This is a genomic window from Duganella aceris, assembly GCF_011090165.1.
Lineage (GTDB): Bacteria > Pseudomonadota > Gammaproteobacteria > Burkholderiales > Burkholderiaceae_D > Rugamonas > Rugamonas aceris.
The window spans coordinates 167,320-223,103 of record NZ_JAADJT010000009.1 but is presented as its reverse complement, the minus strand read 5'-3'; the positions used below and the strand labels follow the sequence as shown (position 1 = coordinate 223,103).

General features: G+C 63.9%; 55 protein-coding genes and 1 tRNA gene (2 of these 56 only partly in view). 37 read left to right on the top strand and 19 right to left on the bottom strand.

The genetic code is table 11. The annotated features are described in order from the left end of the window. A protein-coding gene (gene queG / locus GW587_RS20425) for a tRNA epoxyqueuosine(34) reductase QueG (RefSeq protein WP_166106444.1) crosses the window boundary here: on the top strand, window positions 1–1,092 show its 3' portion. It extends 9 nt beyond the left edge of the window; 1,092 of the gene's 1,101 nt are visible here — the last part of the coding sequence; its start codon lies off the left edge, out of view; its stop codon occupies window positions 1,090–1,092. A 40-nt stretch (window positions 1,093–1,132) separates the two neighbouring features. Further along, a complete protein-coding gene (locus GW587_RS20420) occupies window positions 1,133–2,890 on the top strand; it encodes a DUF885 domain-containing protein (protein WP_166106443.1) in 1,758 nt (585 codons plus the stop codon). A gap of 24 nt (window positions 2,891–2,914) precedes the next feature. Here GW587_RS20420 and GW587_RS20415 read toward each other — a convergent pair whose 3' ends face one another. The 5 genes from GW587_RS20415 to GW587_RS20395 form a co-directional block, all read right to left on the bottom strand. Further along, window positions 2,915–3,121, bottom strand: coding sequence for a hypothetical protein (locus tag GW587_RS20415; RefSeq protein ID WP_166106243.1), 207 nt, complete (start codon window positions 3,119–3,121; stop codon window positions 2,915–2,917). Then, window positions 3,072–3,356: a BrnT family toxin gene (locus GW587_RS31890; protein WP_166106442.1), complete on the bottom strand. Its 285-nt coding sequence runs from the start codon at window positions 3,354–3,356 to the stop codon at window positions 3,072–3,074. Before GW587_RS31890 ends, GW587_RS20415 begins: the two co-directional genes overlap by 50 nt. Before the next feature lie 65 nt (window positions 3,357–3,421). After that, window positions 3,422–4,009: a response regulator transcription factor gene (locus GW587_RS20405; protein WP_166106441.1), complete on the bottom strand. Its 588-nt coding sequence runs from the start codon at window positions 4,007–4,009 to the stop codon at window positions 3,422–3,424. A 4-nt stretch (window positions 4,010–4,013) separates the two neighbouring features. Continuing rightward, entirely contained in the window at window positions 4,014–6,038 is a 2,025-nt protein-coding gene (locus GW587_RS20400) for a PAS domain S-box protein (protein WP_166106440.1), read from the bottom strand. A gap of 58 nt (window positions 6,039–6,096) precedes the next feature. Next, entirely contained in the window at window positions 6,097–6,909 is an 813-nt protein-coding gene (locus GW587_RS20395) for an oxidoreductase (RefSeq protein WP_166106439.1), read from the bottom strand. 104 nt (window positions 6,910–7,013) lie between these two features. Between GW587_RS20395 and GW587_RS20390 the strand changes: the two genes are divergently transcribed. The 7 genes from GW587_RS20390 to GW587_RS20360 all read left to right on the top strand — a co-directional run bounded on the left by GW587_RS20390 (window position 7,014) and on the right by GW587_RS20360 (window position 12,668). Further along, window positions 7,014–7,451, top strand: a complete 438-nt coding sequence (locus GW587_RS20390) for a winged helix-turn-helix transcriptional regulator (protein WP_166106438.1) — start codon at window positions 7,014–7,016, stop codon at window positions 7,449–7,451. A 250-nt stretch (window positions 7,452–7,701) separates the two neighbouring features. After that, complete coding sequence (locus GW587_RS20385; protein ID WP_166106437.1) at window positions 7,702–8,688, top strand: TRAP transporter substrate-binding protein; 987 nt, start codon at window positions 7,702–7,704, stop codon at window positions 8,686–8,688. Window positions 8,689–8,748: 60 nt separating this feature from the next. Continuing rightward, the gene (locus GW587_RS20380) at window positions 8,749–9,321 is read left to right on the top strand and encodes a TRAP transporter small permease (protein ID WP_166106436.1); all 573 of its coding nucleotides are present in this window, start codon (window positions 8,749–8,751) and stop codon (window positions 9,319–9,321) included. Next, complete coding sequence (locus tag GW587_RS20375; RefSeq protein ID WP_166106435.1) at window positions 9,318–10,598, top strand: TRAP transporter large permease; 1,281 nt, start codon at window positions 9,318–9,320, stop codon at window positions 10,596–10,598. The genes GW587_RS20380 and GW587_RS20375 overlap by 4 nt, the downstream gene beginning before the upstream one ends. A gap of 380 nt (window positions 10,599–10,978) precedes the next feature. Then, complete coding sequence (locus GW587_RS20370; protein WP_166106434.1) at window positions 10,979–11,530, top strand: methylated-DNA--[protein]-cysteine S-methyltransferase; 552 nt, start codon at window positions 10,979–10,981, stop codon at window positions 11,528–11,530. Further along, window positions 11,506–12,411, top strand: a complete 906-nt coding sequence (xerD, locus tag GW587_RS20365; protein WP_166106433.1) for a site-specific tyrosine recombinase XerD — start codon at window positions 11,506–11,508, stop codon at window positions 12,409–12,411. Before GW587_RS20370 ends, xerD begins: the two co-directional genes overlap by 25 nt. Window positions 12,412–12,482: 71 nt before the next feature. After that, complete coding sequence (locus GW587_RS20360; RefSeq protein WP_166106432.1) at window positions 12,483–12,668, top strand: hypothetical protein; 186 nt, start codon at window positions 12,483–12,485, stop codon at window positions 12,666–12,668. A gap of 9 nt (window positions 12,669–12,677) precedes the next feature. Here the strand turns inward: GW587_RS20360 and GW587_RS20355 are convergent, their stop codons facing one another. The 3 genes from GW587_RS20355 to GW587_RS20345 all read right to left on the bottom strand — a co-directional run bounded on the left by GW587_RS20355 (window position 12,678) and on the right by GW587_RS20345 (window position 18,169). After that, on the bottom strand, window positions 12,678–15,791 hold the full coding sequence (locus tag GW587_RS20355) for an efflux RND transporter permease subunit (protein WP_166106431.1): 3,114 nt from the start codon (window positions 15,789–15,791) through the stop codon (window positions 12,678–12,680). Between the two features lie 2 nt (window positions 15,792–15,793). After that, window positions 15,794–17,026, bottom strand: a complete 1,233-nt coding sequence (locus GW587_RS20350; RefSeq protein ID WP_166106430.1) for an efflux RND transporter periplasmic adaptor subunit — start codon at window positions 17,024–17,026, stop codon at window positions 15,794–15,796. 156 nt (window positions 17,027–17,182) lie between these two features. Continuing rightward, window positions 17,183–18,169, bottom strand: a complete 987-nt coding sequence (locus tag GW587_RS20345) for an endonuclease/exonuclease/phosphatase family protein (RefSeq protein ID WP_166106429.1) — start codon at window positions 18,167–18,169, stop codon at window positions 17,183–17,185. Window positions 18,170–18,216: 47 nt separating this feature from the next. On the opposite strand from GW587_RS20345, the gene ybaK reads away from it, so the two are divergent. The 6 genes from ybaK (at window position 18,217) to GW587_RS20315 (ending at window position 22,725) form a co-directional block, all read left to right on the top strand. Beyond that, window positions 18,217–18,708, top strand: a complete 492-nt coding sequence (gene ybaK / locus GW587_RS20340; RefSeq protein WP_166106428.1) for a Cys-tRNA(Pro) deacylase — start codon at window positions 18,217–18,219, stop codon at window positions 18,706–18,708. Window positions 18,709–18,767: 59 nt separating this feature from the next. Beyond that, on the top strand, window positions 18,768–19,397 hold the full coding sequence (plsY, locus tag GW587_RS20335) for a glycerol-3-phosphate 1-O-acyltransferase PlsY (protein ID WP_166106427.1): 630 nt from the start codon (window positions 18,768–18,770) through the stop codon (window positions 19,395–19,397). Continuing rightward, window positions 19,397–20,044, top strand: coding sequence for a DsbA family oxidoreductase (locus tag GW587_RS20330; RefSeq protein WP_166106426.1), 648 nt, complete (start codon window positions 19,397–19,399; stop codon window positions 20,042–20,044). Before plsY ends, GW587_RS20330 begins: the two co-directional genes overlap by 1 nt. A 94-nt stretch (window positions 20,045–20,138) precedes the next feature. Then, window positions 20,139–21,191: a GGDEF domain-containing protein gene (locus GW587_RS20325; RefSeq protein WP_166106425.1), complete on the top strand. Its 1,053-nt coding sequence runs from the start codon at window positions 20,139–20,141 to the stop codon at window positions 21,189–21,191. 13 nt (window positions 21,192–21,204) lie between these two features. Then, window positions 21,205–21,495 (top strand): DUF427 domain-containing protein, encoded by a 291-nt coding sequence (locus GW587_RS20320; RefSeq protein ID WP_166106424.1) that lies wholly within the window; start codon window positions 21,205–21,207, stop codon window positions 21,493–21,495. Then, on the top strand, window positions 21,496–22,725 hold the full coding sequence (locus GW587_RS20315) for a metal-dependent hydrolase (RefSeq protein ID WP_166106423.1): 1,230 nt from the start codon (window positions 21,496–21,498) through the stop codon (window positions 22,723–22,725). Window positions 22,726–22,733: 8 nt separating this feature from the next. Here GW587_RS20315 and GW587_RS20310 read toward each other — a convergent pair whose 3' ends face one another. After that, entirely contained in the window at window positions 22,734–23,594 is an 861-nt protein-coding gene (locus tag GW587_RS20310; protein ID WP_166106422.1) for an oxidoreductase, read from the bottom strand. A gap of 116 nt (window positions 23,595–23,710) precedes the next feature. On the opposite strand from GW587_RS20310, the gene GW587_RS20305 reads away from it, so the two are divergent. After that, entirely contained in the window at window positions 23,711–24,646 is a 936-nt protein-coding gene (locus GW587_RS20305) for a LysR family transcriptional regulator (protein WP_166106421.1), read from the top strand. Window positions 24,647–24,812: 166 nt separating this feature from the next. Beyond that, window positions 24,813–24,998, top strand: a complete 186-nt coding sequence (locus GW587_RS20300) for a hypothetical protein (RefSeq protein ID WP_166106420.1) — start codon at window positions 24,813–24,815, stop codon at window positions 24,996–24,998. On the opposite strand, the gene tsaD is transcribed toward GW587_RS20300, so the two are convergent. Further along, window positions 24,999–26,039, bottom strand: coding sequence for a tRNA (adenosine(37)-N6)-threonylcarbamoyltransferase complex transferase subunit TsaD (tsaD, locus tag GW587_RS20295; RefSeq protein ID WP_166106419.1), 1,041 nt, complete (start codon window positions 26,037–26,039; stop codon window positions 24,999–25,001). Window positions 26,040–26,225: 186 nt separating this feature from the next. Here tsaD and GW587_RS20290 point away from each other — a divergent pair, with 186 nt between their 5' ends. Beyond that, window positions 26,226–26,540, top strand: coding sequence for a Rieske (2Fe-2S) protein (locus tag GW587_RS20290; protein WP_166106418.1), 315 nt, complete (start codon window positions 26,226–26,228; stop codon window positions 26,538–26,540). A 94-nt stretch (window positions 26,541–26,634) separates the two neighbouring features. Here the strand turns inward: GW587_RS20290 and GW587_RS20285 are convergent, their stop codons facing one another. After that, complete coding sequence (locus GW587_RS20285; protein WP_166106417.1) at window positions 26,635–27,693, bottom strand: 3-deoxy-7-phosphoheptulonate synthase; 1,059 nt, start codon at window positions 27,691–27,693, stop codon at window positions 26,635–26,637. Between the two features lie 75 nt (window positions 27,694–27,768). Here GW587_RS20285 and ybiB point away from each other — a divergent pair, with 75 nt between their 5' ends. The 9 genes from ybiB (at window position 27,769) to GW587_RS20240 (ending at window position 36,606) form a co-directional block, all read left to right on the top strand. Further along, complete coding sequence (ybiB, locus tag GW587_RS20280; RefSeq protein ID WP_166106416.1) at window positions 27,769–28,758, top strand: DNA-binding protein YbiB; 990 nt, start codon at window positions 27,769–27,771, stop codon at window positions 28,756–28,758. A 35-nt stretch (window positions 28,759–28,793) separates the two neighbouring features. Next, window positions 28,794–30,002 (top strand): BaiN/RdsA family NAD(P)/FAD-dependent oxidoreductase, encoded by a 1,209-nt coding sequence (locus GW587_RS20275; RefSeq protein WP_166106415.1) that lies wholly within the window; start codon window positions 28,794–28,796, stop codon window positions 30,000–30,002. Window positions 30,003–30,194: 192 nt separating this feature from the next. Continuing rightward, entirely contained in the window at window positions 30,195–30,407 is a 213-nt protein-coding gene (gene rpsU / locus GW587_RS20270; protein ID WP_008451879.1) for a 30S ribosomal protein S21, read from the top strand. A 126-nt stretch (window positions 30,408–30,533) separates the two neighbouring features. Continuing rightward, on the top strand, window positions 30,534–30,986 hold the full coding sequence (locus GW587_RS20265) for a GatB/YqeY domain-containing protein (RefSeq protein WP_166106414.1): 453 nt from the start codon (window positions 30,534–30,536) through the stop codon (window positions 30,984–30,986). Between the two features lie 91 nt (window positions 30,987–31,077). After that, window positions 31,078–32,874, top strand: coding sequence for a DNA primase (dnaG, locus tag GW587_RS20260; RefSeq protein WP_166106413.1), 1,797 nt, complete (start codon window positions 31,078–31,080; stop codon window positions 32,872–32,874). Window positions 32,875–33,414: 540 nt separating this feature from the next. Beyond that, a complete protein-coding gene (gene rpoD / locus GW587_RS20255) occupies window positions 33,415–35,607 on the top strand; it encodes an RNA polymerase sigma factor RpoD (protein ID WP_371875628.1) in 2,193 nt (730 codons plus the stop codon). Between the two features lie 102 nt (window positions 35,608–35,709). Continuing rightward, a tRNA-Ile gene (locus GW587_RS20250) sits at window positions 35,710–35,788 on the top strand. Window positions 35,789–35,924: 136 nt separating this feature from the next. Beyond that, window positions 35,925–36,290, top strand: a complete 366-nt coding sequence (locus GW587_RS20245) for a type II toxin-antitoxin system RelE/ParE family toxin (protein ID WP_166106411.1) — start codon at window positions 35,925–35,927, stop codon at window positions 36,288–36,290. Further along, window positions 36,283–36,606, top strand: coding sequence for an XRE family transcriptional regulator (locus GW587_RS20240; protein ID WP_166106410.1), 324 nt, complete (start codon window positions 36,283–36,285; stop codon window positions 36,604–36,606). Before GW587_RS20245 ends, GW587_RS20240 begins: the two co-directional genes overlap by 8 nt. 14 nt (window positions 36,607–36,620) lie before the next feature. On the opposite strand, the gene GW587_RS20235 is transcribed toward GW587_RS20240, so the two are convergent. Next, window positions 36,621–37,100 (bottom strand): DUF3016 domain-containing protein, encoded by a 480-nt coding sequence (locus GW587_RS20235; RefSeq protein ID WP_166106409.1) that lies wholly within the window; start codon window positions 37,098–37,100, stop codon window positions 36,621–36,623. Between the two features lie 272 nt (window positions 37,101–37,372). On the opposite strand from GW587_RS20235, the gene GW587_RS20230 reads away from it, so the two are divergent. Beyond that, window positions 37,373–38,479, top strand: a complete 1,107-nt coding sequence (locus tag GW587_RS20230) for a Gfo/Idh/MocA family protein (RefSeq protein WP_166106408.1) — start codon at window positions 37,373–37,375, stop codon at window positions 38,477–38,479. On the opposite strand, the gene GW587_RS20225 is transcribed toward GW587_RS20230, so the two are convergent. Further along, a complete protein-coding gene (locus GW587_RS20225) occupies window positions 38,480–39,106 on the bottom strand; it encodes a hypothetical protein (protein WP_166106407.1) in 627 nt (208 codons plus the stop codon). Between the two features lie 166 nt (window positions 39,107–39,272). On the opposite strand from GW587_RS20225, the gene GW587_RS20220 reads away from it, so the two are divergent. Next, the gene (locus GW587_RS20220; RefSeq protein ID WP_166106406.1) at window positions 39,273–40,760 is read left to right on the top strand and encodes a tryptophan halogenase family protein; all 1,488 of its coding nucleotides are present in this window, start codon (window positions 39,273–39,275) and stop codon (window positions 40,758–40,760) included. On the opposite strand, the gene GW587_RS20215 is transcribed toward GW587_RS20220, so the two are convergent. After that, the gene (locus GW587_RS20215; protein WP_166106405.1) at window positions 40,738–41,625 is read right to left on the bottom strand and encodes a bifunctional helix-turn-helix transcriptional regulator/GNAT family N-acetyltransferase; all 888 of its coding nucleotides are present in this window, start codon (window positions 41,623–41,625) and stop codon (window positions 40,738–40,740) included. The genes GW587_RS20220 and GW587_RS20215 overlap by 23 nt on opposite strands. Window positions 41,626–41,738: 113 nt before the next feature. On the opposite strand from GW587_RS20215, the gene GW587_RS20210 reads away from it, so the two are divergent. Both GW587_RS20210 and GW587_RS20205 read left to right on the top strand, forming a co-directional pair. Then, window positions 41,739–42,104 carry a DUF5710 domain-containing protein gene (locus tag GW587_RS20210; protein ID WP_166106404.1) on the top strand — a complete coding sequence of 122 codons (366 nt, stop codon included), beginning with the start codon at window positions 41,739–41,741 and terminating at the stop codon, window positions 42,102–42,104. Window positions 42,105–42,119: 15 nt separating this feature from the next. Further along, window positions 42,120–43,235, top strand: coding sequence for a class I SAM-dependent methyltransferase (locus GW587_RS20205; RefSeq protein WP_166106403.1), 1,116 nt, complete (start codon window positions 42,120–42,122; stop codon window positions 43,233–43,235). On the opposite strand, the gene GW587_RS20200 is transcribed toward GW587_RS20205, so the two are convergent. Next, window positions 43,204–44,094: a LysR family transcriptional regulator ArgP gene (locus GW587_RS20200; RefSeq protein ID WP_166106402.1), complete on the bottom strand. Its 891-nt coding sequence runs from the start codon at window positions 44,092–44,094 to the stop codon at window positions 43,204–43,206. The genes GW587_RS20205 and GW587_RS20200 overlap by 32 nt on opposite strands. Before the next feature lie 87 nt (window positions 44,095–44,181). Here GW587_RS20200 and GW587_RS20195 point away from each other — a divergent pair, with 87 nt between their 5' ends. The 3 genes from GW587_RS20195 to GW587_RS20190 all read left to right on the top strand — a co-directional run bounded on the left by GW587_RS20195 (window position 44,182) and on the right by GW587_RS20190 (window position 47,302). Beyond that, window positions 44,182–44,787, top strand: a complete 606-nt coding sequence (locus GW587_RS20195; RefSeq protein ID WP_166106401.1) for a LysE/ArgO family amino acid transporter — start codon at window positions 44,182–44,184, stop codon at window positions 44,785–44,787. A gap of 177 nt (window positions 44,788–44,964) precedes the next feature. Continuing rightward, complete coding sequence (locus tag GW587_RS31430; protein WP_229259565.1) at window positions 44,965–45,492, top strand: hypothetical protein; 528 nt, start codon at window positions 44,965–44,967, stop codon at window positions 45,490–45,492. A 64-nt stretch (window positions 45,493–45,556) separates the two neighbouring features. After that, window positions 45,557–47,302, top strand: coding sequence for a putative bifunctional diguanylate cyclase/phosphodiesterase (locus GW587_RS20190; RefSeq protein WP_229259563.1), 1,746 nt, complete (start codon window positions 45,557–45,559; stop codon window positions 47,300–47,302). Here GW587_RS20190 and GW587_RS20185 read toward each other — a convergent pair. Further along, window positions 47,295–47,639 carry a hypothetical protein gene (locus tag GW587_RS20185; protein WP_166106400.1) on the bottom strand — a complete coding sequence of 115 codons (345 nt, stop codon included), beginning with the start codon at window positions 47,637–47,639 and terminating at the stop codon, window positions 47,295–47,297. The two genes, GW587_RS20190 and GW587_RS20185, sit on opposite strands and share 8 nt — an antisense overlap. A gap of 27 nt (window positions 47,640–47,666) precedes the next feature. After that, the gene (locus GW587_RS20180) at window positions 47,667–47,942 is read right to left on the bottom strand and encodes a divalent metal cation transporter (protein WP_166106399.1); all 276 of its coding nucleotides are present in this window, start codon (window positions 47,940–47,942) and stop codon (window positions 47,667–47,669) included. 171 nt (window positions 47,943–48,113) lie between these two features. Here GW587_RS20180 and GW587_RS20175 point away from each other — a divergent pair, with 171 nt between their 5' ends. After that, window positions 48,114–50,366 carry a TonB-dependent receptor gene (locus tag GW587_RS20175; RefSeq protein ID WP_166106398.1) on the top strand — a complete coding sequence of 751 codons (2,253 nt, stop codon included), beginning with the start codon at window positions 48,114–48,116 and terminating at the stop codon, window positions 50,364–50,366. Window positions 50,367–50,467: 101 nt separating this feature from the next. Continuing rightward, the gene (locus tag GW587_RS20170) at window positions 50,468–52,189 is read left to right on the top strand and encodes a methyl-accepting chemotaxis protein (protein WP_166106397.1); all 1,722 of its coding nucleotides are present in this window, start codon (window positions 50,468–50,470) and stop codon (window positions 52,187–52,189) included. 53 nt (window positions 52,190–52,242) lie between these two features. Here the strand turns inward: GW587_RS20170 and GW587_RS20165 are convergent, their stop codons facing one another. Beyond that, complete coding sequence (locus tag GW587_RS20165; protein ID WP_166106396.1) at window positions 52,243–52,428, bottom strand: oxidoreductase-like domain-containing protein; 186 nt, start codon at window positions 52,426–52,428, stop codon at window positions 52,243–52,245. A gap of 1 nt (window position 52,429) precedes the next feature. Beyond that, window positions 52,430–55,531 carry a ligand-binding sensor domain-containing diguanylate cyclase gene (locus GW587_RS20160; RefSeq protein ID WP_166106395.1) on the bottom strand — a complete coding sequence of 1,034 codons (3,102 nt, stop codon included), beginning with the start codon at window positions 55,529–55,531 and terminating at the stop codon, window positions 52,430–52,432. Between the two features lie 179 nt (window positions 55,532–55,710). Here GW587_RS20160 and GW587_RS20155 point away from each other — a divergent pair, with 179 nt between their 5' ends. Then, a protein-coding gene (locus GW587_RS20155) for a DEAD/DEAH box helicase (RefSeq protein ID WP_166106394.1) crosses the window boundary here: on the top strand, window positions 55,711–55,784 show its beginning. The gene runs 1,453 nt beyond the window's last position; only the first 74 of its 1,527 coding nucleotides appear in the window; the start codon lies at window positions 55,711–55,713; the stop codon falls past the right edge of the window.

The window sequence follows — 55,784 nt, the reverse complement described above, 5'->3', positions numbered from 1 at the left end:
TCAGTATCCAATCTCGCCGAACTCGCCCTCAGCATCAAGCGCTGGGGTGTGGAGCTGGGCTTCGCCGAAATCCGCATCACCGATATCGACCTGAGTCACGCCGAGGCGGGCCTGCAGGCGTGGCTGGATGCCGGCATGCACGGTGAAATGGACTACATGGCCGCCCACGGCATGAAACGCGCCCGCCCGGCCGAGCTGGTGCCGGGCACGGTGCGGGTGGTCAGCGCGCGCATGAACTATCTGCCGAGGGACACCGAAACCGAAGGCCCGCGCGACTGGCGCGCGCGCGAGGCGGCGCGGCTGGCCGATCCCGGCGCGGCCGTGATCTCGGTGTATGCGCGCGGCCGCGACTACCACAAGGTGCTGCGCGCGCGGCTGCAACAGCTGGCCGACAAGGTCAAGGCGGAGATCGGCGACTTCGGCTACCGCGTGTTCACCGACTCGGCGCCGGTGATGGAGCTGCCGCTGGCGGAGAAGGCTGGCCTGGGCTGGCGCGGCAAGCACACCTTGCTGCTCAGCCGCAGCGCCGGCTCGATGTTCTTCATGGGCGAGTTCCTGGTCGACCTGCCGCTGCCGATCGATGCGCCGACCGGCGCGCACTGCGGCCAGTGCAGCGCCTGTATCGACATCTGCCCGACCCAGGCCATCCTCGGGCCGGGCCGGCTCGACGCGCGGCGCTGCGTTTCCTATCTCACCATCGAACTGAAAAGCGCGATTCCGCTGGAGATGCGGCCCTTGATCGGCAACCGCGTCTACGGCTGCGACGATTGCCAGACCGCGTGCCCATGGAATAAGTTCGCCCAGCGCGCGGTGCTGCCGGACTTCGACGAGCGCCACGGCCTCGGCTCGGCGTCGATGGTGGAGCTGTTCGGCTGGAGCGAGGACGAGTTCAATCGCAAGATGGAAGGCAGTCCGATACGCCGCATCGGCCACGAGCGCTGGCTGCGCAACCTGGCGGTCGGCCTGGGCAACGCGGCGGCGGCCGGCGCCAGGGGCGACGCGGCCATCGTCGCCGCGTTGTTGGCGCGGCGCGACGATCCTTCGCCGCTGGTGCGCGAGCATGTCGAATGGGCGCTGGCCTGCCACGCCTGACTGGGCTACACTCGCTGGGTTCTTTCTCATAGAGGCCCATGTGCAGACTTCCATCAAATTCATCGCGCTGCTCGCCGGCGCATCCGTCTCCATCGCCGCGCAAGCGGTGCGCTTCGACGACTGGGCCGACAAGGTCGCCAACGCCAAGGTGCGCAGCGATCCGGAGCAGGCGACGCAGAAGCAGTACTTCGACGCCAAGGAGCAGGATGCGCTGGACCGCAAGCTGACGCCGAACACCATCGTGTTCCGCGCCGGCGAAGTGGCCGCCGCCAAGAAGTCGCTGGCGCAGCTGGCGCGGATCGACCAGAAGGCCCTGACGCCGCAGCAGCGCGCCAGCGCCGCCACCATCGCGTGGAATCTGCAGGGCACCGTCGATGCCTATCCCTACATGGACTACAACTTCGTGTTCAACCAGTTCACCGGCGTGCACGTGCAGATCGTGAACTTCCTGACCCAGGCGCATCCGATCCGCAATCGCCGCGACGTGGAAAACTACCTGGTGCGGCTGGACGCGGTGGCCGGCAAGATCGAGACCGGCATCATGCAATCGCGCGGCGCAGCGTTGCGCGGCATCCTGATGCCGACCTTTATCACGCAGGCGTCGATCGGGCAGCTGGACCGTTTCCTCGACGGCGCGCCGGAGCAGAACGTATTCATCGCCACGCTGACGCAGCGCATGAGCGGCTTGAAGGATGTCTCGGCGGAGGAGCAGGCGAAGTTCGCGGCCGATGCGACCGCCATCGTCAGGAAGTCGGTGATTCCGGCGTTCGAGAAGACGCGCGCCTTGCTCAAGGAGCAGCTGCCGCGCACCACCGCCGATGCTGGCCTGTGGCGCCTGCCCAATGGCGACAAGGCCTATGCGGTGGTGCTGCGCCAGATGACGTCGACCGATTACACGCCGGAGCAGATCCACAACATCGGCCTGAAGGAAGTGGCGCGCATCGAGAAGGAAATGGACGGCCTGCTGGTGTCGATCGGCTACAAAGAGGGTTCGATCAAGGAGCGCATCGCCAGGCTGGAGAAGGATCAGAAGCCGAAGGACGCCGATCCGCGTCCGCAGCTGCTGGCGCGCTACGACGAGGTGCTGCGCGACGCCGAGGCGCGCGCGAAAGAGCTGTTCGATAGCACACCGAAGGCGCCGGTGGTGGTCAAGCGCGAACCGCCGTTCACCGAGAAGACGGCGGCGGCGCACTACACCGGTCCGGCCAAGGACGGCACGCGTCCCGGCATCTTCTGGGCGCCGATGCCGGGGCCTGATTTCCGCATCGTCGGCATGCGCACGCTGGTCTACCATGAGGGCGTGCCGGGCCACCACTTCCAGGTCGCGCTGCAGCAGGAAAACACCGGCCTGCCGCGCTATCGCCGCGACCGCGTGTTCGGCGTCGGTTCGGCGTATGGCGAGGGATGGGCGCTGTATGCGGAGCAGCTGGCGTCGGAGAACAACTGGTACGGCGACGACGTGGTCGGCCGCCTGGGCCAGCTAGACGCGGAACTGTTCCGCGCCCGCCGGCTGGTGGTGGACACCGGCCTGCACGCGATGAAGTGGACGCGCCAGCAGGGCATCGACTACGGCATCCCGCCGGCGGAGGTGGATCGTTACGTGGTGATGCCGGGCCAGGCCTGCGCCTACAAGATCGGCATGATGCGCATCCTCGACCTGCGCGCCAAGGCCAAGGCGGCGCTGGGCGACAAGTTCAACATCAAGGGCTTCCACAACACTGTGCTGGAAACCGGCAACGTGCCGCTGCCGGTGCTGGAGCAGATGGTCGACGAGTGGATCGCCAAGCAGAAGAACTGAGTTGTCCGCCAACGTCCCCGGCTTTCACTTCTTGGCTTTCCTGAATGGTCTTTGATGTGGATGTTTGCCGGGGAACGTCAGTGTTGCCCTTGACCAGTAAGCCTCCACTTCGGCTTCGTTGTTGGGGTCATATGGGCTATCAGGATCGTCCACATGATCCGGAGCCGCTGCGATTGCGGCATCAATTTGTTCTTGAGTGAAGTACGGATTTGAAATATTTTCGCGTTTCATATTTGTCTCCATATCTGCAAGAAATAATGCGCCCTCCATCGCTGGCTGGCGCCCAAATCATCAGAACGATCTCTCCTCGCAATAGGCCCAAGCTGCGGAGACGTAACTCGTAATGGTTTTCCGTTCTGTCCTCTTCAGAATGCAAGGGAAGGTCAAAAATGGCTTCCAGGTCGGCGAAGTCGATGCCGTGATCTTGTAGGTTTTTGCGTCGCTTGTTTTCGTCCCAGGTAAGCATGGGACGATCTTGTCACTTCATGGTAGGCATTCGCTTGAGCGGAATCAAGCGGAGTGGGGTGGAGGTTACTTCAACAGGCCGGCCAGTTCGACGGCGGTTTTGACTTGCATCTTGTCGAAGATGTGCGCGCGGTGGACTTCCACCGTGCGCATGCTGATGCCTAGCTGGTCGGCCACCACCTTGTTCATCTTGCCGGCCAGGATCAGGTCCAGCACTTCGCGTTCGCGGCTCGACAGCGTCGCCAGGCGCGCGTGCACCGCCGCCATCTCGCCCGCCTGGCGCGAGTTGGCCAGGCCTTCCTGCACCCTGTCCATCAGCTGGTTGTCGTTGAACGGCTTCTCGAAGAAGTCGAAGGCGCCGCGCTTCAGCGTATCCACCGCCATCGGCACGTCGCCGTGGCCGGTCAGGAAGATCACCGGCATGCGCTGAATCAGGCCGCGCGCGCTGAGCTGGTCGAACACCGCCACCCCGTTCATGTCCGGCATGCGCACGTCGAGCAGCACACAGTCGCCGCCGATGTCGAACTGGCCCGCCTCCGCCTGCTTGAGGAACTGGGCCCCCGAGTCGTAGGCGCGGGAGGCGATCGCCCGCGAGGTGGCCAGCCAGGTCAGCGAGTCGCGTACGACCGCTTCGTCATCGACGATGTGCAGCATGTGTTCAGGTCTCCTGTGTCGCCGCCGCCGGCACCGCCGGCAGCACGAACGTGAATATGGTTCCGCCTTGCGGATTGGCGCGGTAGGTGAGTGCGCCGCCGTGGAATTCTATCGCAGTCCGGCAGATGTTGAGTCCCATCCCCATGCCTTCGGCCTTGGTCGAGAAGAACGGCGAGAACAGCCGCTCCGCCACTTCCTGCGGAATGCCGTGACCCTGGTCGATGACGGCGACGCTGACCTGCGCCGTGGCGGCGTCGTATTCGGCCACCACGTCGAGCATGCGGCGCTGCGGCGGGATGTGCTGCATCGCTTCGATCGCGTTGCGGGTCAGGTTGAGCAGCACCTGTTCGATCATCACCCGGTCGGCGCGCACCATCGGCAGGTCTGCCGGCAGTTCGGCGCGGAACGAGACGTAGCTCTGGCGCGCCTGCAGGTCGATCAGCGCGCGGATGCCGTCCAGCAGCGAGGGAATGGCGATCTCCTGCCGCAACGGTTCGCGCTTCTTGACGAATTCGTGCACGCTGCGGATGATCTGACCGGCCCGCTGCGCCTGCGCGCTGGCCTGCTCCAGCGCCGGCTTCAGCACGCCGCAGTCGACCGCGTCGCCGCTGCTCTGGGCCCGCCCCAGCAGATTGAGCGCGCCGGTGGTGTAGCTGGAGATCGCGGCCAGCGGCTGGTTCAGTTCGTGCGCCAGCATCGAGGCGATTTCGCCCATGGTCGCCAGCCGCGCCGACGCCTGCAGCTTCTCGTGCTGCTGGCGGTTGAGTTCTTCGATCCGCTTGCGGTCCGAGATATCCAGGATGGAGCCCATCCAGCCGGTCTGCTTGCCGTCCTTGTCCACCAGCGGCGCCTCGAACACCAGCACCGGCACCCGTTCCCCGTCGGGCCGCTGGAACACGGTCTCGAACTGCGGCGTGACCTTGCCCGCCAGGACGTTGGCGAAGCGGGTCTGGTATTCGCTCATCGCCTCCGGCGCCCAGTAGGGCATCGGCGGCAGCTTGCCGACGATGTCGTCGGCCGGGTAGCCGACGATCTGGCAGAAGGCCGGATTGACGTAGGTGATGCGGCCTTCGAGGTCGCGCGCGCGCAGGCCGGTGACCAGCGAGTTTTCCATCGCGGTGCGGAACGACATCTGCTGGCGCAGCGCGCCTTCGGCCGCCAGCCGGCGCGAAATGTGGCCCCACAAGGCCAACAGGCTCCACAACAATCCCAGCGACAGCACGATCACCGAGCCGACCAGCAGGTTGGGCAGCAGCTGCGGCTCGCTCTTGACGCTGTCGGTGACCAGCGTGACGGTGGCGCCGGGCAGGTCGAGCGCGCGCTTGTGGGTGTAGACGCCGTGGCCAGGACCGGCCGCGGCGCGCCGCGCCAGCACCTTGTCGTCGCGGTCGACCAGCGTCACCTGGTTGTCCTGGGCGAACCACCACGGCACCATTTCGTCCAGCAGCGCGCTGGTTTGATAGGTGGCGACCAGGTCGCCGAGGTACTCGTCGCCGCGGAACAGCGGCACGTGGTAGTCCATCAGCACGGCGGCGGGGGCGGCCGACGGGTTGCGGGTCTGCGCCTCCGGCTGGGTGTACATCGGGCGCCGGGTGCGGCGGGTCAGTTCGGCGGTGGCGCGCGACGCCTCGGTCAGCTGCACCGGCGCCGGCAGCGGGTCGCTGCTGCCGGCCAGCGCGCCGTCCGGCTTGAGCCAGACCACGCGCAGCAGTTCGTGGCCGTTCTTCAGGATGCGCGCCATATGCTCGTGCAGCAGCGCCGGCGACAGGCGGTCGGCGCTGATCTCCAGCGCCAGGCTGCGCAGGCTTTCCTCATCGCGGCCGAGCTGGAAGCGGATGGTCTGCTCGACCCACAGCGTGTCGGCGATCAGCTGTTCCTGGCGCTCGTTGCTCTCCATCTGGCGCGCCTGCCACGGCAGCCAGATCAGGATCGCCAGAAAGAACAGCACCAGCACGATGGGCAGCAGCCAGCGCAACACATAGCTGGTCTGCGGGCGGCGGGCGGCGGGCGTGAGGGGCGGAGCGGTCATGCGGTCGGGCTATCGCGGTGCGTGGATCCGGTGAACCGGCTGGACCCATAGTGTAACTTTAAACCGGCAGCCCGTTGAACTTCCTCAGGCTTCGGTCGACCATAGCCTCGGGCAGGAAGCGGCGCAGCCAGCTGACCTGACGCGCCTGCCTGCCGGCGGCGTAGCGCAGTTTCGGCACGCGTGCGCTGGCCGCCTTGAGCACGGCAGCCGCCACCACTTCGGGCGCGTCACCCTGGGCGATCCAGCCGCGCATCAGCGCCTCCATGCGGCTGCGCTCGGCGTCGTGCAGCGGCAGCGGCCGGTCCGGGCGGCTCAGATTGTCGTCGAACGCGGTGCGGGTTACGCCCGGTTCGACCAGCACCACCCGGATCCCCGCCGCGCGCAGCTCGTGGTCCAGCGATTCGGAATACCCTTCCACCGCATGTTTGGTGGCGGCGTACAGCGCGTTGTACGGCGACGGGATCAGCCCCAGGATCGAGCTCAGGTTGACGATGCGGCCCTGCCGGCGGCGGCGCATCGCGGGCAGCACGGCGTTGGTCACGCGCAGCAAGCCGAACACGTTGACGTCGAACAGCGCCTGCGCCTGCGCCGCCGAGGATTCGTCGGCGCCGCCCAGCAAGCCGATGCCGGCGTTGTTGACCAGCAGGTCGATGCGGCCGGCCTGCGCCAGCACCTGCGCCACCATGGCCTGCACCGAGGCGTCGTCGGTCACGTCGCAGACCAGCATGACGACACCGTTGTCCAGGTTGGCCGGCCGGCGGCTGGTGCCGAACACGCGGTAGCCGGCGCCGACCAGCGTCAGCGCGGTGACCAGGCCGATGCCGGACGAGGCGCCGGTGACCAGGGCGACGGGCATTTCTTGTTTGTTCATGAGTCGGATCTCCACGTGAGGTTGATCGGCGGGCGCCGCGATGTTAGTATCGATTGCGTAGTAACTCTAGCATCCCGCGTCACGAATGTCACTATCGAAACGATATGAACAACCAAGATTCTTGCGATAACCCATGCCCGATCGCGCGCAGCCTGGCCTTCCTCGGCGACGCCTGGAGCATGCTGATCCTGCGCGACGCGCATGCCGGCCTGACCCGGTTCGACCAGTTCCGCAAAAGCCTGGGCATCGCGCCCACCATCCTGACCAGGCGGCTGGCGACGCTGACCGAGGAGGGCGTGCTGGAAAAACGCCGCTACTCGGAGCACCCGCCGCGCGAGGAATACCTGCTGACGGCGGCGGGGCAGGATTTCCTGCCGGTGCTGTTCGTGCTCGGCGCCTGGGGGCGGCAACATCGCGGCGGCGGCAAGCTGATACGCTTCCTCGACGCGCAAACCGGCACCGAGATCCAGGCCGTGGCGGTGGACCAGGTGACCGGGGCGCGGATCGGCACCCGGCCGATCACCATCGTGCCGCCGCAGTGATCGCCGCATCGCGGCGTGGCCTGCGTTGTCGCCGGGAAAACAACAGCGGCGCGACCGGGCGCTGCGGCGCAGCATCGATTTCGGCGGACGAAGGCGCAAGCGACGGCGCGAGCAGTGGCGCGGGCTGCGGCGGTGGTGGGAGCCGATTGCGGGTCGGGCATTGTGGTTTTCCACAGTTGCCAGCCTTGCCACGTGTGGTAAGTTTGATCCAAACTAGAATAATGTTGCAATTTCACCCCCAGGAGACTCCATGAAACTGAAATCCGTTCTGCTCGTCCTGAGCGCCGCCCTAAGCTTCAACGCGTACGCCCAAGCACCTATCGTCATCAAATTCAGCCACGTGGTGGCCACCGATACGCCGAAAGGTCAGGCCGCCGAACGCTTCAAGCAGCTGGCCGAAAAAGCCACCAACGGCCGCGTCAAGGTCGAGGTCTACCCGAACAGCCAACTGTACAAGGACAAGGAAGAACTGGAAGCGCTGCAATTGGGCGCGGTGCAGATGCTGGCGCCATCGCTGGCCAAGTTCGGCCCGCTGGGCGTGAAGGAATTCGAAGCCTTCGACCTGCCGTACATCTTCCCGTCGAAAACCGCGCTGTACAACGTCACCGAAGGTGAAATCGGCAAGGGCCTGCTGAAGAAACTGGAACCGAAGGGCATCACCGGCCTGGCGTTCTGGGACAACGGCTTCAAGGTGATGTCGGCCAACAAGCCGTTGCGCACCCCGGCCGATTTCAAGGGCCTGAAGCTGCGCATCCAGTCGTCCAAGGTGCTGGACGCGCAGATGCGCGCGCTGGGCGCCAACCCGCAGGTGCTGGCCTTCTCCGAGGTCTACCAAGCGCTGCAGACCGGCGTAGTGGACGGCACCGAGAACCCGCCGTCGAATATGTACACGCAGAAGATGCACGAGGTGCAGAAGTATGTGACCGTGTCCAACCACGGCTACCTGGGCTATGCGGTGATCGTCAACAAGAAGTTCTGGGACGGCCTGCCGCCTGACATCCGCACCGCGCTGGACAAGGCGATGAAGGACGCGACCACGTTCGAGAAAGCCATCGCCCAGCGCGACAACGACCTGGCGCTGGACGCCATCAAGAAAACCGGCAAGACCGACATCTACACGCTCAGCGTGAAAGAACAGGCGGAGTGGCGCAAGGCCCTGCTGCCGGTACAACAGTCGATGGAAAGCCGCATCGGCAAAGACCTGATCTCCGCGATCAACAAAGAAGCAGCCAAGTAAGCAGTCTGCCACGGGACGGCGCCATGTCGTCCCGTTCTCCTCCTCTCTAAAGGTTACCCCATGAAATTCCTCGATAAGCTCGAAGAATGGCTGATCGCGTCCCTCATGGCCGCGGCGACCATCCTGATCTTCGTCGCGGTGCTGCACCGCTACCTGTCCGGATTGCCCATACCCGGCCTGCAGGATTACCTGATCACGCTCAACACCAGCTGGGCGCAGGAAGCCTGTATCTACATGTTCGTCTGGATGGCCAAGTTCGGCGCAGCCTACGGCGTGCGCACCGGCATCCACGTCGGCGTCGATGTGCTGATCAACCGCATGAACACGCCTTGGCGCAACAAATTCATCGTCTTCGGCCTGCTGGCCGGCGCCACCTTCACCGCCATCATCGGCACGCTGGGCGCCAACTTCGTGCACCACATGTCGCAGACCGACCAGACCTCGGCCGACCTGGAGATGCCGATGTGGATCGTCTACCTGGCGGTGCCGCTGGGCTCGTATTTGATGTGCTTCCGCTTCCTGCAGGTGCTGGTCGCGTTCGTGAAAACCGGCTCGCTGCCGAAGCACGACCACTCGCACGTCGAGGGCCTGGAAGACGAATTGTCGGCTGAAGAAAAAGGAGCCAAAGCATGAACGCCTTGATTATTTTCGTGCTGCTGCTGGGGCTGATGTTGACCGGCATGCCGATCTCCATCTCGCTCGGCCTGACGGTGCTGACCTTCCTGTTCACCATGACCCAGGTGCCGATCGACACGGTGGCGCTGAAGCTGTTCACCGGCATCGAGAAATTCGAGATCATGGCGATCCCGTTCTTTATCTTGGCGGGCAACTTCCTCACCCATGGCGGGGTCGCGCGACGGATGATCAACTTCGCCAGCTCGATGGTCGGCCACTGGCACGGCGGTCTGGCGCTGGCCGGCGTGCTGGCGTGCGCGCTGTTCGCGGCGGTGTCGGGCTCGTCGCCGGCCACCGTGGTGGCGATCGGCTCGATCATCCTGCCGGCCATGGTGCGCCAGGGCTATCCGAAGTCGTTCGGCGCCGGCGTGGTCACCACCTCCGGCGCGCTGGGCATCCTGATCCCGCCGTCGATCGTGATGGTGATGTATTCGGTCACCACCAACACCTCGGTCGGCAAGTTGTTCATGGCTGGCGTGGTGCCCGGCGTCTTGCTGGCGTTCTTCCTCGGCCTGACCACCTGGTACCTGGCGCGCAAGCACAACTACCCGCGCATGGCCAAGGCCAGCTGGGGCGAGCGCTGGAGCACCTTCCGCAAGAGCGCCTGGGGCCTGCTGCTGATCGTCATCGTGATGGGCGGGATCTATTCCGGTTCGTTCACGCCGACCGAGGCGGCGGCGATGGCGGCGGTGTACGCCTTCTTCATCGCGGTGTTCGTCTACAAGGACTTGAAGATCAAGCAAGTCGGCAAGGTCTTGCTCGACTCGGCGGCGATGTCGGCGATGCTGCTGTACATCATCACCAACGCCATTTTGTTCTCGTTCCTGATGACCAGTGAAAACATTCCGCAAGCGATGGCGGAATGGATCACCGGCCAGGGCCTGGGCGTGATCAGCTTCCTGCTGGTGGTCAACGTGCTGCTGCTATTGGCCGGCAACGTCATGGAACCGTCGTCGATCGTGCTGATTATGGCGCCGATCCTGTTCCCGGTGGCGATGAAGCTGGGGATCGATCCGGTGCACTTCGGTATTTTGATCGTGGTCAACATGGAAGTGGGCATGTGCCACCCGCCGGTCGGCCTGAATCTGTACGTGGCGTCTGGAATCACCAAGATGGGCATCACGGAATTGACCGTCGCCGTGTGGCCTTGGCTGCTGACCATGCTGGGCTTTTTGATCTTGGTCACATATGTACCACAAATTTCTCTGTGGCTTCCAAATTTAATTTACTCTTAAACTACCCTGCGTTCCTGCTGCAAAAAAAACTGGGAAAAAGCCAAAAACATAAGTTATGATGGCGTCGCTCTCAGGGATAAACGCATAACGATATGCGTGTTGTAGCAGGAGCAAAGAATTGTAAGTGGGGAGTGTGTATTAGACGGTATCAATGCCGCCAATAGATCGAGGAGACACACGTTTTACAGAATGTCGTTGTGATAGTCGCTGCAAGCCGCCATAAGCGTGCTACGGGGACAGGCAAACGACCGGGAACGTGAAGCAGCATTTGAAAACGCACCTAACGGTGCGTTTTTTTTTGGCCGTGCGATCTACAATGCAAGTCATGTGGTTTTTTTTGTTGTCGCTTGCATGCAACATGTTGGTGCATTAGGACATAAATGAAGTACTTTTTTGGTGCGGAAACTGTGACGATAATACAACAGGGGAGTGAAATTTTTTCAGCCATTCTGGAGCTCCCGTTTGGAAAGCTGGGGGTTCGGACGGCCGCAGGTCTGATTACCGAGCTGTGCTACCTGCCGCCCCATTTTGATGCAAAGGCGCCGCGGGACGCGGCGGCCGCTGTGGCGGCCGAGCAGCTGACGCGGTACTGCGACGACGCCGATTTCGCCTTCGATCTGCCGCTGCAACGCGCCGGCACCGAGTTCCAGCAAAAGGTGTGGGGTGCGATCAGCTCGATCCCGCGCGGCAGCGTGCGCACCTACGGCGAGCTGGCCAAACACCTCGGCTCGGCGCCGCGCGCGGTGGGTCAGGCCTGCGGCGCCAACTGGTTCCCGGTGGTGATCCCGTGCCATCGCGTCACCGCCGCGAGCGGCCTGGGCGGCTTCTCCAACAGCGACGACCCGAATGGCTACCTGCTGGGCGTCAAGCGCTGGCTGCTGGCGCACGAAGGGCAAAGCGAATACGCATGGCAACAGACAACCTTGCTCTGATCGACGAGTTCTGCGACAGCCTGTGGCTGGAGGACGGGCTGTCGAAGAACTCGCTGGACGCCTACCGGCGCGACATGCGCCTGTTCGCCGCCTGGCTGGAGAAGATGCGGCCGGACGTCGGCGGCCTGATCGCCGTGGCCGGGCACGATATCCAGGGCTATATCGCGGCGCGCCACGGCGACAGCGGCAAGGCCACCTCGTCCAACCGGCGGCTGTCGGTGATCAAGCGCTTCTACCAGATGCTGCTGCGGCAGCGCCGCATCACGGCCGATCCCAGCCTCAAGCTACTGTCCGCCAAGCAGCCGCAGCGCTTCGTCCACACCTTGAGCGAGATTCAAGTGGAATCCTTGCTGGGCGCGCCCGACGTGAATATGCCGTTGGGGCTGCGCGAACGCACCATGTTGGAGCTGATGTACGCCAGCGGCCTGCGGGTGTCGGAGCTGGTGGCGCTGAAGATCCTGGAGCTGAGCCTGAACGACGGCGTGCTGCGCATCACCGGCAAGGGGGCCAAGACGCGGCTGGTGCCGTTCGGCCAGCAGGCGCGCATCTGGATCGAGCGCTATCTGAAAGAGGCGCGTGGGGTGATCCTGAACGGCCAGCAGGACGATGCGCTGTTCGTCACCGGGCGCGGCGGACCGATGACGCGGCAAATGTTCTGGATCTTGATCAAAAAGCACGCCAAGACCGCCGGCATCGAGACGCCGCTGTCGCCGCACACGCTGCGCCACGCCTTCGCCACCCACTTGCTGAACCACGGCGCGGATTTGCGGGTGGTGCAGCTTTTGCTTGGTCATTCGGACATATCCACCACACAAATCTACACCCACGTGGCGCGCGAGCGTCTGAAGCATTTGCATGCGCAACATCATCCCCGAGGCTGAAAAACTTGCGTCGGCCGTAACTGCGTCATAATGTGAGCAGGTAATCGAACCGGATAAAGAAGAGGTAGCAAATGGCAAAGACAAACTTCGCGTACGAAAAACGGCAGCGTGAGTTGGAAAAGAAGAAAAAGAACGAGGAAAAAGCCCGCCGCAAGGCCGAGCTGAAGCAGAATCCCCACCTGGCCGAGCCGGGTGAGCTGGAGGCGCAGGACGGCGACGACGACGACGAACCCGCCGCCGACGCCACCAAGGAATAACATTCCAGGTCAGGCGACTTCCTGCTTGGCCTCGTGCAGCCGCTCTTCTTCATGGTTGGCCTTGAAGAAGCGCGCGCAGCGCTTGCCCAGGCTGTCCAGGTAGGTGTAGGCCACCGGTACCACCACCAAGGTCAGCAGGGTTGACGTGATTACCCCGCCGATCACCGCCCGGCCCATCGGCGCCTGCGTCTCGCCGCCGTCGCCCATGCCGATCGCCATCGGCAGCATGCCGAACACCATCGCCAGCGTGGTCATCACGATGGGACGCAAGCGCACCTGGCCGGCGCTCATCAGGGCGTCGATCTGATTCATGCCTTCCTTCTGAGCATGGTTGGTGAAGTCCACCAGCAGGATCGCATTCTTGGTCACCAGCCCCATCAGCATGATGAAACCGATCACCGAGAAGATGTTCAGGGTGCTGCCGGTCGCCAGCAGCGCCACCAGCACGCCGATCAGCGACAGCGGCAAGGACATCATGATCGCCACCGGTTGCAGGAAGCTGCCGAACTGCGACGCCAGCACCAGGTAGATGAAGATCACCGCGATGCCCAGCGCGATCATCGCCGATCCCATGCTTTCCTCCATCTCCTGCGCGTTGCCGCCGACGTCGAAACGCACGCCGGCCGGCAGATCAATCTCCTTCATCACCTTCTTGACGTCGGCGTCGACGTCGCCGCCCGGACGGCCCTCGATGCCGGCGTACACCGCGACCCGGCGTTGCAGCGCCTGGCGCTTCAGCACCTGCGGGCTGAAGCCCGGCACGAATTCCACCACCTGGCGCAGCGGCACCATCACCGGACGGCCGTCCGGCCCCAGCTTGCTGGACGCCAGCGACAGGTCGGCCAGGTCGGCGATCTTCTGCCGGCCGGATTTCGGCAACTGCACGTTGACGTCGTAGTTCTGGCCGTCGGCGGCGAGGAAGTGGCTGGTGGTGTCGCCGGCCACGAACGGCCGCAGCGCGATGCCGATCTGCTGCGTCGTCAGGCCCAGGTCGCTGGCCAGCTCGTTGTTGATCTTGACGTTGGTCGACGGGTTGGCGCCTTCCTGGCTGTATTCCAGGTCGGCGATGCCCCTGATCTTGCGCATCTTGTCCATCAGGCGGTGCGCCACGTCGTCCAGCTTGCCCTCATCGGTGCCGAGGATGGCGATGAAAATCGGCTTCCAGCCCACGGTCAAGGTGATGCCGGCGATCTTGCCCAGCCGTTCGCGGATCGCGATCTCCATCTCCTTCTGCGAGCGGCGCTGGTGCAGCTTGCGGTCCAGCAGCTTCATGTCGATCTGCGCCGTGTTGCGGCCGTCCTGGGTGCCGACCACCGCCACCACGCTGGCGATTTCCGGGAAGGCCTTCAGCGCTTCCTCGACCTGCTGCACCTTGTTGTCGGTGTAGTCGAGGCTGGAGCCGACCGGGGTCTTCATCAGCAGGTTGACCCAGCCGTTGTCCTGCTCCGGCATCATCTCGCCGCCGATCATCGGCACCAGCAGCAGGCTGCCGGCGAACAGCGCGAACGCCGCCGCCAGCGTCATCTTGCGCCAGCGCAGCGCGAGCGCCAGCACCTTGCCGTACACCACGTGCAGCCACTCGACGCCGCCCTCCAGCCAGTGCATGAAGCGGCCCAGCCACGGCACGTATTTGAAGCGGTCCTTGACCGGATCCGGCCACACCGACGACAGCATCGGATCCAGCGTGAACGAGACGAACAGCGACACCAGCACCGCCACCGCGACCGTGATGCCGAACTGCAGGAAGAAGCGGCCGATGATGCCCTGCATGAAGGCCACCGGCACGAACACCGCGACGATGGCGAAGGTGGTGGCCATCACCGCCAGGCCGATTTCGTTGGTGCCGTCGTCGGCCGCCTTGCGGTGGCTCTTGCCCATGCCGAGGTGGCGCACGATGTTTTCGCGCACCACGATGGCGTCGTCGATCAACAGGCCGATGCATAGGGACAGCGCCATCAGCGTCAGGAAGTTCAGCGTGAAGCCGAAGGCCTTCATCGCGATGAAGCTGGCCATCACCGCGATCGGCAGGGTCACACCGGTGATGATGGTCGAGCGCCACGAGTGCAGGAAGAAGAACACGATCACCATGGTCAGCACCGCGCCTTCGATGATGGTGTGCTTCACGTTGTCGAGCTGGCTTTGCACCTTGACCGATTCATCGTTGAGGATGGTCAGCGTGACGTCCGGCGGCAGCGATTTTTGCAGCTCGGCCGCCGCCTGCTGGATGCGCTTGCCGACTTCGACCACGTTGGCGTCCTGCACCTTGGTGATGTCGATCGAGACCGCGCGCTGCCCGTTCAGGCGCGAGATCGACATCTCCTCTTGGGCGCCGTCGATGACGGTGGCCACCTGTTCCAGGTAGACCGGGCCGTTGGCGCGGCGCGCGACGATGATCTTGTTGAATTCGCGCGCGTCCTTCATTTTTCCTTCGACCCGCACCAGCTGCTCGGTGGCGCCGTGCGCCAGCGAGCCGGCCGGCAGATTGGTGTTGGTGGCCTGGATCGCGGCGATCACCTCGTCGACGCCGACCGCCTGCGCGGTCAGGTCGTTGGGGCGCAGGCTGATTAAGATTTGACGCGAGGTGGTGCCGTTCAGCCGCACCTGGCCGACCCCGGCCACGCCCTGGAAGCGCTTGCCGATGACCTGGTCGGCCATGGTCGACAGTTCGCGCAGCGTATGCTCGGTGGCGGTCAGGCCGATCTGTGCGATCGGGCGGCTGTTCTCGCCCTCGAAGCGGACGATGAACGGATCCTTGGCTTCCTTCGGGAAGCGCGGGCGCACCTGGGCGACCTTGTCGCGCAAGTCCTGCATCGCCTTGTCCATATTGGTCGACAGCTCGAAGTCGACGTAGACGCCGGCGCGGCCTTCCCACGAGTTGGCGCGCAAGGTCTTGATGCCGCTGACGGTGTTGACCACATCCTCGATCGGACGGGTGATGTCGTTCTCGACCGCCTCCGGCGACGCGCCCGGATAGTTTACTTCGATCATCGCGCCCGGGATGTCGACGTTGGGCATCGCCTCCAGCCCCAGTCCCCGGTACGAGAACAGGCCGAGCACGACCAGCGCCACCATCACCATGGTGGCGAAGACCGGATTCTGGATACTGGTTTTAGTGATCCACATGATCAGCCCTTCGCCAGCATCGCCGCTTTCGGCGGCTGGGACGGCGTCGGCGCGGCGAGGTTGGCCGGCAGCCTGACCTGGCTGCCCGGCTTGACGCTGCCGAGCTTGGAGACGATGACGTTGGCGCCGGCGTCGAGACCGTCGACCACTTCGACATAGCCCTCGTCCTCGTTGCGCAGGCCCAGCTTGACCGGCTGCGAGACCACCTTGCCCTGTTCGATCTTGTACACCACCTGCTCGCCGGCGCCGCCGCGCAGCGCCGCCAGCGGCACGATCGGCGCCACGGCCGAGCGATCGGTGACGATGCTGCCCTTGGCGAACATGCCGGCGCGCAGCGCGCTGTCGTCGTTCTTGACCGAGATGTAGACCAGCATCGCGCGCGAGCCTATTTCCGTGGCCGGATTGATGCGCGCCACCTTGCCGTGGAAATCGCGCTGCGCGAAACCGTCGACCTTGAAGCTGACGTCCTGGCCCACCTTGACCCGCGGGATTTCCGACGCCGGCACCTGGGCCTCCAGCGTCAGCTCGGACAGGTTGACGATGCTGAAGATCGGCATGTCCGGCGCCAGTTTCTCGCCGGCCTGCACGTGGCGCTTGCTGACCACGCCGCCGATCGGCGCCTTGATCACGCCGTCGTTGAGGGCGATGCGGGCGATGTCGACCATCGCCGCCGCCGACTTGACGTTGGCGCGCGCCAGGTCGACCGTGTTCTGGGTCGCGTCGTAGGCGTTCTGCGAAATGTATTTCTGCTTGAGCAGCGCCTGGCTGTTGCCTTCGTTCTTGCTCGCCATCGCCAGCTTGGCCTGGGCTTCGTCGAGCATCGCCTGCTGCTGTTGCAGGCGCGCGCGCAGGTCGGCCTGGTCGATGCGCGCCAGCACCTGGCCGGCGCTGACCGCCATGCCTTCCTGCACGGTAGTGACCTCCACCACGCCCGAGATCTTGGACTTGATGGTGGCCGAACTTAGGGGCGCCAGCGAGCCGGATAAGGGCAAGCTGACCGCCAATGATCGTGCTCCGACCGCCGCGATATCACCGCTGGACAGTTCGAAGACTTCTTTCTTTTCCTTCTTGTCGGCCGCCGCCTGCGCCGGCGGCGGTGCCGCTTTTTTCTGCATCACGGCCCAGCCGCCGCCGGCCAGGCCGATGACGATCAGGGCGGCGGCCGGAGCGCGCCAGCGTTTGCCGCGCGCGGTCGGCAGGGATGGGGCGGACGGGGGCAGGGTCTCAAGTTTCATCGTAGTTTTTCTGGTGAGGGTTGCGCATGGTGACACTCTACGAAGTTTAAAGAGCGACTGCTACCGCAGTGCGACAAGCGGCAGAAAAACACCGCTGAAATGCAAAAAGCCGGGGTCGAACGCGTCCGAGCCCGGCTGGCGGTGGGGGAGGGCGGGCTAGGCCGGCGTCGCCGGGTACAGCCGCAGCCGCACCAGCACCTGGCCGTGGTCCGAGGCTTCCGGCTTTTCCTGCATCAGATGGTCGTTCAGGTAGGTCACGTCCAGCACCTCGCCGACCGCGAAGCGCGAGGCCGGATTGAATTCCTCCGACACCAGCACATGGTCGATGGTCATGTGATGACCTTCGTGCAGGATGGTGTAGCCGACGTTGCGCAGGCTGTCGCGGCCGAGCTGGATCTGGTTGCAGTCGAACATGCGGCCGTTCAGCTGCTCGCCCTCGACCCCGGCGGCGCCGGAACCCATGACGATGGCGGTGGTGACGGCGTCGGCGGTGTCGTTGAAGTCGCCCAGCACCACGCGCGGCCGGCGCCCGTCGCGGTCCATATAGCTGAGCAGCGCACGCAGCGCCACCGCCTCGGTGCCGCGCCGGATCAGCGAGCGCAGGTTGGCCTGGGCGTACAGCATGGCGTCGTCGCCGTGGTCGCCGCTGTGGTAGTCGGGGCGCTTGGATTTGAGGTGGATGACGATCACGTCGACGATGCGCTGATCCGGCAGCACCACCTGCGCGTGCAGCGGCGCGCGGGCGAAGCGGTCGGCGTCGCGGCTGCCGGCCGGCAGCGCCACGCCTTCGGGGAACAATTGATACGCGGTGGCCGGCGCCGCCAGCGGCAGGCGCGAGATCAGCGCCACCTGCGGCGTCAGGCGGGTGTCGCCGGTGATCGGATCGGCCGGCGGATCGAAGCCGGCCAGCGCGGCGTCGCGGTAGCGTTCGCTGCGGGCCAGCACGTCGCGCAGCGCCGCCATCGAGAAGATTTCCTGCAGGCCGATCACGTCGGCGTCCAGCTGGTCCAGCTGGCGCGCGGTCCAGGCCACCTTGGCCCGGTACTCCGCCTCGGTCAGCGGCGACAGATTGTCGTACAATTTCGCCCCAGGCTGGGAAAGATTGCAAACATTGAAAGTGGCAAAGCGAATTTCCTGCTGCATAATGAGAAACTCCCGATAGAACTTACTTCACAAGCAGCGTATCACGCATGGCGAAAAAAGAGCACATCTCCGAAACTCCGGCCACCCAGCTGCTGCGCAAGCACAAGGTGGCGTTTTCCGAGCACCCCTACGACTACGAGGAGCACGGCGGCACCAGCGTGTCCTCGCGCGAACTCGGCGTCGACGAACATCACGTGGTCAAGACCCTGGTGATGCAGGACGAGGCCGCCAAACCTTTAATTGTGCTCATGCACGGCGATTGCAAGGTCTCCACCAAAAACCTGGCGCGCGGCATCGGCTGCAAGTCGGTCGAGCCATGCAAGCCGGACGTGGCCACGCGCCACAGCGGCTACCAGATCGGCGGCACCTCGCCGTTCGGCACCCGCAAGGCGATGCCGGTGTACGTCGAGGATAGCATCCTTGCGCTGGAAACGATTTATATCAATGGCGGGAGGAAGGGCTACCTGGTCGGCATCAAGCCGCAGGTGCTGGTCGAGCTGCTGAACGCCCGGCCGGTGCACTGCGCTCTGGCAGAGTAGGGCGCGACAGTGTATATTCGACGGCCCCTGCCCAGGGGCGTTACAACTTTGAGGAAACAATGAATACAGTTTGGATGACCGTGGCCGCCTACCTGATCGGCTCGATTTCGTTTGCCGTCATCACCAGCCGGTTGTTCGGCATCGCCGATCCGCGCACCTATGGCTCGAAAAACCCGGGCGCCACCAATGTGTTGCGTAGTGGAAATAAAGCGGCGGCGATCGTCACCTTGCTGGGCGACGGCGCCAAGGGTTGGCTGGCGGTGTGGCTGGCGATACGCTACCAGGAAAAGTTGAACATCGGCGACGCCACCATCGCGCTGGTCGCGATCGCGGTGTTCCTCGGCCACCTGTGGCCGGTGTTCTTCCGCTTCGTCGGCGGCAAGGGCGTGGCCACCGCGCTGGGCGTGCTGCTGGGCCTGAATCCTTGGCTGGGCCTGGCCACCTTCGTCACCTGGCTGGCGGTGGCGTTCGCGTTCCGCTACTCGTCGCTGGCCGCGTTGGTGGCGGCATTGTTCGCGCCTTTCTATTATGGTTTATTGTTCGGTATGGAGCCGCAGTTGCTGGCCGTGTTCGTCATGAGCGCGCTGTTGGTTTTCCGTCATAGCAAGAATATCTCCAACCTGATCGCCGGCAAGGAAAGCCGTCTCGGCAGCAAGAGCAAAGACGCGGTCAAAACGAAAGGTAAATAATGGCTACTCCTGTCAAAATCGATTTCGTCTCCGACGTGTCGTGCCCGTGGTGCGCGATCGGCCTGAAGTCGCTGCAAAAGGCGCTGGACGCCATCGGCGACGCGGCCGAGGTGGAACTGCACTTCCAGCCGTTCGAACTGAATCCGAACATGGTCCCGGAAGGCCAGGACATCGTCGAGCACCTGACCGAGAAATACGGTTCGACCCCGGCCCAGCAGGAACAGGCGCGCGAGATGATCCGCGCCCGCGGCGCCGAAGTCGGCTTCGACTTCGCCATGGGCAAGCGCGACCGCATCTACAACACCTTCGACGCGCACCGCCTGCTGCACTGGGCCGGCATCGAGGGCAAGCAGCGGGAATTGAAGGAAGCGCTGTTCGCCGCCTACTTCACGCTGGGCGACGACCCGAGCGCGCATCCGGTGCTGCTGCGCGTGGCCGGCGAAGTGGGGCTGGACACAGTGGCCGCCGCCGAAGTGCTGAAATCGAACCAGTACGCCGAAGAGGTGCGCCAGCACGAGCAGTTCTTCCAGCGCCACGGCATCAACTCGGTGCCGGCCGTGATCATCAACGAGCGCCACCTGATTTCCGGCGGCCAGCCGGCCGCCGTGTTTGAAAAAGCGCTGCGCGAGATTATGGCGAAGGCATAAAAAAATGCCATCATCGGCGGGGGCCGCGGCTCCCGTCACTCCTGTTTTGCGATAAACTGATAAGAAAAGATCATCGTCGCTCACAGGGAGGCCCATGCTGGCCGCAGAAAAAATACATACGCTGTCCATCGCCCGTCCACAGGCAGACCAGTTCCGGCTGGCCGCGCTGCACCGCTACCATATTCTCGACACCCCCGCCTGCGAAGACTTCAGCTTCCTCACCGAACTGGCGACGCAGATCTGCGGCGTTCCCTACGCCGTCATTTCGCTGGTCGACGCCGAACGGGTGTGGATCAAGGCCTGCGCCGGCATGCGCATGGGCGAACTGCCGCGCGGCGACAGCGTCTGCTCGCTGGCGGTGCTGGGCGAAGCCATCACCGAGATCCCCGACCTGAGCCAGGACTTCCGCACCGCCCGCATGACGCTGGCGGTCGAGGCGCCGTTCGTGCGCATGTACACCGGCGTCGCGCTGACCTCGGCCGACGGCTTCGCCATCGGCACGCTGTGCGTGATGGACACCAAGCCGGGCCGGCTGGGCGAAGTGCAGCGCGCCATGCTGGTCAAGCTGGCGCGTCAGGTGATGGCGCTGATCGAGCTGCGCGCCAACGCCCAGACGCTGACCGCCACCGTGCGCGAGCTGGAAGAGCTGGCCACCACCGACGAGCTGACCGGCCTGCACAACCGCCGCTCGCTGCTGCACCGTTTGAAATTCGAGACCGCGCGCGCCAAGCGTTTCCGCTCGCCGCTGTCGGCGGTGATGATCGACCTGGATCACTTCAAGCAGATCAACGACGACCACGGCCACGCGGTCGGCGACCAGGTGCTGGCCAACGTCGGCCGCCTGCTGCGCGAGAGCGTGCGCGTGATCGACATCCCCGGCCGCTACGGCGGCGAGGAGTTGTGCGTGATCCTGCCGAACACGCCGCTGGAAGGCGCCTGCAAGTTCGCCGAGACGCTGCGCGCCAAGCTGGAGGCGCAATTGCACTACGCCGGCCCGCGCCTGCTGCCGGTGACGGCCAGCTTCGGCGTCGGCTCGTTCGACCATATGGAAATCGCCGATGCCGAAAGCCTGCTGCGCCAGGCCGACACCGCCCTGTACCGCGCCAAGCACGCCGGCCGCAATCGCGTCGAATGCGGCGCACCCTGAAAGGATCGTCATCATGCCTACCGCCACCTGGAACGGCGTCGTCATCGCGCAAGCGAACGACGACGAAGTCGAAATCGTCGAGAACAATGTCTACTTCCCGCCATCGAGCGTGAAGCAGGAATACCTGCGGCCCAGCGAGCACACCTCGCGCTGCCCGTGGAAGGGCCTGGCCAGCTACTACAGCCTGGAAGTCGACGGCAAGGTCAATGACAACGCGGTCTGGTACTACCCGGCGCCGCTGGAAAAAGCGGCGCACATCAAAGACCACCTGGCCTTCTGGCGCGGCGTGGACGTGCAGCGCTAGTTGGATAATCTCACCCACAGCATCATCGGTTTCGGCGTCGGCGAGCTGGTGCATCGCAGTTTGCCGGACGAAGCCGATGAGCGCTCGCAGCGGGTGCGGCACCGGCTGTTGCTGGTGTCCTGCGCGCTGGCCAGCAACTTCCCCGATCTCGACCTGTTCCTGACCCGGCTGCTGCCGGATCCGCTCGGCTATCTGCTCAATCATCGCGGCCACACGCATACGGTGTTGTGGGCGTTGCCCCAGGCCTTGCTGCTGGCGGCCTTGCTGTGGCTGTGCTGGCCGTCGGCGCGGGCGCTGCTCAAGGGCAGCCGGCCGGCGCGGCTTGGACTGGCGCTCAGCGTCGGTGTCGGTTTCGCGCTGCATCTGCTGATGGACTACACCAATTCGTACGGCATCCATCCGTGGTATCCGCTCGATGCGCGCTGGTTCTACGGCGACATGGTGTTCATCGTCGAGCCCTTGTTCTGGGTGGCGATCGGGGTGCCGATGGCGTTGATCATGCGCTGGCGTTCGCTGCGCATCGCGGGGCTGGCTTGCCTGTTCGCGGCGCTTGTGATTTTCGCCGCCAAGGGATATCTGGGCTGGACTTCGTTCGCCGGATTGCTGGCGGTCGGCGTGGCGTGCGGCGCGGCGCAGTGGCGGGCGGGATTGCGCGGTCGCGGCGGTTTGTGGCTGGCGCTGGGCGTCGGCTTGGTCTTCATCGGCTTGCAGGGTGCGGCGTCTTCGGTGGGCAGGGCGCGCATCAGCGCCGTGTTGCAGCAGGTCGATCCGGCGTCGCGGGTGCTGGATGTGGCGATGACGGCGTTTCCGTCGCAGCCGTTGTGCTGGGCGTTCGTCAGTGTCGAGAGCAACGAGGCGGCGGACCGCTACCGGCTGCGGCGCGGCGTGGCCAGCATCGCGCCGGAGTGGCTGGCGCCGTTGGCTTGCCCGGCCGGGCTGGTGGAGCAGCTGCCCGCGCTGGCGCTGTCTCCCGGCGTGACGCAGTTCGCGACGGCGCAGGCCGGCCTGCACATGCTGCGCGCGTTGAAGGACACGCGCTGTGACGTCGATGCGTGGCTGCGCTTCTCGCGCATGCCGAAGCTCGATGTGGGCGAACTGTCGGACTACCGCTTCGCCGCCACGCCGCGCGGCAACTTCACCGCCTTGCGCATCACGCAGGCCGCGAAGTGCGGCGACGGCGTGCCGGGCTGGGGCTATCCGCGCGCGGATCTGCTGACGCCCCAACCATAGCGGCAGGCTTAAGCCGCGACCTCGACCGCGACGTGGTCGGTCGACACCGCCAGCTCCAACCAGTCGTTCATCTCTTTCTCGACCGACAGGTTCTTGGCGCGCACGCGGGCCACGGTATCCGAACCCAGTTGCAGCCGCACCGGTGGATGTTCGTTGTCGGCCAGCTGCATCAGGGCGGCGGCGAACTTGACCGGATCGCCGGGTTGCTGATGGTTGGCGCCGTCGGCGAAGTCGCGCATCGCGCCGACGGTGGCGGCGTAGTCGCCGATGCGGTCACGGGTCGCCACCAGCGACGAGGCATCGAGGAAGTCGGTGCGGAAGAAGCCCGGCTCGACCACGGTCGAATAAATCCCCAGCGGCGCCAGTTCCATCGACAGCGCCTCGCTCAAGCCTTCGACCGCGAACTTGGTCGAGCCGTACACGCCCCAGCCGGCATACGCCGAGTAGCCACCCACCGACGAGATGTTGATGACATGGCCGCTACCCTGCTTGCGCATCACCGGCAGCACGGCGCGGGTGACGTTGAGCAGGCCGAAGACATTGGTTTCATACAGAGCGCGCACCTCGTCGGCGCTGGATTCCTCGACCGCGCCCAGCAGGCCGTAGCCGGCGTTGTTGACCAGTACGTCGATGCGGCCGAAGCGCGCCACCGCCTGTTGCGCTGCGCTGACGGCCTGGGCTTCCAGCGTCACGTCGAGGCGTACCGCCAGCAGGTTCGGATGCTCGCCCAGGGCGGCGATGACCGAGTTCGGATCGCGGGCGGTGGCGACCACGAAGTCGCCGCGCTCGAGCGCTTTTTTCGCCGTCAGGACGCCGAAGCCACGGGATGCGCCGGTGATGAACCATACTTTTTGTGCTGTGCCAGTCATGATCGTTTCCTTTGAAGGTTGGTGAGTTGATGGGGCCAAGTTTAGGCCGCCTTTAACTGCTACACTAGCCATAGGAAAGCTGTTTGATTTTCACCTGTCAGTTGTTAATAGAAATCATGGATAAAGCCCGGGTCATCAGTTTGTTTATCGGCGTGGTACGCGCCAAGAGCTTCAGCCAGGCGGCGGTCGATGCCGGCCTGACGCCGCAGGCGGTCAGCAAGGCGGTGCGGCAGCTGGAGGATCACCTGGGCGTGCGGCTGTTCCACCGCACCACGCGCAGCCTCAGCCTGACGGACGAAGGCAGCCGCCTGTTCGAGCTGGCCAATCCCGGCCTGCGCCTGCTGGACGAGGCGCTGGACCAGATCCAGAACAGCAAGCTGGAGGTCGACGGCCTGATCCGCGTCGCCGCGCCGATGTCGATCGGCATCTCGATCATCGTGCCGCTGCTGCGCGAGTTCCAGGAGCGCTACCCCGGCGCCCACTTCGACATGCAGCTGGACGACCATTTCACCGATCTGGTGGAGAGCAAGATCGACGTCGGCTTCCGCGCCGGCAGCCCGCCGGAGCGCAATCTGGTGTCGCGCAAGCTGGGTGAGATCATGCTGCTGACCTGCGCCGCGCCGTCCTACATCGATCGCCACGGCATGCCGAAGAAGGTGGCGGATCTGGGCAACCACCGCTGCACCGGCTTCCGCCAGCCGAACACCGGCCGCCTGCTGCCTTGGGAATTGCAGGTCGACAGCGCCACCGTCTACCTGGACGCGCCGGCGGTGGCCAGTTTCAATACGGTGGAGGGGGAGTTGACGGCGGTGCTGAACGGCGTCGGCATCGGCCAGATACCGGTGTTCATGATCGAGCGCGAACTGGCCAGCGGCGCGCTGGTGCCCTTGCTGACCAGTACCATCACCGAAAACAACGGCGTTTTCATGTACTACCAGCAACGCACGCAGATGCCGATGCGGGTGCGGCATTTCATCGACTTCGTCGCCGAGCGCGCGCCGGGGCGGCTGCAGGCGCAGCGCAAGGCTGTCAATGCCTCCAAGGGAAGATAAGTGCCGGCGTGCCCCGACATGGTGCTTTCCAGGCCGTATCGTGTGGCGTGTTCACCACAAAAGCGCCTAGAATCAGGCTTTCCAGGCCATTTTGTGCCTGTTTGGTTGGCACGACAATTGCATTGCCCTCCAGAAAGGAAGATGATCGGAATACATGGAGGAAGTTATGAATACCGCAACTGAACCAAAAGCCAGCCCCATCGTGACCCACGAGTCGTCCGCCGATGAACACCGTCTGCGCAGCGAGCGCATCGCCGCGCGCGGCGTCAGTCTCGGCAAGGGCAAGGCGAAATATCTGATCCCGCTGGTCGGCCTGGCCGTGCTGGCCTCGGTGGCTTTCGCCCAGGGTTGATCAGACGACCTTGATCTCGTCCAGCGGCCAGCGCGGCCGCACGTTGAACGAATAGTCTTTTTTCGCCGCGTCCGGATTGATCATCAGGCGCATGGCGCCGGCGAAGGCGATCATGGCGCCATTGTCGGTGCAGAATTCCAGTTCTGGGTAAAACACCTTGAACTTCTTCTTGGCCGCCGCCTCGTTCAGCGACGCTCGCAACTGCGCGTTGGCGCCGACGCCGCCGGCGATCACCAGCCGCTTCAGGCCGGTGTGCTTGAGCGCGGACACACACTTGGCCGTCAATACCTCGACGATCGCGTCGATGAAACCGCGCGCGATATTCGCCTTGTCCTGCTCGCAGATATTGGCGACGACTTTTTGCTCGTGGTTCTTCACCACCGTCAGCACCGCCGTTTTCAGGCCGGAGAAGCTGAAATTGAAATCCTTGGTATGCAACATCGGGCGCGGCAGCTTGTACGCGGCCGGATCGCCGAATTCGGCCAGGCGCGAAATCGCCGGACCGCCCGGATAGCCCAGGCCCAGCAGCTTGGCCGACTTGTCGAAGGCCTCGCCGGCGGCATCGTCGAGCGTCTCGCCCAGCAATGTGTACTGGCCGACGCCGTCGACCCGCATCAGCTGCGTGTGGCCGCCCGACACCAGCAGCGCGATGAAAGGGAATTCCGGCGGCTGCGTCGCCAGCAGCGGCGACAGCAGATGGCCTTCCAGGTGGTGCACGCCGAGCACCGGCTTGTCCAGCGCCAGGCCGAGGCTGCACGCGACCGAGGAGCCGACCAGCAGCGCGCCGGCCAGGCCGGGGCCCTGGGTGTAGGCGATGGCGTCGATGTCGGCCAGCGACTTGCCGGCGCCTTCCAGCGTCTGCGTCAGCAGCGGGATGGCGCGGCGGATATGGTCGCGCGACGCCAGTTCCGGCACCACGCCGCCGTATTCCTCGTGCATCGCCACCTGCGAGTACAGGGCGTGGGAGAGCAGGCCGTGTTGCGTGTCGTACAGCGCAAGGCCGGTTTCGTCACAGGAGGATTCGACGCCGAGAACGATCATGAAAGGAGTACAAACTGAAAGGGGAATCCGCCATTGTAAAGGAAAGTGCGCCGCAGCATGCACCAGCGCGGGTCCGGGCCGCACTGCGCGAGTGCGGAATTTTGCCGAATGGACAGGATTTCAGCGGCTTTTTCGTGGCATCGCTCTTGCTTATAGGGAAGTAGATGGAAACGTAGGGAGGGCGCGATGTCGGAACAATGGAAGCAGATTTGCAAAGTAAAAGATGTGCCGCTGGATGGCGCGCGCATGGTGCCGCGCGGACTGGCTTGGCAGGAGTTGCCGGGCGTCGCGCTGTTCCGTACCGATGAGGAGAGCGTGTACGCGGTGCTGGAGACGCGCGGCGTCGATCCGCGCCACAGCAATGCGCGCCGGTATTCGGTACAGGTGGACAATTGCAAGGTCTACCTCGACCTCGCCGAACTGAGCGCCCCGGCCAGCAAGGCCGAAGCGGCGCTGGCGGGGGCGTTCGGCGTGGCAACGCGCGTGATGGCCTTCGGCTAAAACACCGGTGTCAGTGCCGACATTCGGACACGAGCTCTACCGTAGCGCGCTACGGTAGAGCTCGTGTCCGAATGTCGGCACTGACACCGAGGGGTTACGGGCGCTGTTTCAGTTGCTTGTGCGCGTCGCGCAGCATCTGCTCGGTGGTGTCCCAGTCGATGCAGCCGTCGGTCACCGAGCAGCCGTACTTCAGCTCGCTCAGGTCGGCCGGAATCTTCTGGTTGCCGCCGACGATGTTCGATTCGATCATCACACCCACCAGCGACTTGTTGCCCTGGGTGATTTGATGGATCACGTCCGCCATCACCAGCGGTTGCAGTTCCGGCTTCTTGTAGCTGTTGGCGTGCGAGCAGTCGACCACCAGGTTGGCCGGCAGCTTGGCCTTGGCCAGCGCCTGCTCGGCGATCGCGATCGATACCGAATCATAATTGGGACGGCCGTCGCCGCCGCGCAGCACCACGTGGCCGTAGGCGTTGCCGCGGGTGCGCACGATCGCCACATTGCCCTGGGCGTTGATGCCCAGGAAGGCGTGCGGATGCGCCGACGACAGGATGGCATTGATGGCGATGCTGATGTCGCCGTCGGTGCCGTTCTTGAAGCCCACCGGCGTCGACAGGCCCGACGACATTTCGCGGTGCGTCTGCGATTCGGTGGTGCGGGCGCCGATCGCGGTCCAGGCGATCAAGTCGCCCAGGTACTGCGGCGAGATCGGATCCAGCGCCTCGGTCGCGGTCGGCAGGCCCAGCTCGCAGACGTCCAGCAGGAACTGGCGCGCCTTTTCCATGCCGACGTTGACGCGGAAGGAATCGTCCATGTCCGGATCGTTGATGTAGCCCTTCCAGCCGGTGGTGGTGCGCGGCTTTTCGAAATACACGCGCATCACCAGCAGCATGGTGTCGGCCACTTCGGCTTGCAGCGCCTTCAGGCGGCGCGCGTAATCCAGGCCGGCCACCGGGTCGTGGATCGAGCATGGACCGACGACCACGAACAGACGCTTGTCCTGGCGGTCGATGATGTTGCGCAGGGCTTCGCGGCCCTTCATCACGGTGTCCGAGGCGCTGTCGGTCAGCGGCAGCTTGCTGTGCAAGGCTTCCGGCGACGGCATCGGCGCGAACGAGGTGATGTTGATGTTTTCGATGTCTGGGGAGATCATGATTCTCTACGTATATTTATTGCGGGGGAGGGATAGTGTAGCCGAAATGCGGCGGAGTGGTTTAAGCTTGATGCCATGACGACATCAAACACCGAACCATTCCTGGCCGCCCGCTTCATCAAAGAGATCGGGCGCGGCAAAAACGGCGCCCGCAGCATGAACCGCGACGACGCCCACGACCTGTATCAGGCGATGCTGGACGGCCGCGTCTCCGACCTGGAGCTGGGCGGCATCTTGTTGTCGATGCGCATCAAGGGCGAGTCGGTGGAGGAGATCGCCGGTTTCCTCGATGCGGCCGAGGCCGCCTTCGAGCCGTTGGCAGCGCCGCCGGGCCAGTTCGCGCCGGTGGTGATCCCGACCTACAACGGCGCGCGCAAGATGGCCAACCTGACGCCGCTGCTGGCGATGCTGCTGGCGCGCGAAGGCGTGCCGGTGCTGGTGCACGGCGTCGCCCACGACCTGGGCCGGGTCGCCACCGCCGAGGTGTTCGAGGCGCTGGGCGTGACCGCGTCGCGCCACCGCGCCGAGGCGGAGGAGGCGATGTCGCAGGGCCGGGTCGCCTTCATCACCATCGACGCGCTGGCGCCCAAGCTGGCCTATATGCTGTCGCTGCGGCGCCGGCTGGGCGTGCGCAATTCGACCCATACGCTGGTCAAGATCATGCAGCCGTTCGCCGGCGCGGCGCTGCGGCTGGTGTCGTACACCCACCCCGAGTACCTGGAGATGCTGGGCGAATACTTCACCACGGCGGCGCTGCACGAGCGCGGCGACGCCTTCCTGATGCGCGGCACCGAGGGCGAGACCGTGGCCAACGCCAACAAGGCACAGCAGATCGACTGGTTCCACGGCGGCCTGCGCACGACGCTGGTGCCGAAGCAGGTGCAGGTCGGCGAGTTGCCGCTGCTGCCGGAGGACAAGAGCGCGGCCGCCACGGCGGCCTGGATCGCGTCGGTGCTGGCGGGCGAAGTGCCGGTGCCGCCGTCGATCGCCGAGCAGGTGGCGCAATGTTTGTTGGTGTCGCGCACGGTGCAGTCGCGTCAGCATGTTTCCGAACCCATCGAGTAGACCTGTACAATTGCATCTTTGAGCGACAGGATTTGATGATGGCAAAGTTTGATGTGGCGGTAATCGGGGCGGGCGCGGCCGGCATGATGTGTGCGGCGACGGCGGCGCAGCGCGGCAAGCGCGTGGTGCTGATCGACCACGCCACCAAGCTGGCCGAGAAAATCCGCATCTCCGGCGGCGGCCGCTGCAACTTCACCAACATCAACGCCGGGCCGGCCAACTTCCTGTCCGAGAATCCGCACTTCTGCAAGAGCGCGCTGTCGCGCTACACCGCCGCCGACTTCGTCGCGCTGGTCAAGAAACACCGCATCGGCTATCACGAGAAGCATCGCGGCCAGCTGTTCTGCGACGATTCGGCCGAACAGATCATCGACATGCTGAAGGACGAATGCGCCGGCGGCGACGTGCACTGGCGCATGCCGTGCAAGGTCGACAGCCTGGAACAGGTCGACGGCGGCTTCGTGCTGCACACCGACAGCGGCGAGATCGAGGCCGACGCGGTGGTGATCGCCACCGGCGGCCTGTCGATCGCCAAGATCGGCGCCACCGACTTCGCCTACCGCATCGCCAGCCAGTTCGAGCTGCGCATGGTCGAGCCGCGCCCGGCGCTGGTGCCGCTGACCTTCGACCCGCAGCAGTGGGCGCCGTTCGTCGAGATGGCCGGCATCGCGCTGGAGGTCGACGTCGAGACCGGCTCGCTGAAGGGCCGCAATCCTACCGGCGGCCGCTTCCGCGAAGACTTGCTGTTCACCCATCGCGGCCTGTCCGGCCCGGCGATCCTGCAGATTTCCTCGTACTGGATGCCGGGCACGCCGATCGTCATCAACTTGCTGCCGGAGCTGGATCTGGCCGCCACGCTGATCGAAGGCAAGGGCACGATCAAGAAGCAGCTGGGCAATGTGCTGTCGCAATGGCTGCCGGCGCGCCTGGCCGAGGGCCTGCTGCTGGCGCACGGCTTCGATCTGGAAGCCCGCTTGGCCGACCTGCCGGACGCGCAACTGCGCAAGCTGGGCGCGGCGGTCAACCAGTGGACCATCACCCCGAACGGTTCCGAAGGCTACAAGAAAGCCGAAGTCACGCGCGGCGGCGTCGATACCCGCGAGCTGTCGCAGCAGAGCATGATGGTGACCAAGGTGCCGGGCTTGTACTTCATCGGCGAGGCGGTCGACGTCACCGGCTGGCTCGGCGGCTACAATTTCCAGTGGGCGTGGGCGTCCGGTGTGGCCGCTGGGCAGGCAGTCTGATATAATCTTTTTTCTCGCTGTAGCGGTGTTCGTGCAATCGTTGAGTTTGTTGAAAGATTGTCTAATACGCCGCGTTGTTTTTGCCATGAAAGCCGCTGCCAAGGCCATTCCGATGGTCATGCGTCTTCCATTTTCCGGCAAAAGCTGCTATAGTCTCTTTCTCCCTATAACCTCAACGGTTTGAATTTTTACATGACCACTATTCGCCTTAAAGAAAACGAGCCGTTCGAAGTCGCAATGCGTCGCTTCAAACGCACCATCGAAAAAACCGGTCTGCTGACCGAACTGCGCGCACGCGAGTTCTACGAAAAGCCAACGGCTGAGCGCAAGCGCAAGCTGGCAGCTGCCGTCAAGCGTCACTACAAGCGCATCCGCAGCCAACAGCTGCCGAAAAAACTCTTCTAAGACTGCTTACGCAGCTCAACCTGGCGTATGCGGGTTGTGTTTTGCGGCATCTGAGAGAACACCCGCTCCGGCTTGCCGCAGCGGGTTTTCGCATTTTTACTCCACAAATTTTCTGAAAGAAACGCCATGGGCTTGAGAGAACAAATCACCGACGACATGAAAGCCGCGATGCGCGCCAAGGAAACCGGCAAGCTGAACACCATCCGCCTGGTCATCGCCGAAATCAAGCGCAAGGAAGTCGACGAGCGCATCGAGATCACCGACGACCAGACCGTGGTGGCGATCGTGGAAAAAATGATCAAGCAGCGCAAGGACTCGATCACCCAGTTCGAAGCCGGCGGCCGCGCCGACCTGGCCGACATCGAAAAAGCCGAGCTGGTGGTGCTGACCGCCTACATGCCGGCCGGCCTGTCCGACGAGGAAATCGCCGCCGAAGTGACCGCCGCCGTGGCCGCCTCGGGCGCCGCCGGTCCGCAGGACATGGGTAAGGTCATGGCCATCGTCAAGCCGAAGCTGGCCGGCCGCGCCGACATGACGGTGGTGTCCGCGCTGGTCAAGAAGGCGCTGTCGCCGGCCTGAGTCGTGTAGTTCCCCGCGCCTTCCTTGATCCGGATCAACACCGGATCGGGAAGGCGGTATAGTCTGATTAACAACAAGACCGCCCAGCCCAGTGATCCCACAATCTTTTATCGCCGATTTGCTGAACCGCGTCGATATCGTCGACGTTGTCGGACGTTACGTGCAGCTGAAAAAAGGCGGCGCGAACTTCATGGGTTTGTGCCCCTTCCATAACGAAAAATCGCCGAGTTTCACCGTCAGTCCGACCAAGCAGTTTTATCATTGCTTCGGCTGCGGCGCGCACGGCACCTCGATCGGTTTCCTGATCGAATACTCCGGCATGGGCTTCGTCGATGCCGTCAAGGACCTGGCGCAAAACGTCGGCATGGTGGTGCCCGAGCAGGACGACAAGATTCCGCCGGCCCAGCGCGCCCAGATCCAGGCGCAAAGCATGGCGCTGAGCGAGGCGATGACCAAGGCCTGCGACTTTTACCGCGGCCAGTTGCGCGGCGCCACCGACGCCATCGCCTACCTGAAAAATCGCGGCCTGACCGGCGAGATCGCCGCCCGCTTCGGCCTCGGCTACGCGCCGGCCGGCTGGGACGGCCTGAAGAGCATCTTCCCCGACTACGACGCGACCGCGCTGGCCGAGGCCGGCCTGGTGATCGACAAGGTCGACGAGGACGGCGGCAACCGCAAGCGCTATGACCGCTTCCGCGAACGCATCATGTTTCCGATCAAAAACACCAAGGGCCAGGTCATCGCCTTCGGCGGCCGGGTGCTGGATCATGGCGAACCGAAGTACTTGAATTCTCCCGAAACGCCTTTATTTTCAAAGGGATTCGAGCTGTATGGCTTGTTCGAAGCGCGCCAGGCGATCCGCGACGCGGGTTATGTGCTGGTGACGGAAGGCTATATGGATGTGGTGGCGCTGGCGCAAATGGGGTTCCCGCAAGCCGTGGCGACCCTGGGCACCGCCTGCACCACCAACCATGTGCAGAAACTGTTGCGTCAGACCGACACCGTCATTTTCAGTTTCGACGGCGACAAGGCCGGCCGCCGCGCCGCAAGGCGCGCGCTGGAAGCCTGTCTGCCGCACGTGACGGACAACAAGACCATCAAGTTCCTGTTCCTGCCGACCGAGCACGATCCGGACAGCTACGTCCGCACCTACGGCAAGGAAGCGTTCGAACAGGAAATCCACGAAGCGATGCCGCTGTCGCAGTTCCTGGTCAAGGAAGCGGTCGGCGAACATGATTTGCAGAGCCCCGAAGGCCGGGCCCGCGCCCAGTTCGACGCCAAGCCGATGTTGCAGGCGATGACGCCGACCGCCTTGCGGCTGCAGATCGTGCGCGGCCTGGCGCAGTTGACGCAGAGCACGCCGTCGGAGATCGAACTGCTGTTCGAACTGGCCAAGCCGGTCGCCGCCGTGCGCAAGGCGCCGCCGCGGACCGGGCGTCCGGTGCCGGTCGGGCTGGAGTTGCAGATCGTGCGGCTGGTGGTGGCGCATCCGCCGCTGGCGCTGGACATCGACGCCTCGGCGCTGGCCGCGTTCCAGTACTTCGGCGCCGAACCGGCCGAGCGCTTGGCGCAACTGGTGGCGGCGGCGCAGTCGCTGGGGCCGAACGGCGGATTCGCGTCGCTGGCCCAGCATCTGAAGTCGCAGGGCGAGGAGTACGACGGCATCATTTCCGACATCGTCAAGGATGCCGAGGTCGATGCCGACGCCGGCCGGCTGGAACTGCGCGGCTTCATCCGTCAGGTCAAGAACGACGCGTTGAAGCAGGAGTTGAGCCAGTTGTTCGCGGCCGGCCTGTCGTCCGACGAGATCGGCGTACGCTACCGCGAGCTGACCGCGCAGCAGGATCAGCTGTTGCGCGAGGCGCAGGCGGAGTTGGCAAACCGGTAAGATTGCAGCGCGTTTTGTGACGTAATGTTTCTGACATCCTTCCAGCGCGGGATACGGGGCTATCCCCTCTGGAAATTGAAAAGTGACGTGCTATAATAAAACGCTAAGTGTTGTATGTTTTGGCATGGTTTTTCTGTTCAGAGTGTGTTTGTTTTCAGTGAGTTAGGCTCTTGATCGACGCGGAAGGACGGGTGTCGGCGGCCAGGGCCAGCTTTGGTTTAGTCAGCGGATGATTACCGTCGCTGTTTGGCGGACGTTCTGTTTGCTTTCTAACCTAGTCACGGTTTCTTGCCCCCACGCACGTGTCTGATGCAGTAGAATTTCCGCCAACGAGGGGGAAGTTCTGTCGAGGTCGATCGGCCCGACCAGGTGTAAGTAAGTCGTAGTATTGTCGGACTTGTGTGGTCGGCATGTTCGAAGACGTAGGATCCCACAAGGATCGCAAGAAACTTTATCCTAAATAAGCAAGTCGTTGTGTAATCGAAAGCGCCTGTGCCAATCAAGAAACCTGAATCCAAAGCGGCTGCAAAGCCGAGCAAAGTGGCCGCCAAACCCGCCAAGACAGCGGATAAGCCGGAAACGCGCGTCGCCAGCAACCCGCCCGCGGTCAGCCAGACCACGGACGCCGCCACGCTGGCCGCGATCGATACCTCGGGCTACGTGCTGCCGTCGGTCAAAGTGCCGGGCCGCCGTGGCCGCAAGCCGAAAGAATTCCAGCCGGAAAACGACGAAGTCGCCGCGCTGAACGCGGTCGAGCGCGCCGAACTGAAAGCCGTCGACAAGGCCAAGGCCAAGGACCGCAAGGCCAAGGAAAAGGCCTTGCTGAAGGACGCGTTCTCGTCGGACACCGAAGCCACCGAGGAAGAGCTCGAACGCCGCCGCCAGAAACTCAAGACCCTGATCAAGTTCGGCAAGGAACGCGGCTTCCTCACGTACGCCGAGATCAACGACCATCTGCCCGAGAACATCGTCGATCCGGAAGCGATCGAAGGCATCATCGGCACCTTCAACGACATGGGCATCGCGGTCTACGAGCACGCGCCGGACGCCGAGACCTTGCTGCTGTCGGATAACGTCGCCACCGTCACCAGCGACGACGAAGCCGAGGCCGCCGCCGAGGCGGCGCTGTCGACGGTCGACTCCGATTTCGGCCGCACCACCGACCCGGTGCGCATGTATATGCGCGAAATGGGCTCGGTCGAGCTGCTGACGCGCGAGGGCGAGATCGAAATCGCCAAGCGCATCGAAGACGGCCTGAAGGACATGATCCAGGCGATCTCCGCCTGCCCGGTGACGATCGCCGAGATCATCGCCGCCTCCGACCGCATCCGCGCCGACGAAATCAAGATCGATGAAATCGTCGACGGCCTGGTCGACGAGAGCGAAGACGTGGCCGCGCCGGTCGCGCCGCCGCCGGCCGAAGAGGAAGAGGAAGAAGAGGAAGAGGAAGAAGAGGAAGAGGAGGAAGAGGAAGAAGCGAGCGCCTCGGGCGCCGCCGGTTTCTCGGCCGAGCAGCTGGAAGCGTTGAAAAACGCCGCGCTGGAAAAATTCGACACCATCTCGCTGCAATTCGACAAGATGCGCCGCGCCTTCGAGAAGGAAGGCTACAACTCCAAGGCCTACATCAAGGCGCAGGAAGCGATATCGTACGAGCTGCTGGGCATCCGCTTCACCGCCAAGGTGGTCGAGAAGCTGTGCGACACGCTGCGCGGCCAGGTCGACGAAGTGCGCCACATCGAGAAGCAGATCCTCGACGTCGCGGTGAACAAGTGCGGCATGCCGCGCGCCCACTTCATCAAGGTCTTCCCGGGCAATGAAACCAACCTGGAATGGGTGGATGGCGAAGTGTCGGCCGGCCACGCCTACAGCGCCATCCTGGGCCGCAACATTCCGACGATCAAGGAGCTGCAACAGCGCCTGATCGACCTGCAAGCGCGCGTTGTGCTGCCGCTGCCGGACCTGCGCAACATCAACCGCCAGATGGCTGCCGGCGAAATGAAGGCGCGCAAGGCCAAGCGCGAAATGACCGAGGCCAACTTGCGCCTGGTGATCTCGATCGCCAAGAAATACACCAATCGCGGCCTGCAATTCCTCGACCTGATCCAGGAAGGCAATATCGGCCTGATGAAGGCGGTGGACAAGTTCGAATACCGCCGTGGCTACAAGTTCTCGACTTACGCGACGTGGTGGATCCGCCAGGCCATCACCCGCTCGATCGCCGATCAGGCGCGCACCATCCGGATTCCGGTGCACATGATCGAAACCATCAACAAGATGAACCGGATTTCCCGCCAGATTCTGCAGGAAACCGGCGCCGAGCCGGACCCGGCGACGCTGGCCATCAAGATGGAGATGCCCGAGGACAAGATCCGCAAGATCATGAAGATCGCCAAGGAACCGATCTCGATGGAGACGCCAATCGGCGACGACGACGACTCGCATCTGGGCGACTTCATCGAGGACAACAACACGCTGGCGCCGTCGGACGCCGCGCTGCACGCCTCGATGCGCGGCGTGGTCAAGGACGTGCTCGACTCGCTGACGCCACGCGAAGCCAAGGTGCTGCGCATGCGTTTCGGCATCGAGATGTCGACCGACCACACGCTGGAAGAGGTCGGCAAGCAGTTCGACGTCACGCGCGAACGGATCCGCCAGATCGAAGCCAAGGCCCTGCGCAAACTGCGTCATCCTAGCCGTTCCGACAAGCTGAAAAGCTTCTTGGAAGGCAACTAAGGCTTGACGGTAGCCTGTGCTAGCCCTTATGCTCGCGAGTTCGTTTAAAAGCGAGCGCGCGTAAGAGGGGCTAGCCAGACTCCAGCGCATCAGCAACACTCCGGGCCTCTAGCTCATGCTTGGTTAGAGCAGCGGACTCATAATCCGTTGGTGCCGTGTTCGACTCACGGGAGGCCCACCAGACAAAATCAAGGACTTAGGTGAAAACCTAAGTCCTTTTTTGTTTTGTGCAGCCTTTGTTGTTCATCAAATCTTCTCTCAGGAAGTTACTCATAATATTCCTTTGACGGCATATGCCTTGAATGGAATAATTAGCTATGACCTGGGACGTTGAGTACACCGACGAGTTTGGCATCTGGTGGGCTGACCTGGTTGAGCCCGAGCGCGAGTCGGTGGCCGCCAGCGTTGGGCTTCTTGAAAGCCTTGGTCCGAATTTAAGATTTCCGCATACGAGCGGTGTGAGCGGTTCTAAGCATAGCCGTATGCGTGAGCTACGAATCCAGCATGCGGGTAGACCGTATCGCGTGCTTTTCGCCTTTGACCCAAGGCGCAGCGCGATACTGCTGCTTGGTGGCGATAAGACTGGAAATGATCGATGGTATGAGGAAAACGTGCCCATTGCGGATCGTCTTTATGACACGCATTTGGAAACGCTGAAGAAGGAGCAGTCAAAAAATGGCTAAGAAATTTTCCGCACTCGTTGCCTCAACTATGTCGCCGGAGTCCATTCTTCGGGCACAAAAATCGACTCTTGCCATGCGCGAAGAGATGCCGTTGAACGAGTTGCGCCAGGCTCGGGGCTTGTCTCAAAAGGCGCTTGCCGCACGCTTGAATGTCGAGCAACCGGCCATTGCAAAAATGGAACGGCGGACAGACATGTACATCTCGACCTTGCGGTCCCACATCGAAGCGATGGGCGGCGCGTTGGAGATCGTCGCCAGATTTCCGGAGGGCTCCGTGAAAATCAACAGTTTTGAACTTCCTGATAGTGTCATCTGAGGCGCTCAAATACCTCAGCGGTTCGCCAGCACATCTTTGCGGAACCAGTCATCGAGCAGTTTTTTCTCGTGGACATAGATTTCGTTCCTGAAGCTGCTTGAGCTCATCAGGTAGTTGGGATCGGACAGCTCGAGGTCGCCGCTGCGCAGTACTTTGCCGTCCTGTTCGATGGTGTAGCGCAGATGCATCCTGGGCCAATCGGCCATGCCTTTCATCACCCGGATATCGCGCACGGCGACGCGTGGAAACACATCGCCGGCGAGGTCGATGTCCAAAAATTCGACCTTCAATTCCTGGCCGGCCGGCAGCTTGGCGGCCAGCTCATCAATGTGCTCGCGAAAGATCATCTCCATCGATTCCAGGTCGGAGGAGAAGTGCGGCACGTCGGTCATCTTTTCGGGATTGACGAAGCTGACCGTGGCGGCGGCCGATGCACCGGTAGCGGTAATCAGGCAAACGATGGCAATCCCGACTGCCCTGACGAAATGGCTCATGAATGACAACTCCTTTGTGCGCATGGAATGATGAATATACGCCCATTCCGATAGATCTTCACCGACGCTTATTGAACTGGAATGTCCTTCAGCAGCACATCAACATCCGGCACGCGCTTGTACCGGAGTACCCGATAGCCCGCTGTTACTTCGAACGCCTTGGTGCACAGCACGAAGTCGAAAAATTAATTAGTTCAACCGTTCAACCAATGTCTTGTATTCGGATTAAAATTGTCAGGCAATCTTGACGACCAATACAAGGAGACATTGAAATGATCGATTTAAATCGACGTGGTCTGGTGCTTGCCGCCGGCGGTGCGCTGGCGGCTTCCGCCGTGGGTTCATCCGTCTGGGCCGCCGCGCCCGAGCGCAAGCTGGGCTACGCCATCGTCGGCCTCGGCGGCTATGGACTCGGGATCATCATCCCGCAATTCAAGAACTGCCAGCACAGCAAGCTGGTGGCGGTGGTCAGCGGTGATCCGGTCAAGGCCAAAAAGGTGGCGGCGGAGTACGGCGTGCCCGAGACCGGCATCTACGATTACAACAACTACGACAGCATCAAGAACAATCCGGACATCGACATCGTCTACGTCTGCCTGCCGGTTTCCATGCACGCCGAATACACGATCCGCGCCGCCAAGGCCGGCAAGCACGTGCTGTGCGAGAAGCCGATGGCGCTGTCGTCGGCCGAGTGCGAGTCGATGATCGCGGCCTGCAAGCAGGCGGGCAAGAAGCTGATGATCGGCTACCGCTGCCACTTCGAGCCCTACAACCTGGAGGCGCGCCGCCGCGCCCGCGCCGGCGAGATCGGCAAGCTGCGCTATTTCCGATCCGAGCACGGCTTCAACTTCAACAACCCCACCGCCTGGCGCTTGAAGAAGGCGATGTCGGGCGGCGGTTCGCTGATGGACATGGGCATCTACGCGCTGCAGGCGGCGCGCTACATGACGGCTGAGGAACCGATCTCGGTCTACGCACGCGAGACTACCGACAAGTCCGATCCGCGCTTCCGCGAAGTCGAGGACATGATCGAGTTCCAGCTGGAGTTCCCGTCCGGCGTGATCGCGTCGTGCATGTCGATGTACAGCGCCAACCAGAACCACATCCTGCTGATGGGCGACAAAGGACGCATCGAGCTGGAGCCCGGCACCAGCTACAACGGCAACCGCTTATGGGTGGGCAACGGCCGCAGCAACGAGATCACGCCGCCGCCCGGCCCGGGCGCGACGCAGTGGGCGGGCCAACTGGATCACATGGCACAGTGCGTGATCCAGGATCGGCAACCGATCGTCGCCGGCGAGGAAGGGCTGCGCGACATGCGCATCATCGAAGCGATCTACAAGTCGGCGCGCGAGCAGAAGCGGATCGCGCTGCGCTAGTTATTGCGCCGACGCTTCGGCGACCTTGACGTCCAGCATCGACACCACGACGTCCGCCTCGTCCAGCCATTCCTTCAGCGGGAAGCCGTCTTCCAGCGCGACGACGGCGCCTTCGGGGATGGAGCCCTTGCCGTCGTTGCCGGGGCTGTGCGGCATGTAGGCGAAGTGCGGGAACTTGGTCTTGCCGTTCTGCGCGATCTCGTGCACCGTGCGCGGCGCGGCGCGCAGCAGGCCGTTGCGGACGCGGCGCTGCCGTTCGTCGGCGCGCTCCTTCAGCAGCGCCGTCAAGTGCGCGATATCCTTGCCCAGCCGATCGGCCTCGGCGCGATGGCTGTGCAGTTCGTCGTCGCTGAGCGCTTCTTCCCATTGGGTCAGCTTCAGCAGGCCGCGCTTGTGCAGGCTCTGCCGTTCCAGGTCGATTTCCAGCGTCGACAGGCGCGCGCGGTGCGCTTCAAGATCCTGCGCTTCCTTGACGTCACCGTTGGCGCGATGCCATTTGTCGCTGAAGTCGAAGACCAGGCCGTCGAAATAGAAATACATCGGCAGGCCGTGCTCAAGCACCTGGCGGGTGGTCTGGTTCCAACGCGCGGCGAGTTCGGCCACGGTCAGGGTGAGAGGTTCAATCATAAAATTTCTGTCGCAAAAAGATTAGCCGCTATTTTCTCATGATGTGTGCGTGTTGCGCCGCCGATTATGTTTTTGACGCCTCCGTGTTCCGTTTTTGCCGGAACCGGTTTGGCGCGCGTACGCCGTTGCTATACTTCTTCAAAATAATAGCGGGGGGAGACAGACGATGGCCGACCGGACCATACGCAAGATAGTGATCGTCGGCGGCGGCACGGCCGGCTGGATGACGGCGGCGCCGTTGGCGCAGCGCCTGGGCGCGGGCTGCGAGATCGTGTTGGTCGAGTCGCCCGAGATCGGCACCGTCGGCGTCGGCGAGGCGACCTTGCCGACCATCCGCTACTACAACGCCTCGCTCGGCCTCGATCCGGCCGACTTCATCCGCAAGACCCAGGCCACCATCAAGCTCGGCATCGAGTTCAAGGATTGGGGCCATGTCGGCAATCGCTTCTTCCACGGCTTCGGCGATTTCGGGCCGAAGATCGACAAGCGTTCGCCGCATATGCACTGGCTGCATCTGGCGCGCGCCGACCGCAATATCCCTTCCTACGAAAACTGGTCGATGGCGACGCTGATGGCGCGCAACAACCGCTTCTCGCCGCCGGCCGACAACGCCTCGTATTCCTACGCCTACCAGTTCGACGCCGGCCTGTACGCCGCCTATCTGCGCGAGTACGCGCTGAAGCGTGGCGTGCAACGCATCGAGGCGACCATCAACGAGGTCGAGCTGCGCGCCGACGATGGCCACATCGCGGCGGTCAAGCTCAACGACGGCCGCCGCATCGACGGCGACCTGTTCATCGACTGCTCGGGCTTTCGCGGTTTGCTGATCGAGGGCGCTTTACAGGCCGGCTACGACGACTGGAGCGACCAGCTGCCATGCAACAGCGCGCTGGCGGTGCCGTGCGAAAAAGTGCCGAAGCTGACGCCGTACACCACCTCCACCGCCAAGGCCGCCGGCTGGCAGTGGCGCATCCCGTTGCAGCATCGCACCGGCAACGGCCACGTCTACAGCAATGCCTTCACCACCGACGGCGAGGCGCGCCGCGTGCTGCTGGAGGGACTGGACGGCAAGCCGCTCGACGATCCGCGCCAGCTGCGCTTCGTCACCGGCCGCCGGCGCAAATCGTGGCTGAAAAATTGCGTGGCCATCGGCCTGTCGGCCGGCTTTGTCGAGCCGCTGGAATCAACCAGCATCAACCTGATCGAGAACGCGGTCGGCATGCTGATCCAGTATTTCCCGAACCGCGATTTCAAGCCGGAGCTGGCCTACGAATTCAACCGCTACATGGGCTCGCGCTACGAGTCGGTGCGCGATTTCATCATCATGCATTACAAGCTGACCAACCGCAGCGATAGCGAGTTCTGGCGCTACTGCGCCAACATGAAGATCCCGGACAGCCTGCAGCACCAGATCGAATTGTTCCGCGAGAGCGGCCGGGTGGTGATCTACGATCACGAGGGTTTCAGCGAGCCGTCCTTCGTGTCGATGCTGCTGGGGCTGGGCGTGGTGCCGCAGAGCGACGATCCTTTCGTCGCCGCCATCGACCGCGACCGCTTGCAGGCGCACATGGCGCGCGTGCGGGCCGGCATCATCGACGCGGTCAGCGCGATGCCGGACCATACCGACTATCTCAACGCAAACGCTTGCGCATGAAGATGGTGGCCTGCGGGTTGTCGTTGTAGCGTTCGCAGCGCTCGTAGCCGAGGCTGTCGTAGAGCTTGATCGCGCCGATCAGATCGTCCTTGGTGTCGAGGTAGACAGCGTCGTGGCCGGCCTGCGCGGCGTGCGTTTCCAGCGCCTGCATCAGCGCTTCGGCCAGGCCGCGCCGGCGGTATCTGTCGGCCACGTACAGGCGCTTGCACTCGGCGGCGCCGGGCACTTCCGGTAGCGGACGCATCGCCACGCAGGCGGCCGGCGCGCCGTCGACGTAGGCGATCCACATGGCCGAGCTGGCATCGTTGAGGAAGGCGCGAATGGCGGCATCGTCATCGCGCAGCACCACGCCGATGACGTCGAAGTATTCGTACAGCAAATGCCGCGCGTCGGCGAGCTGCGCGGCGCCGGCGCGAAGCACGCGCACCGGCGGCGGCGACAGGATGTCCTGCACCTTGCGCATGGCGTCCAGCAGTTCGGCGCGCTGCGATTGGCCCAGCTGGTTCAGCATGCGCACCGTCTCCGCCGACGCCTGCCGGTTGATGTCGGCCACCGTGGTCTTGCCCAGCGCGGTCAGGCTGAGCAGGGTGGCGCGCTTGTCGTGCTCGGAGCGCGCGCCTTGCACCAGGCCGCGTTCGGTCAGCGAGCGCAGCAGGCGGCTCATGTAGCCGGCGTCGAGATCGAGTTTGTTACGCAGCTTGTTGGCGGTGCAGCCCGGATTTTGCGACAGCTCATACATGATGCGGCCTTCACTGAGCGAATAGTCGGTCTCCAGATAGCGCCCGCGCAGCAAGCCGAGATGCACGGTGTAAAAACGGTTGAATTGGCGAACCACGTCGGCCTGCTGTTGCATGTCCCTGTCCATCACGAATCCTTATTGGTTGCTTTTGGCAACTATATCCCGGTCTGGCGATGTGGTCAACCGGGCGCCGATGGCAGGCGGTAAAATGCAGGCTTCCTGTCGCGGAGTATCCGAAGATGATGTTTCTTAAAGTTCCGTTTGCGGAAAAAGATGAAGCCAAGGCGCTGGGCGCGCGTTGGAACGGCGAGCGCAAATCCTGGTACGTGCCGGACGGTAAGCCGACCGAGCCGTTCGAGCGCTGGCTGGCGCCAGGCGGCGCCGATTTCATGCCGGCCAAGGCGGCCGCCGCGCCGAAAGCCAAGCCGGCGTCGGTCGATTCCTATGTCGGCAAGTCGGTGATCGGCAAGCTGTACCAGGAGTTGCCGCATGACTGCAATCCGTTCGAATCCTGCCCGGTGTGCGCGCCGGCGCTGGCCACGTCCGGCTGGCAGGCGGGGCATGACGGCGTGGTGAAGATGCTGGTTTCGCTGCGGGCCGCCTGACGCCGCCCGCCGCCTATGGAGAGCGCATCCACGCCGCCGATTTTCCGCACCGCGGATCGACCGGCCGACCCGGTCGCGCGCTTTGAACAGCCGTCGGATGTGTTCGAGGCGCTGTTCCAGAGCATCCAGGGCGGCGAAAAGCATGTGCGCCCGCCGTTGGCGCTGACGCCGGATTCGCCCTTCCTGCCATTTATTGAAATCGGCTACGCCTTGCGCGCCTGTCTGCGCGATCCGGCGCGCCGCGATTATCTGCTGCAGCGCTTGCGGCCGCATCTGGGCGTCATCATCGGCACGCTGCCGACCAGCATCCTGCCGCACGGGATGTTGCCGGACGGCGCGCCGCTGCCCGGTTGGCGCGCGCTGGAAGACATCGGCGACGCCGAGCTGCACGCCTGGCTGATCCAGGACGGCGGCCTGATCTACGGCGAAATGCAGCGCTATGAACTGGACAACTACTTCGACGCGATCGCGCCGCTGATTCGTCCCGGCGGCGTCATGGTCGACCTCGGCAGCGGGCTGGGCAAGGTGGTGATGTCGGCCGCGTTGACCTTGCCGTTCACGCGCTGCATCGGCGTCGAGCTGCTGGGTTATCGGCATCGCATGGCGCAGGAGCGATTGCGGCAGTTGCTGGCACTGGCGCAACAGGGCCTGGCCTCGCTGCCGGCGCCGCTGGCGCCCGAGACGCCGCTGACGTTGCCGGTCGGTGCGCCGGCGACGGGGCGGCATCTGCACGATCTGGCCGCGCGTATCGCCTTCATCGAAAGCGATATGTTCAAGGTCGACGTGCGCGGTGCCAGCCTGGTGTTCCTGTACAGCACTTGCTTCGGTCCGTTGATGGATGCGCTGGGTGAAAAGCTTGCGCGCGAGCTGCCGGTAGGCGCGCTGGTCAGCACCACTACCTATGCGCTGAAGCATCCGGCCTTCCAGCTGGTGCATTACTTCCCGGCGGGCACGGTCGCCTGGACCAATGTGATGGTGTACCAGCGCAGCGGTCCGCTGGCCTCGCTGACGCCGGCGGAAACCGCCGCGTTGTATCAACCCGATCCGGTCGCATGGGAAGCGCGCGTGCGCCGGGACTTCGACGCCATGGATCTCGCAACTAAGGCTGCCGCAACCATTTACGCGCCGTAGCGACCACGTTGTCCGACAATGCCCGCGTAAAGGGTGTCTGAATATCCCACATGTGCCACACCAGAGGCACGTCCAGCCATGCTCCCGGCGTCAAGTCGACCAGCGTGCCGGCCGCCAATTGCTGCTCGCATTGCAGGGTCGGCAGCATGCCGTAGCCGAATCCGGCGGCGACAAAGCGTACAAAGCCGTCCGAGCTGGCGAAGGAGTGATGCGGATAGCGTCCGGAGTAGCCGGTTTGCTGGGCGATGAAGCGTGATTGCAGCGCGTCCTTGCGGTCGAATTCCAGTACCGGCGCGTATTGCACCGCCTGCGCAGTCATGCCGTCCGGGAACCAGCGCGCCGCAAACTCGGGGCTGGCTACGCAAAGATAGCGCATGACGCCAAGCGGCGTCGCCGTGGTGCCGGCAACCTGTGCCGATTCGCTGGTAACGCAGCCGAACACGCGGCCTTCGCGCAGCATGGTCAGGGTGTGGTCCTGGTCGTCCATGCGGATGTGCAGCATGCAGTCGCCGCTGCTCATCAATGGCGTCACGGCTTCCTGTAGCCAAGTGGCGGCGCTGTCGGCGTTGACGCCGATGGCGATTTCGGGCCGTGCTTCGCCTTCGCCGGGACGCTGGGACAAGGCCGCTTCCAGCAAGCGCACCTGGCGATAGTGGGCGATCAGTTTCTGCCCCGCCTCGGTGGGCGAGGGCGGCTGGCTGCGGACGATCAGCAGCTCGCCGGCGCTGTTTTCCAGCATGCGGATGCGCTGTGACACCGCCGATTGGGTGATCGACAGCGCGGCGGCGGCCTTGTCGAAGCTGCCGTGGTCGATCACGGCGTCCAGCGCCGCCAGTCCCCGGTAGTCGACTCGGCTCATTAGCTCTCCTAATATTTGGCAAATAATATTAATTATACTTATGTTGTGGCGGGATTTAAGCTGGCGTTCTTGTTCAGGGGAGAAAACATGGAAGTCAGTGCTTTTTTGAAGGGTATGGGGTTGGGCGGCGGCTTGATCATCGCCATCGGTTCGCAAAACGCTTATCTGTTGCGGCAGGCGCTCAAGCGCGAATTCGTGCTGACCTGCATCGCCATCTGCGTCATTTGCGATGTGGTGCTGATCGGCGCCGGTGTCGCCGGGATGGGGCAATTAATCGTCGGCGCGCCGGCGTTATTGCTTTGGATTAAAATCGCCGGCGCCGGATTTCTATTCTGGTACGGCTTGCGGGCGGCGCGCTCGGCGTTGAATCCGGCAGCGGTGGCGACTGTCGATGGCGCCGCGCCGGCTATTGATCGGCGCACCGTGATTGCCGCGATGTTGGCTTTTAGTTTGCTGAATCCGCATGTTTATCTGGATACCGTTGTTCTCTTGGGATCGATAGGCGGGCAGCAAGCGGGTAATGGCCGATGGTATTTCGCATTTGGTGCAATGCTGGCTTCGCTGCTTTGGTTTACCAGTTTGGGATTGGGCGCACGTTATCTGACGCCGGTTTTCGCCAAACCGCGCGCATGGCAGATATTGGACGGGATAATAGCGCTGGTCATGTTTGCGCTGGCTATATCCCTATTTTAAATTCGCGAGCGCAATTCAAATACTTATTCCAAAAATATTTAAAGCGGCGGCGCCCGGCCGCCGCTTGCTGAACCCCTTGCATCAGCGGTCCATGGCGCTCCCGCCGCCGGTCCAAGCTGAAATTTGGCAAGTACATGCCAATTCTTGGCGCGTTCAGCATACAATGCGGATAGTCACTTGACACAGCGCCGCATCGCGGCGGATATCAATGAGCATAGCCCCGGGTCTCGGAATCAATATCTCAGTAATGACGGCTGCGTTTTCAGCGGATGCCCTCTTGAGCGCGTTGCTGGTTTTTCTTTGGCTGATGCAGCCGAAGGAAAAGCACGCTTTATTCTGGGGTCTGGGACAATTCGCGGTCATGGCCGGTGGAATAGTGTGGTTTTTAGGCGCTGGTCAAATCCCCGATCTGATACGTTTGCCGGCATGCGCGACCCTGCTCTCCATCGGCATGGCGGGTTATTGGAGCGGCACCCAATTCTTTACAGGCGCATTGCGCCGATATCATATGCGCTGGATAATGCCGGTCCTCATATTAATGAGCGCCGGTTTTTCTTTATTATGGTATTGGAATCAGGCTTGGCTGGTGCCAGGCAGCGCCATTGCGCTGGGCGTCGTCATGGCTTGGGCCGGAAAGCGTTTATTCGACGAGCAAAAACGTTATCGCTTGCTGGGCGTGACTTTAATGTTGCGGGGCGGATTTAATATCCTCAGCGCGATCGCTCTGGATGAGAATTCATATTTGTTTTGGTTCGCCGGAACCACCATCTTGAAAGCATTGTCGATGGTGGGATTAATCTATGCGGTGCAGGATGAAATCCGTCAGCGTTATATCAACACCATCGATAGCCTGAGTCACGGATTTTTAATTCGCGACCGGCGCGGGTTTGTACATGTCGCCAACGAGCGCTGCGCGAAATTGTTGGGCCTTCACAGTCCCGCCGACCTGATCGGCCGCCACGTCAGCGATTTGCTGCCCGGCCTGAGCCGGGAAATGGCCGACGAATATTTCAGCCGTTTCGACGCTCCCGGCGTCAAATTCCCGATCAGCGACACCGCCCTGTTCAAATTACATAACGGTACTGAACTGCCGGTGGAGTTGCTGGGATCGCCGTATATCGAGCGCGGCCGGATGTACTGCATGGTACAACTACTGGACATCACCGAACGCAAGCGGAAGGATGACTTGCTGCGCCAGGCGGCCCGCATCGATCCCATCACCGGCTACTGCAATCGCCACGCGCTGGCCGCGGGGCTGGCCGAGGAGGTGGCGCGGGCGGCGGCGAGCGGGCGCGAATGCGCGGTGCTGTTCATCGACCTGGACAAGTTCAAGCGGGTCAACGACTCCTTCGGCCACGCCGCCGGCGACGAATTGCTGCGCGACGCCGCGCATCGGCTGCACAGCTTGCTGCTGCATGCCGATATCCTGGGCCGCTTCGGCGGCGACGAATTCATCATCGTCCTGCCCGACCTGGCGCCCGGCACCGGCGCGCGGGCGGCCGGCGATTGCGCCAGGGAGGTCATCGCCGCCATGGGCGAGGGCTTCGAGCTGTCCCGTCACGCGATCACGATCTCCGCCAGCATCGGCATCGCCTGTTATCCGCTGCACGGCGGCGATGGCGACGCGCTGTTGCGCAACGCCGACATCGCCATGTACGAGGCCAAGAAGGGCGGACGCGGCGACTGGCGCTTCTTCAACGACGCCATGAACGCCGCCGCCAAGGACGCGCTGGCGATCGACGGCGCCTTGCGCTGCGCCATCGAAGACCGCGAGTTCCGGCTGGTGTACCAGGCGATCACCGACGCCCATACCGGTAAGCTGACCAAGGTGGAGGCGCTGCTGCGCTGGAAAAGCGCGCTGCTGGGCCAGGTTCCCCCCGACCGCTTCATCGCGGTGGCGGAGGACAGCGGCATGATCGTCCCGATCGGCACCTGGGTGCTGCGGCAGGCATGCCGGCAGGTGGCGTTGTGGCGCGACGGGGTATTGGGTGAAGTCACCATTAGTATCAACGTGTCGGCCTTGCAGTTGGCGGATCCGGGATTCGTCGCGCTGGTGCGCCAGGCGCTGGCCGACAACGGGCTGGAGCCACACCAGCTGGAGCTGGAATTGACGGAACGGGTGTTGATCGACGACGCCGGCGGCGTGCACGCGATGCTGGAGCAGCTGCGCGAGCTGGGTGTCGGCATTTCGCTGGACGACTTCGGCACCGGCTATTCGTCGCTGAGCTACCTGACCCAGTTCCACCTGAATACGCTGAAGATCGACCGCGCCTTCGTCATGAACATCGAGCATAGCGAGCGCAGCCACAACCTGGTGCACGCCATCATCGCGATGGGCCACAGTCTGGGCCTGCAACTGGTGGCGGAGGGCGTGGAGACGGCGGGCCAGGCCGCGATCCTGGAGCGCATGGGTTGCCACTACCTGCAGGGTTACCACATCTCCCGGCCGATTCCGCCGGACGAGCTGCTGCGCTTCGCCATCGAGCGGCCCGCGCCGGCCGCCTCGGTTATTTAGCGGTGGCGGCAGCGGCCTCGGCCGCCGTCGGCCGCTTCACCGCCGCCTCGTCGCTGTCGAGGATCCAGATGCGGTCGACATAGCCCATCGCATCCACCGTGTAATTGACCACGATATCCTTGCCGCGCAGCGCGGCCGGCATCTCGATCATATTGTCCTGGTTGAAGATGCGCGAGGCCGGCGACAATTGCCGCGCCTTGCCGTCGATCGTGATATCCGGCGCATAGCCGGGCGTCATCTTGCCGCGCAACGCCTGCGGCGGGAACGGCCGGTCGATGGCCAGCGCGGGGAGGGCGGTCAGGGCGGCAAAAAACAGCGCGATCCAGCGAGACGGCATGGCGACTCCGTAGCGAAAAACGCCAGCTTACCGCAACTGCCGCGCCTCGGGAGTATTGCGCCAGAAAAACACATAAGGAATCACGGCGGTGCCGAACACCGCCACCACGGCGGTGATGTACATCGTCTGCCACGAGAGTTTCGGCAGCGCTTCGTTCAGCAGCCGCAGCCAAGGCAACTTGTGTACCACCACGATGGCGGCGTAGGCCAGCAAGGCCAGCGCCAGCCACTCGAGCGCGCGCAGCTGGCGATAGGGAAGGCCGGGCCGCTGCGCTGCTTGGGTGCTGGTGTGCATGTTGTTCATGGAATCTCCTTGTTACCCCCATGCTATGGACTTGCGCCGGCGCGGTCCGTGCGCTGACGTACTGTTGTCATGTCACCAAGTTGTCATGGTCGCGTCATCGCCGGGTCACATGCTGTTTCTACAATCTTGCTAGTTGAAATTCCACCAACCCTGCAAGAAAGAAGAACAATCATGCAACAGCGCTTCCCACTGAAACCTTTGTGCCTGGTCGTCCTGCAAGCACTGGCCATGCACGCCTACGCCGCGCCGGCCGACGCCAGCGATGCGGCCGACGACAGCAGTGTCGCCGGCGCCGCCGTCGGCCCTATCCAGACGGTCGAAGTCACCGGCCGTGGCCAGTCGCGCCAGGTGCAGAACATCAGCAAGGCCGATCTGGCCGAAGCGCTGCCGGGCACCAGCCCGCTGAAGGTGCTGGAAAAACTGCCGGGTGTGAACTTCCAGTCCGCCGACCCGTTCGGCGCCTACGAGTGGTCGACCCGCTTCAGCATCCGCGGCTTCAACCAGAACCAGCTGGGCTTCACGCTAGACGGCATCCCGCTCGGCGACATGACCTACGGTAACAACAACGGCCTGCACATCAGCCGCGCCATCTCGTCGGAAAACATCGGCAGCGTGTCGGTGTCGCAAGGCGCCGGATCGCTGGGCACCGCTTCGACCAGCAACCTCGGCGGCACGGTGCAGTTCTTCACGCTGGCGCCTTCCGACGAGCGCGGCCTGACCTTCGCGCAAACCTTCGGCAGCGATTCGACCTCGCGCACCTTCGCCCGCGTCGACACCGGCCTGCTGAACGGCGTGGTCAAGGCCTACCTCAGCGGCACCCGCCAGCGCACCGACAAGACCAAGGGCGCAGGCGCGCAGGACCAGGACCAGATCAACTCGCGCTTCGTCTTCAATTTCGGCGAAAACAACAGCCTGACCGGCTTCTTCAACCATTCCGACCGCAAGGAAGTCGATTACCAGGACGTGTCGCTGGAAATGGTGCGCCGCCTGGGCTACGACTGGGACAACTACCAGCCGGACTGGCAGCGCGCGGTCAACGCCGCCAAGGGCATCTACACCGGCGGCGTCAACAGCCTGGACGACGCCTACTACTCGGCCGGCGGCCTGCGCAAGGACACGCTGGGCGGCCTGACGCTGGACCTGGCCCTGACGCCGAGCTTCGGCCTGAAGACCACCATCTACCACCACGACAACAAGGGCCAGGGCCACTGGTACACGCCGTACGTCGCGACCAACGCCGCCAACCCGATCTCGCTGCGCACCACCGAGTACACCATCGGCCGCGACGGCGTCACCAGCGACCTGACCTGGGACCTGGGCAGCCACACCGTCAACGCCGGTCTGTGGGGCGAGCGCAACAACCACACCGCCAGCCGCAACTACTACGCGGTCACCGGCCCGGCCGACACGATGTACTACCTGACCAATCCATTCGCCACCGACTGGAAGCAGAACTTCATCACCACCACCTCGCAATACTACCTGCAGGACACGATGAGCCTGATGGACGGCAAGCTGAAGATCAACGCCGGCTTCAAGTCGATGGAAGTCAACATCAAGGCCACCAACATCGTCGGCACCCGCGCCGCCGGCGAGCTGACCGCCGAGAAGAAATTCCTGCCGCAGGCCGGCTTCAACTACGCCATCACCAGCGACGACGAAGTATTCGCTTCGGCGTCGAAAAACATGCGCGCGCACCAGCCGGGCGTGACCGGTCCGTTCTCGCAGACCCAGGCGGCCTACAACGCCGGCGTCGCCAACCTGAAGCCGGAAACCTCGACCAACGTCGACCTTGGCTACCGCTTCAAGCGCGCCAACATCCAGGGTTCGCTGGCGGTGTACAACGCCGACTTCGACGACCGCCAGCTGAGCGTGGCGACCTGTGCCGGCATCGTTGGCTGCGCCTCGACCTTCGTCAACGTCGGCAAGGTGTCGACCAAGGGCGTGGAAGCGATCGCGGTGTGGAAGTTCAACCGTGAAATCAGCTGGTTCAACTCGGCCACCTTCAACGATTCCAAGTACAAGTCGAACTACATGGACGGCACCACGCTGGTCGCGGTCAGCGGCAAGGAAGTGGTCGACGCGCCGCGCACGCTGTTCAACACCGAGCTGTCGTACGACAGCGGCGCCTGGTTCGCGCGCGTCGGCGGCAAGCACACCGCCAAGCGCTACTACACCTACCTGAACGACGGCGGCGTGCCATCGTTCTGGCTGGCCAACCTGTCGGGCGGCTACAAGCTGAAATCGATCGGCTTCGTCAAGGACCTGACGCTGCAGGTGAACGTCACCAACCTGTTCGACAAGCAGTACATCAGCTCGATCGGCACCAACGGCTTCCAGGCCAGCGACGTGGCCGGCACCGCGCAAACGCTGCTGACCGGCGCGCCGCGCCAGTTCTTCGTCACGCTGAACGGCAAGCTGTAAGCGCCTGTTGCACGGATCACACACCCTCTCATGGCGCCCTAGCTCCGCGCTCCTGATAGTTGCATACTGGCTAGCCCAGAGCAACTCTCAGGAGCACCGCCATGAAATGGTTTTATGATCTGAAAATCGCCACAAAACTGATCGTTTCCTTTGGTGTAGTGCTACTGCTGACGCTTGCAATGGGCGTCAGCAGCATTTATTCGATGAGCAAGGTCAACCAGGCCTCCACCGACATCGCGGAAAACTGGATGCCGAGCGTGCGCGCCGTCATGGACCTGCGCACCGACGTGGGCGAGCTGCGCCGCTGGGAGCTGGCGCACATGCTCAACGAGGGCGAGCAGGCCAAGGCCGATTACGAGAAACGCATGGAGGCCTCGCTGGCCACCATGAAATCCCACCGCGAGGTCTACGACAAGCTGATCTCCAGCGCGGAAGAAAAAAACCTGGCGGCGGAATTCGACAAGAACTGGACCGTCTTCATGGCCGATCACGCCAAGATGATGGCGCTGTCGCGCGCCAACCAGGTGGCCGAGGCGCGCGCGCTGGCCAGCGGCAGTTCGGCCAAGACGCTGGGCGACATCAACACCATCGTCAACAAGCTGGTCACGCTCAACACCGACGGCGGCGACGCCGCCAGCGACGCCGCCACCGTCACCTACAACAGCGCGCGCATGACCGCCGTCATCCTGCTGGCGCTGAACATCGGCATCGGCATGGCGCTGGCGCTGTGGATCGCCCGCATCGTCTCGGCGCCGTTGCAGGAAGCGCTGTCGCTGGCGCGCGACGTGGCCGGCGGCGACCTGACCCGCGACATCGACGTCAAGACCGCGTGCGAAACCGGGCAGCTGATGCAGGCGCTGAAGGACATGACCGGCAACCTGCAGACCCTGGTCAGCCAGGTGCGTCACGGCACCGACACCATCGCCACCGCGTCGGCGGAGATCGCCAGCGGCAACCAGGACCTGTCCTCGCGCACCGAGGAGCAGGCCAGTTCGCTGGAGGAGACGGCGTCGTCGATGGAGGAGCTGACCTCGACCGTCAAGCAGAACGCCGACAACGCGCGCCAGGCCAACCAGCTGGCGCAATCGGCGTCCGGCATCGCGGTCAAGGGCGGCGATGTGGTGGGACAGGTGGTCGGCACCATGGCGTCGATCAATGAATCGTCGCGCAAGATCGTGGACATCATTTCGGTCATCGACGGCATCGCGTTCCAGACCAATATTTTGGCGCTGAACGCGGCGGTCGAGGCGGCGCGCGCGGGCGAGCAGGGCCGGGGTTTCGCGGTGGTCGCGTCCGAGGTGCGCAACCTGGCGCAGCGCTCGGCGGCGGCGGCCAAGGACATCAAGGCGCTGATCAACGATTCGGTGGAGAAGGTGGAGGCCGGCTCGTCGCTGGTCAACGAGGCCGGCAACACCATGAACGAGATCGTCGCCAGCATCACCCGGGTGACCGACATCATGAGCGAGATCACTTCGGCCAGCGTGGAGCAGAGCGCGGGCATCGAGCAGGTCAACACCGCGATCGTGCAGATGGATCAGGTGACGCAGCAGAACGCGGCGCTGGTCGAGGAGGCGGCCGCCGCGGCGGAATCGATGCAGGAGCAGGCGAGCAAGTTGAGCGAGGTGGTCAGCGTGTTCAAGTTGCTGGCGACGGGCGCGGCGCCGGCGTCGCGGCCGGTGGCGCGGCGCCCGGCGATGGCGCCGAAGATGACGGCACCGGTCCGCGCCGGCGCGCGTCCCGCCGTGGCCGCACGCGCGGCCGCGCCGCAGGCCTTGAAGTCGCCGGCCAGGCAGGCGGCCAGCGACGAGTGGGAAGAATTCTAGGTCAGCGCCGGCAACGCCCATCCGCGCCGATCGCGGCATTCACGCCGTTCGGCTCAGCCGGCCGGATCCGTGTGCTCGGGATGGCGCTCGCGCCACGCCTTCAGCGCCGCGCGGTAGCGCTCCAGCTCATCCTGGTACATGTCTTCCACGCAGAAGGTGCAGCCGCTGCTGCAACAGTCGCCGGGCGCCGGCGGCTGCGGCGGCACCGGCTGCGGATCGTCATCGGTCCGGACATCCATCTTACTCACCATCGATAGGCGGCAGCGCCAGCAAGGCCATGTTACGGCCTTTTTCCTTGGCGCGGTACAAGGCGCGGTCGGCCATCTGCACCAGCAGCTCGGGCGAGGTGTCCTCGGCCGGCACCATCACCGCCACGCCGATACTGATGGTCAAGATCCTGAACGGCGACTCGGCATGCGGCAGCGCGCGCCGCGCCAGCTCGGCGCAGATTTCCTCGGCCACGCCGAAGGCATCGGTGGCGTCGGTGGCGGCCGCCAGCAGCGCGAACTCCTCGCCGCCGTAGCGCGCCACCAGATCGCTGGTGCGGCGGCCGTGCGTGGTGATCAGCTCGGCCACCGTGCGCAGCGTCGCGTCGCCGGCCTGGTGGCCGTAGAAATCGTTGTACTTCTTGAAGAAATCCACGTCCAGCATCAACAGCGCCAGCGTCTGGCCGGTGCGCGCGGCGCGGCGCCATTCGGCCTCCAGCGCCAGGTCGAAACCGCGCCGGTTGCCGACCCCGGTCAAGCCGTCGGTGGTGCTGAGCGCGGCCAGCTTGCGGTTCGATTCCTCCAGCTCGGCGGTGCGCGCCGCCACCGTGCGTTCCAGCTGGGCCTGGTGGCGGGTCAGCCGGCGGATGCGGGTCTTGTACGCCAGCACCAGCGCGCCCAGCACCAGCGCCGCGATGCCGGCGCGGAACCACCAGCGCTGCCAGAACGGCGGCGTGATGGTGATCTTCAGCGTCGCCGGTTCCTCGTTCCACACGCCGAGGTGGTTGGCGGCCTTGACGCGGAACACGTACTGGCCCGGATTCAGGTTGGTGTAGCTGGCGCTGCGGTGCGCGGCGTCGGTCTCGACCCAGTCGCGGTCGAAGCCCTGCAATTGGTAGGAATAACGGTTCTCCGACGGTTCGGTGTAGTGCAGCGCGGCGAACTCCAGCGAGAACACCGAGGCCTGCGACGACAGGGTCAGCGCGGTCGGCGCCGTCACCGGGCCCTCGGCCTTGACGTTGGCGCTGGGCTTGCCGTCCTGCAGCGAATGGTTGAACACGGTGATGTCGGTGATCGCCACCTGCGGCGCGACCGAGCTGGTCTTCACGGCCGCCGGCAGCACCGCCGTCATGCCGTGCACGCCGCCGAAGTACAGCACGCCGTCGGCCGCCGCCGCCGAGTTGACGGTGAAGCCCTCGGTCAAGCCGTCCGACGAGGTGAAGTGGCTGACCTTGCCGGTGGCCGGATCCAGCCGGTACAGGCCGGCGATGGTGCTGCACCAGATCTTGCCGTCGGCGTCGTGCTGGATCGACAGGATCTTCGGCGCCCGCATCGGCGCCGCGTACGACTTGAAGCTGACCGCGCCGTCCGGCCCGAACTGCACCAGGTTCAGGCCCTTGCTGGTGCCGACCCAGATCCGGCCCTGCGCATCCTCGTGCAGGCTGGCAACGTTGTCGTCGCTGAGGCTGGCGACGTCGTTGTTGAGGTGGCGGAAGTGGCGGAACTTGCCGCTGGCCTGGTCCAGCAGGTCGAGCCCGCCGCCGTTCCATTCCGAGCCGACCCAGACCCGGCCCTGGCGGTCCTCCAGCACCGCCGAGCTGCCGTTGACGCTGCGGCTGCCCGGATCCTGCGGATCGTTGTAGAAGATCTTGCGGGCGTCGCTCTTGATCTCGTAGCGGATCAGGCTGTTGCCGGTGGCCAGCCACAGCACGCCGCCGGCGCCGGGCGCGATGGCGTTGATGTAGTCGCTGGCGGTGTTGCCGAAGTGGATGGCCTGGAACGGCGAGTCCGGCGTGTCCAGCCGGTTCAAGCCGTTCGACGTGCCCAGCCACAGCGGCCCCTTGCCGTCGTCGTCCTGGTACATGCTGTAGACGATCGAATGCGACAGCTTGCCCGGCGTCTTGTCGTCGGCGCGGTAGCTCTTGATGACGCTGCCGCTGGCCGGATCGTACAAGCTCATGCCGACGTTGCCGCCCAACCAGACGCGGCCGTTCGGCGCGCGGGCCAGGCTCAGCAGCGCGTTGCTGGCCGGCGCCGAGCGGCTGTCGATGCGGAACGGCACGTGGCGGGTGAAGCCCTCGCTCGACAGGTTGGCCAGGCTGATGCCGTCGGTGAAGGAGGCGATCCACAACATGCCGCCGCGATCCTGCATCACCGCGCGCAGATTGTCGCCCGGCAGGCTGTACGGATCGTCGGCGGCGTGCACGAACTGGTCGAACTCGCCGCCGGCCTCGTTCCAGCGCAACAGGCCGGCCGACAGCGTGGTACACCACAGCACGCCCTTGTTGTCGATGTTGAAGTTGGTGATGCGGCTGTACGGCGAGACGATGGCCTTGCGCGTGTCCCAGTCGCTCTTGCCGTCCCAGCGGATCACGCCCGACTCGGTGCCGATCCACAGCGCGCCGCCGTTGTCGAATTGCAGCGCGCGCACGATGTTGACGCGCGCGTCCGGCTTCGGCGCCGGATCGACCTGGTGGTGCTTGAACACCTTGGCGCCGGGCGCCAGATAGTCCAGGCCGCCGGGCCAGGTGCCGACCCAGACGCCGCCTCCGGCGTCCAGCGCCAGCGCGTTCAGGTCGTTGCTGGCCAGGCTGCCGGGATCGGCGTCGTCGTGGGCGTAGACGGTGAACTTGCCGCTGGCCGGATCGAAGTGCTGCAGGCCGCCCCAACTGCCGACCCACATCCCGCTCTTGCCGTCGGAAATGATGTTCTTGATGATGCGGTGGTTCTTCGGCGGTTTGCCGGGCGGCGCGAACACGGTGAAGTTGTTGCTCTCCGGGTTGAAGCGCGCCAGCCCGTTCTGGGTGCCGGCCCAGATGCGGCCCTGCTGGTCCTCGAAGATGGCCGAGACGCGGTCGTGCGGCAGGCTGTGCTCGTCGTTGGGATTGTTGATGTACTTGACCGCCTGGTAGCCGTTGTAGCGGTACAGGCCGTTGGTGTGGGTGCCGACCCAGACGTAGCCCTTGCGGTCCTGCAGCAGCGACAGCATCGACGGTTCGTCGCCGCCCAGCGGCCCGAGCTTCTTGAAGCGCAGCGACGGCGCCGGCGCGGCGGACGCGTCCAGCAGCGTCAGCAGCAGGGCCAGCAGAGGGAGGATCGACAGAAAGCGGCGTATTACCGGCGAAAGCAGGTGCATGAGGGAGTATCCGATGACAGATCGGCTATTATACATGCCAATGATGCAATGGTTTCCATATTAAAGCTGCTGGTTTTTAGCGCAGTTGCCGTAAATTAGGGTATAGTTTACGGCGCTTCATTGTCTCTCTTTCTGTGACGGCGTACTTTTTTCAGCCCCGTCACTCTTCAGCAAACACTATGTCCGACACCGAGATCATTACCCCGTCCATTCCCGAGCAGGTCGCCGCCGAGCCCGTCGCCGCCGCTCCGGC

Bases quoted from the DNA above. Each gene is read 5' to 3' on its own strand.
- GW587_RS20220 (WP_166106406.1), top strand. From the start codon at position 39,273: ATGGCCGACCGGACCATACGCAAGATAGTGATCGTCGGCGGCGGCACG.
- GW587_RS20275 (WP_166106415.1), top strand. From the start codon at position 28,794: ATGATGGCAAAGTTTGATGTGGCGGTAATCGGGGCGGGCGCGGCCGGC.
- GW587_RS20230 (WP_166106408.1), top strand. From the start codon at position 37,373: ATGATCGATTTAAATCGACGTGGTCTGGTGCTTGCCGCCGGCGGTGCG.
- GW587_RS20210 (WP_166106404.1), top strand. From the start codon at position 41,739: ATGATGTTTCTTAAAGTTCCGTTTGCGGAAAAAGATGAAGCCAAGGCG.
- GW587_RS20265 (WP_166106414.1), top strand. From the start codon at position 30,534: ATGGGCTTGAGAGAACAAATCACCGACGACATGAAAGCCGCGATGCGC.
- GW587_RS20185 (WP_166106400.1), bottom strand. From the start codon at position 47,639: ATGCCGTCTCGCTGGATCGCGCTGTTTTTTGCCGCCCTGACCGCCCTC.
- GW587_RS20180 (WP_166106399.1), bottom strand. From the start codon at position 47,942: ATGAACAACATGCACACCAGCACCCAAGCAGCGCAGCGGCCCGGCCTT.
- rpsU (WP_008451879.1), top strand. From the start codon at position 30,195: ATGACCACTATTCGCCTTAAAGAAAACGAGCCGTTCGAAGTCGCAATG.
- GW587_RS20225 (WP_166106407.1), bottom strand. From the start codon at position 39,106: ATGATTGAACCTCTCACCCTGACCGTGGCCGAACTCGCCGCGCGTTGG.
- GW587_RS20345 (WP_166106429.1), bottom strand. From the start codon at position 18,169: ATGCAGCAGGAAATTCGCTTTGCCACTTTCAATGTTTGCAATCTTTCC.
- GW587_RS20395 (WP_166106439.1), bottom strand. From the start codon at position 6,909: ATGAACAAACAAGAAATGCCCGTCGCCCTGGTCACCGGCGCCTCGTCC.
- GW587_RS20375 (WP_166106435.1), top strand. From the start codon at position 9,318: ATGAACGCCTTGATTATTTTCGTGCTGCTGCTGGGGCTGATGTTGACC.
- GW587_RS20205 (WP_166106403.1), top strand. From the start codon at position 42,120: ATGGAGAGCGCATCCACGCCGCCGATTTTCCGCACCGCGGATCGACCG.
- GW587_RS20400 (WP_166106440.1), bottom strand. From the start codon at position 6,038: ATGACCGCTCCGCCCCTCACGCCCGCCGCCCGCCGCCCGCAGACCAGC.
- GW587_RS20240 (WP_166106410.1), top strand. From the start codon at position 36,283: ATGGCTAAGAAATTTTCCGCACTCGTTGCCTCAACTATGTCGCCGGAG.
- GW587_RS20195 (WP_166106401.1), top strand. From the start codon at position 44,182: ATGGAAGTCAGTGCTTTTTTGAAGGGTATGGGGTTGGGCGGCGGCTTG.
- GW587_RS20285 (WP_166106417.1), bottom strand. From the start codon at position 27,693: ATGATCTCCCCAGACATCGAAAACATCAACATCACCTCGTTCGCGCCG.
- GW587_RS20385 (WP_166106437.1), top strand. From the start codon at position 7,702: ATGAAACTGAAATCCGTTCTGCTCGTCCTGAGCGCCGCCCTAAGCTTC.
- GW587_RS20215 (WP_166106405.1), bottom strand. From the start codon at position 41,625: ATGGACAGGGACATGCAACAGCAGGCCGACGTGGTTCGCCAATTCAAC.
- GW587_RS20355 (WP_166106431.1), bottom strand. From the start codon at position 15,791: ATGTGGATCACTAAAACCAGTATCCAGAATCCGGTCTTCGCCACCATG.
- GW587_RS20330 (WP_166106426.1), top strand. From the start codon at position 19,397: ATGGCTACTCCTGTCAAAATCGATTTCGTCTCCGACGTGTCGTGCCCG.
- GW587_RS20320 (WP_166106424.1), top strand. From the start codon at position 21,205: ATGCCTACCGCCACCTGGAACGGCGTCGTCATCGCGCAAGCGAACGAC.
- GW587_RS20405 (WP_166106441.1), bottom strand. From the start codon at position 4,009: ATGCTGCACATCGTCGATGACGAAGCGGTCGTACGCGACTCGCTGACC.
- GW587_RS20370 (WP_166106434.1), top strand. From the start codon at position 10,979: ATGAAGTACTTTTTTGGTGCGGAAACTGTGACGATAATACAACAGGGG.
- GW587_RS20175 (WP_166106398.1), top strand. From the start codon at position 48,114: ATGCAACAGCGCTTCCCACTGAAACCTTTGTGCCTGGTCGTCCTGCAA.
- plsY (WP_166106427.1), top strand. From the start codon at position 18,768: ATGAATACAGTTTGGATGACCGTGGCCGCCTACCTGATCGGCTCGATT.
- GW587_RS31890 (WP_166106442.1), bottom strand. From the start codon at position 3,356: ATGCTTACCTGGGACGAAAACAAGCGACGCAAAAACCTACAAGATCAC.
- GW587_RS20165 (WP_166106396.1), bottom strand. From the start codon at position 52,428: ATGGATGTCCGGACCGATGACGATCCGCAGCCGGTGCCGCCGCAGCCG.
- GW587_RS20415 (WP_166106243.1), bottom strand. From the start codon at position 3,121: ATGAAACGCGAAAATATTTCAAATCCGTACTTCACTCAAGAACAAATT.
- xerD (WP_166106433.1), top strand. From the start codon at position 11,506: ATGGCAACAGACAACCTTGCTCTGATCGACGAGTTCTGCGACAGCCTG.
- GW587_RS20290 (WP_166106418.1), top strand. From the start codon at position 26,226: ATGTCGGAACAATGGAAGCAGATTTGCAAAGTAAAAGATGTGCCGCTG.
- ybaK (WP_166106428.1), top strand. From the start codon at position 18,217: ATGGCGAAAAAAGAGCACATCTCCGAAACTCCGGCCACCCAGCTGCTG.
- GW587_RS20160 (WP_166106395.1), bottom strand. From the start codon at position 55,531: ATGCACCTGCTTTCGCCGGTAATACGCCGCTTTCTGTCGATCCTCCCT.
- GW587_RS20235 (WP_166106409.1), bottom strand. From the start codon at position 37,100: ATGAGCCATTTCGTCAGGGCAGTCGGGATTGCCATCGTTTGCCTGATT.
- GW587_RS20170 (WP_166106397.1), top strand. From the start codon at position 50,468: ATGAAATGGTTTTATGATCTGAAAATCGCCACAAAACTGATCGTTTCC.
- GW587_RS20310 (WP_166106422.1), bottom strand. From the start codon at position 23,594: ATGACTGGCACAGCACAAAAAGTATGGTTCATCACCGGCGCATCCCGT.
- GW587_RS20245 (WP_166106411.1), top strand. From the start codon at position 35,925: ATGACCTGGGACGTTGAGTACACCGACGAGTTTGGCATCTGGTGGGCT.
- tsaD (WP_166106419.1), bottom strand. From the start codon at position 26,039: ATGATCGTTCTCGGCGTCGAATCCTCCTGTGACGAAACCGGCCTTGCG.
- GW587_RS20305 (WP_166106421.1), top strand. From the start codon at position 23,711: ATGGATAAAGCCCGGGTCATCAGTTTGTTTATCGGCGTGGTACGCGCC.
- GW587_RS20200 (WP_166106402.1), bottom strand. From the start codon at position 44,094: ATGAGCCGAGTCGACTACCGGGGACTGGCGGCGCTGGACGCCGTGATC.
- GW587_RS20380 (WP_166106436.1), top strand. From the start codon at position 8,749: ATGAAATTCCTCGATAAGCTCGAAGAATGGCTGATCGCGTCCCTCATG.
- GW587_RS20300 (WP_166106420.1), top strand. From the start codon at position 24,813: ATGAATACCGCAACTGAACCAAAAGCCAGCCCCATCGTGACCCACGAG.
- GW587_RS20360 (WP_166106432.1), top strand. From the start codon at position 12,483: ATGGCAAAGACAAACTTCGCGTACGAAAAACGGCAGCGTGAGTTGGAA.
- ybiB (WP_166106416.1), top strand. From the start codon at position 27,769: ATGACGACATCAAACACCGAACCATTCCTGGCCGCCCGCTTCATCAAA.
- GW587_RS20390 (WP_166106438.1), top strand. From the start codon at position 7,014: ATGAACAACCAAGATTCTTGCGATAACCCATGCCCGATCGCGCGCAGC.
- GW587_RS20350 (WP_166106430.1), bottom strand. From the start codon at position 17,026: ATGAAACTTGAGACCCTGCCCCCGTCCGCCCCATCCCTGCCGACCGCG.
- GW587_RS20325 (WP_166106425.1), top strand. From the start codon at position 20,139: ATGCTGGCCGCAGAAAAAATACATACGCTGTCCATCGCCCGTCCACAG.